The sequence below is a fragment of the Microbacterium indicum DSM 19969 genome (genome assembly GCF_000422385.1).
Taxonomy (GTDB): Bacteria; Actinomycetota; Actinomycetes; order Actinomycetales; family Microbacteriaceae; genus Microbacterium; species Microbacterium indicum.
Map to the genome: position 1 here is coordinate 1 of NZ_AULR01000015.1, position 57,476 is coordinate 57,476.

Consider the following 57,476-nt stretch of genomic DNA (forward strand, 5'->3'; position numbering starts at 1 on the left):
GAAGTTCCAGATCGGCAGCCACCTCGCCGGAGCACTCGTCACCATCGTCCGAGACGCCACCACCATCGCGTTCTACGACGTCGCTACCGGCGAACTCCTCATCGAACACCCCTGGCCCGAGCCCGGCGTCCGCTACGTCAGCAACGGCAGGCCCCGCGGGCCCCGGAGGACCCCGCCACCGGAACCGTCACCGACGTCTTGACACATGAAGCGTCACCGATCTGCTGATGCGCTTCCGTCACCGAAGTCCTGATACATCACACCTCGCGTGGGGAAAACACGGAGAAAAGGAGAACCAGAGACGGGACCCCGGGAACTCGAGCCCCGGGCGCGTTCGGCCGGGTTTGACTTCGAGCTAGCTTGAGGTTCTAGCCTGAGGCCGGCGGATGCAGACCACGCCGAGACGGAGACACCTGGATGAACCGCGATTCCCGCACCCCCGAGTCCGACCCCGATCTGTCCGGCGGGTTCCGCGCGGCGTTCCGCGACCACCCGGCCGGCGTCTCGCTGATCACCGCCGCGGGGCAGGACGGCCCCGTCGGGCTGACGGCCTCCTCGGTCGCGTCGGTCGCGGTCGATCCCCCGACCCTCTCGTTCTCGGTCACCCGATCGACCGGCAGCGCCGGCGAGGTCCTGCGCGCCGACACCTTCGTCGTGCACCTCCTCGCCGACAGCCACGCCTCGCTCGCGACGGCCTTCGCGACCTCAGGCGCTCCGCGCTTCACCGCCGAGCAGAACTGGACCACGCTGCCGACCGGCGAGCCCCTCCTCCGAGACGCCCGCGTCGCCCTGCGCTGCCGCATGACGACGAGCTTCGCCGTCGGCAGCTCGACCCTCGTCCTGGCCGAGGTCCTCGACGTCTACCCCGGCCCCGACGCCGCGGCCCTGACATACCACGACCGCCGGTACCGCCGCAGCCACCGCGACGACCCCAGCCTGTGACGTGACGGCGGTCCGTCAGGACCGCACGAGGCGCGCGATCGCGTCGCTCGCCTCTCGGATCTTCTGATCCGCGAGGGCGTCGTCGTCCATCCGGGCCGCGTCGACCACGCAGTGCTTGAGGTGGTCGTCGAGCAGCCCGACGGCCACCGCCTGCAGCGCGCTCTTCAGCGCGCTGATCTGGGTGAGGATGTCGATGCAGTACTTCTCGTCATCGACCATCTTCGAGATCCCGCGCGCCTGCCCCTCGATGCGCTTGAGGCGGTTGAGGTACTTGTCCTTGTCGGTGATGTATCCGTGGGTCGCGTGCGTCTCGGCGACGACGTCTTCGGTCATGTTCGGTTCCTTCGTTCAGCGTCGCAGCGCGGCGCGGGTGCTCGCTTCGGGCGTGAGGTCGATCCGGCGCAGGAGCTGCGCGTTCAGCGCGACGACGACGGTCGAGAGCGACATGAGGATCGCACCGATCGACATGGGCAAGACGAATCCGATCGGCGCCAGCACGCCGGCGGCGAGCGGCACGGAGATCAGGTTGTAGCCGGCGGCCCACCAGAGATTCTGCTTCATCTTCCGGTACGCCGCTCGGGAGAGCTGGATCACCGAGAGCACCGAACGCGGATCGGAGCTCGCCAGGATGACGCCGGCGGAGGCGATCGCGACGTCGGTCCCGGCGCCGATCGCGATGCCGACGTCCGCCTGCGCGAGCGCGGGGGCGTCGTTGACGCCGTCGCCGACCATCGCGACCCGTCGGCCCTCCTTCTGCAGCTCGGCGACCCGGCCCGACTTGTCCTCGGGGCGCACCTGCGCGTAGATCCGATCCACGCCCAGCTCGGCGCCGACCGCCTGCGCGACCGCCTCGGCGTCGCCCGTGATCATGACGACCTGGACGCCGAGCGCGTGCAGCGCCTCGACGGCCTCGCGGGACTCGGGGCGGATCTCGTCGGCGAGCCGGAGCCCGCCGACGACCGCCCCGTCGCGGGCGACGTGCAGGATGATCGCGCCCTCGGAGCGCCAGTCGTCGGCGCGGTCGACCTCGCGCGCGCCGAGCTCCTCGAGCAGGCGCGGGCCCCCGACGCGGATCTCGGCGCCGTCGACCGTCGCGGTGACGCCGACGGCGGGCGACGAGGCGAATCCCGTCGCGGCGGGGACCGCGAGGCCCCGCTCGCCCGCGGCGCGGACGATGGCCTTCGCCAGGGGATGCTCGCTGTCGGCCTCCGCGGCCGCGGCGAGCGCCAGAACCGCGTCGGCGTCGAGCTCGCCGACGGGCTCGACCGCCGTGACCGTCGGCTCGCCCTTCGTGAGCGTTCCCGTCTTGTCGAACAGGACCGTGTCGACTGTGCGCATGCTCTCGAGCGCGAGACGGTCCTTCACGAGCACGCCTCCGCGGGCCGCCCGCTCGGTCGCGATCGAGACGACGAGCGGGATCGCGAGGCCGAGGGCGTGGGGGCACGCGATCACGAGGACCGTGATCGTGCGCACGACAGCGTCGTCGGGGCTCCCGACGAGCGTCCACACGACCGCGGTGACGGCGGCCGCGACGAGCGCGAACCAGAACAGCAGCGCCGCGGCGCGATCCGCGATCCGCTGCGCGCGGGACGAGGATCCCTGCGCCTCCGCGACCAGCCGCTGGATGCCCGCGAGGGTCGTCTCGTCGCCCGTCGCGGTGACCTCGACGCGCAGGCCCGAGTCGGTCGCGACGGTCCCCGCCGTGACGGGATCCCCCACGCCGCGCGCCACGGTGCGCGATTCGCCCGTGACCATCGACTCGTCCATGTCGGCGCGGCCGTCGAGGATCCGGCCGTCGGCGGGGACGCTGCCGCCGGGGCGGACCACGACGACGTCGCCGACGCGCAGGTCGGCGGGCGAGACCGCGACGACCCGATCGCCCTCGACGCGCTCCGCCTCGTCGGGCAGGAGGGCGGCGAGGGAGTCGAGGGCCGAGCTCGTCTGGGCGAGCGATCGCATCTCGATCCAGTGCCCGAGGAGCATGATCACGATCAGGAGCGCGAGCTCCCACCAGAACTCGAGCTCCGCGTGCAGCAGGCCGAGCGTCGCGCCCCAGGAGGCGAAGAAGGCCACCGTGATCGCGAGGCCGATGAGCAGCATCATGCCCGGCTTGCGGGTGCGCAGCTCGGCGACCGCGCCCGTGAGGAAGGGCCACCCGCCCCACGCGTACATCACGGTGCCGAGGGCGGGCGCGACGAACCGCGCCCAGCCGGGCACCTCGTAGCCGAGGATCATCGCGAACATCGGAGAGAAGGCGACGACCGGGACCGCGAGGACGAGGTTGATCCAGAACAGCCGACGGAACCGGCCGACGTGATCGCCGTGGCCGCCGTGCCCGGAGTGGTCCATCTGCCCCGCGTGGCCCGCGTGCATGTCGTGCCCGGCGTGCGGGTCGTGGCCCGCGTGGCCACCCGCAGGCATGTCGTGGCCGGCGTGCATGTCGTGCCCGGCGTGCGCGCCGGAGGCGTCGTCGGCCGCCGTGGCGGCGTGGTGATCGTGGTGCGCGTGCGGATCGGACATCGTCTCGCTTCCCTGTTCCGAACGGATGGGACGGGGCTCCCCCATGTATACCCCGTACGAGTATCTCAACGACCCCTCGGCGCGCCGTATTCCTGCGGCCGGCCGAGGGGATCCCCCGGTCAGCGCGCGATGCTCGTGAATCCGCGCAGCCGCAGGCTGTTGCCGACGACGAACACGCTGGACAGCGCCATCGCGGCGCCGGCGAGCATCGGGTTGAGGAGGCCCAGGGCCGCGACCGGGATCGCCGCCGTGTTGTAGGCGAAGGCCCAGAAGAGGTTGGTCTTGATCGTGCCGAGCGTCTTGCGGGACAGGCGGATCGCGTCGGCCGCGCCGCGGAGGTCGCCGCGGACCAGCGTGATGTCGGACGCCTCGATCGCGACGTCGGTTCCCGTGCCCATCGCGAGGCCCAGATCGGCCTGCGCGAGCGCGGGGGCGTCGTTGACGCCGTCGCCGACCATCGCGACGACCCGTCCCTCGCCCTGCAGGCGGGTGACGACGTCGACCTTGTCCTGCGGGAGGACCTCGGCGATCACCCGGTCGATGCCGACCTCGGCGGCGATCCGACGGGCGACCGCCTCGTTGTCACCCGTGAGCAGGATCGGGGTGAGCCCGAGCGCCGTGAGCTGGGCGATCGCCTCGGCGCTCGTCGGCTTGACGGTGTCGGCGACGACGAGGATCCCCCGCGCGGCGCCGTCCCATCCGACGGCGACAACGGTCTTGCCCGCGTCCTCGGCCTGGGCCTTCGCGAGCGCGACCTCGGGGCTGAGGCTCTGAGCCCACTCGGCGAGCAGCGACTCGCGCCCGACGATCAGGGCGTGCCCGTCGACGATGCCCTGGACGCCCTTGCCCTCGAGATTGGCGAACCCCTCGGCGGCCGGCAGCGAGCCGACCTCCTGCGTGGCGCCCTTCGCGATCGCCTGCGCGATCGGGTGCTCGGACGCGTCCTCGAGCGCGCCCGCGAGGCGGAGGAGCTCGCCGCGATCCGTGCCCGGCTCGGTGACGACGTCGACGAGCGTCATCTTGCCGCTCGTCACGGTGCCGGTCTTGTCGAGCACGATCGTGTCGACCTTGCGAGTCGACTCGAGGACCTCGGGGCCCTTGATGAGGATCCCCATCTGGGCGCCGCGGCCCGTTCCGACGAGGAGGGCGGTCGGCGTCGCGAGCCCCAGGGCGCAGGGGCAGGCGATCACGAGCACCGCGACGGCGGCGGTGAAGGCCGCCGAGATCGGGAAGCCCGCTCCCCACCACGCACCGAGGGTCACGATCGCGATGAGGATCGCGATCGGCACGAACACCCCGGAGATCCGATCCGCGAGGCGCTGGACCTCGGCCTTGCCCGTCTGCGCGTCCTCGACGAGCTTCGCCATCTGCGCCAGCTGCGTGTCGGATCCGACCCGCGTCGCGCGGACGACGAGGCGCCCGCCGGCGTTGACCGTCGCGCCCGTGACGGCGTCGCCCTCGGCGACCTCGACGGGCACCGATTCGCCCGTCAGCATGGACGCGTCGACGGCCGAGGTGCCCGAGACGACGATGCCGTCGGTCGCGATCTTCTCGCCGGGGCGCACGACGAACTCGTCGCCGACCCGCAGATCATCGACGGAGAGCTTTCTCTCGACGCCGCCGCGGATGACCGCGACCTCCTTCGCGCCGAGCTCGAGCAGCGCGCGGAGCGCCGCCCCCGCCTGGCGCTTGGAGCGCTTCTCGAAGTAGCGGCCCGCGAGGATGAACATCGTCACGCCGGCGGCGACCTCGAGGTAGATGTTCGCCGCGCCGTCCGACGGCGCGAGCGTCAGCTCGAACGCGTGCGTCATCCCCGGGGTGCCGGCCGTGCCGAAGAACAGCGCGTAGAGCGACCACAGGAACGCCGCGGACGTGCCCATCGAGATGAGCGTGTCCATCGTCGCCGCGCCGTGGCGGAGGTTCGTCCAGGCGGCCTTGTGGAACGGGAACGCCGCCCACACGATGACGGGAGACGCGAGGGCGAGCGATGCCCACTGCCAGTAGGTGAACTGCAGCGCCGGGATCATCGCGATCGCGATGACGGGCGCGCTGAGGACGATCGAGACGATCAGCCGGTTGCGCAGGCTCGTGAGCTCCGGATCGGAGTCGCCCGCCTGATCCGCTTCCGGCGCCGTCTTCTTGGGCGCCGGAAGCGCGGCGCTGTACCCGGTCTTCTCGACCTCGGCGATCAGCAGCGTCGGGTCGTACCCGGCCGGGACCGTGACCTTCGCCTTCTCGGTGGCGTAGTTGACGGTCGCCTCGACGCCGTCGAGCTTGTTGAGCTTCTTCTCGATGCGCATCGCGCACGAGGCGCAGGTCATCCCGCCGATCTCGAGTTCGACGGCGGAGTCCGCGGCGGAACCCGCGGATGCTGTTGCGCTCATGGTGTTCCTTCTTCTCTCAGATCCCCGGGCCGGTCAGTGACCGTCGCCCGTCTCGCTGTGAGCGTCGTCCGCGCCGGATCCGCCCGACGCCTGGCCGGCGTCGACGACGAACTGCGCGGTGCGGACCTGCCCGTCGACCTGGAAGTCGAGGTAGAGCAGGTAGCGGCCCGCCGTCGGGGCCTCGGCGGCGAAGCGGATGTCGGGGCCGGCCGTGTCGCCGCCCTCCGGCTCGTCGCCCTCGGCGTGGACGTGCAGGTAGGCGAGGTCGCCGTCGCGGAGCACGACCAGGTGCCCGAAGGCGCCCAGGTACGGCTCGAGCGTGGTGACGGGCTCGCCGTCGCGCGCGACCGACAGGGTCAGCTCGCTGCTCTGCCCCGCCGTCAGATCGCCGTCGAGCGTGACGGTATACCCGTCGACCTCGCTGACGGTCGACTCGGCGGTCGACGGCGACGGCGTGAGGTCCCCCGCGACGTCGACCGTTCGGGTCAGCGTCACCGCGTCGGCGGCGTCAGCGGATCCGGGCACGAAGTCCGCGTACACGCGGTACGTCCCAGCCTCCTCCCACTCCCACGGCGCCGACCACGTTCCCGTCGCCTCGTCGAGCGTCGGGTGCACGTGCTGGAACTGCGTGCCGTCGGTTCGCACGGCGATCAGGTGGAGGTCCTTCTCGTGCGACGTCTCGTAGCTCGTCAGCGGATCGCCGTCGGCATCGAGGATCCGGAAGCGCAGCTCCCCCTGCTCCTCAGCCTCGGAGGGCGCCTCGATCGGGCTGAGCACGTAGCCGCCGTCCGCGACCGAGACGCCGGGGACGGTCTCGTCGTCGCCCATCGCCATCGCCGAGTGGTCGGTCGACGACGCCGCGGCGGTCCAGCTCGTCACGGCGCCGTCGGGGACGACGGCCGCCGCGATGCCGTATGCCGCGCCGAACGCCGCGACGACGCCGACGCCGTAGAGGCCGAGCCGTCCCGCGGCGTTCATCAGGCGCGCACTGCCGAATAGCCGGCCTCGTCGACGGCCGCGAGCACGGCGGCGTCGTCCAGCTCCTCGGTCGACGAGACGACGAGGCGGCCAGTCTGGGCGCTCACCTGGATCTCGGCGACGCCGGGGATCTGGGAGACCTCTTCGCGGACCGACATCTCGCAGTGTCCGCACGTCATGCCGGTGACCTGGTACTCGTTCGTGGCCATGGTGGTTTCCTTCCCTGAGGTGATGCTCCCGGACGGGGCACCACCGATCGTAACACCCCTACCCCCTAGGGGTATTGAGATTCGGCGAGGAGCATGCGGGCCCGCGCCTCCGAAGCGGCCGAGCAGCCGCGCCGCTCACCGGGGAATCGCTTCCTCCCGAAGGCGCGACCCGACGTGGCGGGGCCTGCTCGCGGCGACGCCGGCCAGCGCCTGAACGGCGAGCATCACCACGAGGGCGACGAGCGGAACGACCCACCCGTCGGTCGCCGCATGGAGCACGCCGAGACCGATCGGGCCGAGACCGGCGAAGAGATAGCCGAACCCCTGGGCCATCGTCGACACGTGGCCCGTGTGGTGGGTGTCCGGGGATCTCCAGACGATGAAGCTCAGCGAGAGGCTGATGGAGGCTCCCTGGCCGAGGCCGAGCAGCGCCATCCACACGTAGGCGGCCGGCTCGGGAACCGGCGCGAACAGGAGGCCGATGATCGCGACCGCGGTCAGCGCGGCGGCGATCACGATCGGCGACCACGTCACCCGCACGCGCCGAGCCAGCGCCGGGGTGACGAGCGAGGCGACGATGCCGGGGAACGCCGAGAAGGACAGCATCCACCCCGCGGTTCCGGCGGGGAGCCCCGCGTCGACGAGCACGGTCGGGATCCAGGTGAGGGCCGCGTAGTAGCTCATGCTCTGGAGCCCCATGAGCGCGGTCACGGACAGCGCGACGGGATCCCGGAGGATGGCGCGGAACGGCGGTTCGCCCTGGAGCGACGGTGCGGCGGTCCCGCGCGCGTCGCGCGCGGAGCGGACGATCTGCGGGATCCACACGACGAGCGCGAGAACCGCAGGGATCGCCCAGATCGCCAGCGCCGCCCGCCAGTCGCGGCCGACCGCCGCGAGCATCGGGACGGTCAGCCCCGATGCGAGAGCCGCGCCCACGAAGAGAGCGGTCGAGTACAGCCCCATCATGAGGCCCGCCCAGCGCGCGAAGTCCTTCTTGATCGCCGGCGGCATCACGACGTTGCCGATGCCGATCGCCGCGCCGATCAGGACGGTCCCGACGAAGAGCATGCCGACCCCGGGGAGGGAGCGCAGGAGGATCCCCGCGACGAGCACGAGCAGCGCGAGGCCGAGCAGGCGGTGCAGGCCGAACCTGCGGGTCAGCGACGGGGTGAGGAACGCGAAGGCGCCGAAGGCGACGACGGGGATCGCCGTGAGCAGGCTGGCGCCCGCGGCCGAGAGTCCGAGCGACGCGCGGATGTCGACGAGCACCGGCCCGACCGACGCGACGCCGATGCGGAGGTTCAGCCCGACGAGCAGCAGCCCGACGGCCAGCAGGCCCAGGCTCGCGGCGCTGCGCGGATCGCCGCGCGGCGGTGTGCGATCGTCGGATGCGGTGTCGTGGCGGCTGTCCATGAGGGCCCTTCCCGGAATGTACGTGCCCCCAGCTCACACGACGGCGCGCCCGTTGCGAAACCGACGCCGCGCCAGCCGATGCCGGAATTGCGCCACAATTCACGGAAACCCGAGCAGGTCCGCCTTCTGGGCTACTCGCAGCAGACTCCGACGCACACGCACATCCTGGGTCATCTCGACTCCCCCCGCGAGGCGTCCTCTCCTCGCGACCCGCGGGGTCTCGGATCGCCCCCACTCCATCGAATCGTGTGGACACCGGCGAATTTCGCGCATCCTCACCGCGCACGGCGACACGGGCATGCGCGTGATCTTCGTGCCCGCCACGATGATGGCGCGGCGGCTGCCGGCCGCACCGTCGGTCCTCGCGGTGTCGGGGCGAGCCAGCGGCTCCTCAGCAGGCTATTCGGCGACGACACGGGTATGAGGTTCCGTCGATGGCGCACCCAGCTCCGCGCCCACAGGTCCCCGCTTCTCCTCGCCGACGGCGAGACGGTGATCGATCGCCCACTCGGCGTCCACCGTCATGACGGCCTCCTCGACCGTGCCTGCTCAGGCCCCGTCGCCGCCGAAGCCCGACTCCATGTGGACCATGTCGTGGAAGCGGCTGTAGTGGCCCTGGAAGGCCACGGCGATCTCGGCCGTGGGGCCGTTGCGGTGCTTGGCGACGATGAGGTCGGCCTCGCCCGGACGGGTCTGCTTGTCGTAGACCTCGTCGCGGTGCAGCAGGATCACCATGTCGGCGTCCTGCTCGATCGAACCCGACTCGCGCAGGTCGCTGACCATGGGGCGCTTGTCCTGGCGCTGCTCGGATCCGCGGTTCAGCTGCGAGAGCGCGATCACGGGAACGCCGAGCTCCTTCGCCATGAGCTTGAGCGCTCGCGAGAACTCGCTGACCTCCTGCTGGCGCGACTCGACCTTCTTGCCCGAGGTCATGAGCTGGAGGTAGTCGATGATGATCATGCGCAGGCCCACGCGCTGCTTGAGGCGGCGGCACTTCGCGCGGATCTCGACGAGCGTCATGTTGGGGCTGTCGTCGACGTAGAGCGGCGCGTCGTTGATGCGGCCGCGCGTCGACGCGAGCGTCGTCCAGTCGCGCGAGTCGAGGTCGCCCTTGCGCAGCTTCTGCAGCGGGATCTGCCCCTCGGCGCTCAGGAGGCGCATCGCGATCTCGGTCTTGCCCATCTCGAGCGAGAAGAAGATCGACGGCTGGTTGTGCTTGATCGACGCGGCGCGGGCGAAGTCGAGCGCGAGCGTCGACTTTCCCATCGCGGGGCGCGCGGCCACGACGATCATCTGACCCGCGTGCAGCCCGTTGGTCAGCTGGTCGAGCTCGGCGAAGCCCGTCGGCACGCCGAGCATCTGCCCGTCGCGCCCCTTCGCCATCTCGATCTCCTCGACGGCGGATCCGATCGCCACCTCGAGCGGAACGTAGTCCTCGGACTGCTCCTGGCCCGTGACGCCGTAGATCTCGGCCTGCGCCTGGTTGACGAGCTCGACCGCCTCGCCCTGGCCGTCGTAGCCCATCTGCACGATGCGGGTTCCCGCGTCGACGAGGCGGCGCAGCAGCGCGCGCTCCTGCACGATCGACGCGTAGTACCCCGCGTTCGCAGCCGTCGGCACGATCGACGTGAGCGTGTGCAGGTAGTCGGCACCGCCGGCGCGCTGCAGGTCGCCCGTCTTGATGAGCTCGTCGGTGACGGCGATCACGTCGGTGGGCTCGCCGTGCGAGTACAGCGTGAGGATCGCCTCGAAGATGATCTCGTGCTTGGGGATGTAGAAGTCGGCCCCGCGCAGCGTCTCGACGACGTCGGCCACCGCGTCCTTCGAGAGCAGCATGCCTCCGAGGGTCGACTGCTCGCTCAGCATGTCGTGGGGCGGCGTGCGCTCGGCCTCGCGCGGCCTGCCGAGACGCTCGGATGCGACATCTGCGATCGACACGGATCTCCCTTTCCGGAACGCTGTGGGCCGCGGCTGCGGGCCTCACGAGGAGTGAATCAGCAGCCGCCGACATTCGAAGCGGCACCCCGAAGAGCGCCGCCTGTTCACCCTAGGAGCGCCCCGCTGGACGTTCAATCGACCCTGTGGATAACTCTGTGGACAGACCTGGGCACAACACGGCGATTCTTGTGGAGAGCACCTGTGGACAACCGGACGCGCTCGAGATTGTTCCCCGTCGAAATCAAAATCTGACCAGGGGATTCCTCGTTCCACACCCTGTGGATGCAGTTGTGGTTAAACCCGCGATTGAGGGTTGAACAGAAGGTGAACCGCGCGCGTGACGCCTGTGTAAAAAGCGCGCGAAAAACGGCGCCGCTCCCCGGGGGAACGGCGCCGCTTCCGGCGCGAGAAGTTACTTCTTCTTCGCGGCGACGACCTGCAGGCTGATGACCGCCGTGACCTCGTCGTGCAGACGCACGAGGGCCTCGTGGTCACCGACCGACTTGATCGGCGCAGGGATCGTGACCTTGCGCTTGTCGAGCTCACCGAGCTCGGCAGCGGACACGGCCGCGACGACGTCGGCGGGGCCGACGGAGCCGAACAGACGGCCCTCGGCGCCGGCCTTGACCGCGATCTTGACGCGAGCCTGCTCGATGCGCTGCTTGAGCGCCTCGGCCTCCTCGTGCGTCGCGATCGCGCGGGCCTCGCGGGCCGCGCGGATCGACGCGACCTGCTTCTCGCCACCGCGCGTCCACGCGACGGCGAAGCCCTGGGGGATGAGGTAGTTACGGGCGTAGCCGTCCTTGACCTCGATGACGTCTCCGGCGCTGCCCAGGCCGTCGACCTCGTGCGTGAGAATCAGCTTCGACATGGGTGCTCCTTACCGGCCCGCGCCGGCGTACGGAAGAAGAGCCATCTCGCGCGCGTTCTTGATGGCGCGGGCGATCAGGCGCTGCTCCTGCACGGAGACACCGGTGATACGACGGGCGCGGATCTTGCCGCGCTCCGAGATGAACTTGCGAAGGGTGGCGACATCCTTGTAGTCGATGAGGCCGACCCGAATGTGCTTCGCGGGAGCGGCGTTCTTGCCGCCCTTCCGCGGCTTGCGGCGGTCGCCGCTTGACTTTCCAGCCATGGTGGGTCCTTTACGAGAAAGAAGTGTTTAGAACGGGGTGTCGTCCGAGAACGACCCCGGGGTGCTCCACGCGTCGCCGCCGTTCGAGCCGGGCGTCGCCCAGGGCTCCTCCGACTGCTGCGGGCGCTGCTGGCCTCCGCCGAATCCGCCGCCGCCCTGGCCGACCTGCTGCGGGGCGCCGTTGCCGCCTCCGAAGCTGCCGCCGCCGGACGATGCCGCGCGCGTCACCTGAGCGGTGGCGTAGCGCAGCGACGGGCCGATCTCCTGCACGTCGAGTTCGTACGACGTGCGACGGTTGCCATCGCGGTCCTGGTAGTCGCGCTGACGGAGGTTGCCCTGCGCGATGACGCGCATGCCCTTCGTCATGGATCCCGCGACGTGCTCCGCGAAGTCGCGCCAGACGCTGGCGCGCAGGAACAGGGCGTCGCCGTCCTTCCACTCGTTCGACTGACGGTCGAACGTGCGAGGAGTCGAGGCGATCGTGAAGTTGGCCACGGGCACACCGCTCTGCGTGTAGCGCAGCTCGGGGTCGGCGGTCAGATTGCCCACAACGGTGATGACGGTTTCGCCTGCCATGCGATTACCTTAGGCCTTCGCCGCCGTCTTGCGCGCGGCCTTGGCCTCGGCCCGCTTGGCCTCGGAAGCGATCATCGCGATGGCTTCCTCAGCGCGCAGGACCTTGGTGCGCATGATGCTCTCGTTGAGGTTCAGCTGACGGTCCATCTCGACCGTCGCCTCGCTCGTCGCGGTGAAGTTGACGACGGCGTAGATGCCCTCGTTCTTCTTCTGGATCTCGTAGGCGAACTTGCGCTTGCCCCAGATGTCCACGTTCTCGATCGTGCCCTCAGCGTCGGTGATGACCTTGAGGAACTTGTCGAGGAACGCGGGAACCTGGCGCTCGTCGAGCTCCGGCTGGATGATTACCATCATCTCGTACTGGTGCTTGTGCGTCACTATCCCACCTCCTTCGGACTCGAACGGGTGCCGGGCGCTTCCCGACACCAGGAGGGTGTAATGCACGTCGCCGACCGCGACCGAGATCCGGGCGCCGGAAGGCAACCTCAGAAGTCTAGCGGATCCGAGCCTGAGCGGCCACTGCGGGTCACTCGCCGAGGGTCGACTGCCGGCCGACGAGGCGCGGCGCGTGCAGCTCGACGCCCTCGTGGCGCTCGCCCTCGATCGCGGCCAGCAGCAGCTCGGCCGCGCGGGTGCCGAGCGCCTCGAGCCGCATGTCGACGGTCGTGAGCGGCGGGCGGGCCGCGAGCGACATGATCTGCCAGTCGTCGTAGCCCGTGACGGCGATGTCCTCGGGGATCCGGATCCCCAGCTCGCGCAGCCGATCGGATCCGCCGCGCGCCAGCTGGTCGGATGCGAACAGGATCGCGTCGGCGCCGCCCGGGCCGACGACGCCGTCGCCCACGAGCAGGTCGACCGCGCGGCGGCCCCACCACTCGCTCCACTCGCCGCTGCGCGGCTCGCCGACGAGCTCCATCCCGAGCGCCTCGGCCTCGGCGCGCGTCGCCGCGAGCCGACCCGTCGTCGACGGGTGCCCGTCGCGCCCGCCCACATAGGCGACGCGGCGAGCGCCGATCCCGTGCAGGTGGCTCACGAGCAGCCGCATGCCGGCGTCGTCGTCCGGCACGACCGACGTGTCGGCCGGATCCTCGGACGGCGAGTAGGCGTAGACCACGGGCACGGGCGCCTCGATGGGCGGGCGCGGCTCGATGCTCCGGCCCGTGACGATGATGCCGTCGACGCGGCGGCTCACGAGCGCGCGGATGTGGTGCTGCTCACGCACGGGATCGTGGCGCGCCGTCGCGAGGAGCGCCGAGACGCGGCCCGCGATGAGGGCGTTCTCGGCCCCGAGCACGATCGGCAGCGAGAAGCGGCCGGCGCTGTCGGTGCTCAGCAGGCCGACCGTGAAGGTGCGCTGCGCGTGCATCGAGCGGGCGCCGGCGTGCGGGACGAAGCCGAGCTCCTCCGCCGCCTGGCGGACGCGCGCGCGGGTCTCCTCGGAGATCCGGCCCGTGTCGTTGAGCGCCTTCGAGACCGTGCTCGTCGCGACGCCCGCGAGCCGGGCGACGTCGCCGATGCGCGGCGGTGTCATCGATGCCATGCGCGATAGTTTCCCACAAGTTTTCCCGATCGCCCCTTGACCTGCCTGATTTGTGGCCTTAGCTTGATGGGAAATCGTGTTCCCACTTTCCCCGAATGTCTCGACGAGGAGACCCATGACCAGCGCGATCACCACCTCCGCCTCCCCCGCAGCCCCCTCCGTCGGCGCGCACGCGCGGCTCCGCCCCATCGCCGTCGGATCCGCCGCCGTCACGGGAGGCCTGTGGAAGCAGCGCATCGACGCGAACGCCGACGCCTCGATCCCCGAGGGCCGCGCGCAGCTCGAGAAGGCGAAGAACCTGCTGAACTTCCGCATCAGGGTCGGCGACGCCGAGGGCGAGCCGGCCGGCCCGATCTTCGCCGACAGCGACGTCTACAAGTGGCTCGAGGCCGCCGCGTGGGAGTACGCCCGATCCCAGGACGAGGGCCTCCTGCGCGACCAGCTCGAGGTGACCGAGCTCGTCGCGCGGGCGCAGGACGCCGACGGATACCTCAACACCGTCGTGCCCGCCCGGCAGGAGCGATACGGCGAGCTGCCCTGGAGCCACGAGCACTACTGCGCGGGACACCTGATCCAGGCGGCCGTCGCCCAGAAGCGCGCGACGGGCCGCGACGACCTCCTCGACGTCGCCGTGCGCCTCGCCGACCACCTCGTCGCGACCTTCGGCCCGGGGAGGACCGAGGACATCGACGGCCACCCCGTGATCGAGATGGCGCTCGTCGAGCTCTTCCGCGAGACCGGGACTCAGGCCTACCTCGACCTCGCCCGCTGGTTCGTCGACGCGCGCGGGCACGGGATCATCGAGGCCCGCGGTCACGCGCCGACCTACTTCTCCGACCGCCTGCCTGTGCGCGAGGCCACGACCGTCGAGGGCCACGCCGTGCGCGCCGTCTACCTCGCGGCCGGCGCCGCCGACGTCGCGATCGAGACGGGTGACGACGCGCTCCTCGCGCAGCTCGCGACGCAGTACGCGTCGATGCGCGCCGAGAAGCAGTACGTCACGGGCGGGCTCGGATCCCGCTGGGACGGCGAGGCCTTCGGCGACGCGCACGAGCTTCCCAACGACCGCGCATACGCCGAGACGTGCGCCGCGATCGGCGGCGTGCAGTGGGCGTGGCGCATGCTGCTCGCGACGGGCGAGGCGCAGTACGCGGATCAGATCGAGCTCATGCTGCTCAACGGCATGCTCGCGGGCCTCTCCCTGCCCGGCACCGAGTACTTCTACGTCAACGCCCTCCACATCCGCGAGGGCGCGCACCCCGACGAGGAGCGCAGCGCCGCGCACGGCCGCCGCGGCTGGTTCGACTGCGCCTGCTGCCCGCCCAACATCATGCGCACCCTGTCGAGCCTCGCGGGATACCTCGCGACGACGACCGACGGCGGGGTGCAGATCCACCAGTTCGCGCCGTCGACGATCGACGCGGGATCCGCGGCGCTGCGCGTCGAGACCTCCTACCCGTGGGACGGATCCGTGCGGGTCGTCGTCGACGAGGCCCCCGACGGCGAGTTCGAGATCGCGATCCGCGTGCCCGAGTGGGCCGAGGGCGCGACCCTCGACGGCCTGCCGGTCGACGCGGGGGGCTACGCGACCGTGACCCGCGCGTGGGCGCGGGGCGACGAGCTCGTGCTCGAGCTGCCCCTCGACGCACGCTTCGTCGCGGCCCACCCCCGGGTCGACGAGGCGCGCGGCCAGCGCGCCCTCGTCCGCGGGCCCCTCGTCTACGCCTTCGAGGCCGCGGACAACGCGGGCGTCGTCCTCGACGACCAGTCGGTCGATCCGGCCTCGGCCGTCACGGCGGAGGAGCGCCCCGACCTGCTCGGAGGCGTCACGACCCTGCGCACGGGCGACCTCACCGCGATCCCCTATCACCTGTGGGCCAACCGCGGGCCCGGCGCCATGCGGGTCTGGCTGCCGGTCGACTGACCCGGCCCCGCGGAGGAGATGGGCAATGGCGCTCACACGACGGACCTTCCTCAGCGCGGCGGCGGTCGCCGCGCTCGCGGCCCTCGCCGGCTGCGCATCACGCCTCGAGCCGATCGACACGAGCTCGTCGGCGTTCGGCTCGGGCGAGGCGAGCGGCACCATCAACTTCTGGTGCCGCGCCGACACCCTCACGGCCAACCAGGCGCTCGTCGACGCGTTCCACGCATCGCAGGACCGGATCCACATCGAGCTCACGCCCGTGCCGAACGGGCAGTACGTCACGAAGCTCGCGACCGCGATCCGCGGCAACCGCCCGCCCGACCTCGTCGACATCGACGACATCTACTCGTCGCTGTTCGCGCAGCGCGGCGTGCTCGCCGACCTGACGCCGCTCGTCGAGAAGCTGCCCTACGCCGACGTCCTCAGCCCCGGGCACCTGTCGCTCGCCGCGAAGGACGGGCGCAGCTTCGGCGTGCCGTTCCTCGCCGACAACTCGCTCATGTGGTGCAACCTCGAGCTGTTCGACCGTGCGGGGCTCGACGTCGACGAGGCGACGGGATCCTTCGAGGGCTACCTCGACGCCGCCCGCGCGCTCGGCGGGCTCGGCGACGGCACGAAGGCGTGGTGGTACCCGGGCAACTCGTCGGGCTTCCTCGGCTTCGTCGTGCAGCCGCACATGTGGGCCGACGACGCCGACCTGATCCAGGGCGAGATCGGCAGCCAGACGGGATTCGTCGTCGGGAACGAGCCGGCGCGGAAGACCCTCGAGTTCCTCCACACGCTGTGGAACGAGGATCTCGTCCCCACCCGCTGCTTCTCCGACGACGGCGCCTTCGGGCCGCTCGAATTCATGGAGGGCACGGCCGGGATGGCCGCCTGCTCGATCGGCAACCTCTCGAACGCCGAGGACGGCTTCCTCGACCGGGTCGAGTCGCGGATGATGGTCGGCCCCGAGGGCGGGCGCAGCTTCTTCGACGGCGGCGACAACTTCGTGATCCCGAACGGGGCGCAGAACGCCGAGGCCGCGTGGGAGTACGTGCTCTTCTGCCTCGACACGGCGCAGCAGGCCGAGCTGCCCGCGAGCGGGTACACGCCGATCCGCTCCGACGTCCTGACCGACGACTTCCGGCGGAGGTGGCCCCACTCGGTCACCCCGCTCGAGCAGATCGACGCGGGATACGCACCGCTCTCGCTCTCCTACAACCGCATCTACAACCAGTCGGACGGACCCTGGCTCGAGATGTTCCGCCGCGCCGTGTTCGACGGCGAGATCGACGCCGCGATGCAGGCGGCGCAGTCCACCTACGACCAGATCCTCCGGCAGGGAGACGCATGAGCGCCATCGCCCCCGCGGCCCGCACGCGCCGCGGATCCCTCACCCACCCGTCCCGCACCGGCGTCGCGCTCGTGCTGCCCGCCGTCGCGTTCGTCTTCGTGTTCGTGATCGTCCCGCTCATCGCCGCGATCGGGATCTCGTTCACGAACATGCCGCTCATCGGCGACTGGAGCTTCACGGGCCTCACGAACTACGCGCTCGCGCTCACCGATCCGGTGTTCGGGCGGGCGATCCTCTACACGCTGATCTACACCGCGATCGTGACCCTGCCGATCCTCGCGCTCGGGTACGCGCTCGCCGTCATGGTGCGGGCGAACAGGCGCGGATCCACCGTGCTGCGCACGATCTTCTTCCTGCCGTACGTCATCGGCCTCACGACGATCAGCTTCATCGCCCTCCTCGAGGCGCAGCCGAACAGCGGCGCCGTCAACGTCGTCCTCAAGTGGCTCGGGATCACCGACGGGTCGACCGCCTGGCTCGTCGACGGGCCACTCGCGACGGGGCTCATCTGCGCCCTCGTCATCTGGGGCGTCTCGGGGCTCACGATGGTCCTGCTGCTCTCGGCGATGCAGGGTGTGCCGGGCGCGGTCTACGAGTCGGCCGAGCTCGATGGCGCCAGCTGGTGGCAGACCGAGTGGCAGGTGACGATGCCGATGATCCGCCGCCCCATGGCGATGAGCGTGATCATCTCGGTGATCGGATCCTTCCTCGCCTTCACGCAGTTCTTCATCCTGACCCAGGGCGGGCCGGGATCCGAGACCACGACCGTCGTGATGTCGGTGTACCGCCGGGCGTTCGTCGACCTGCAGCTCGGGTCGGCCACCGCCATGTCGCTGCTGCTCGTGCTGCTGACGGGACTCGTCACCGCCGTGCAGTTCCTGATGCTCCGAGAGAAGGACTGACGATGACGATCCAGACCCCCGTCACGGGATCCACCCGCACGATCGTCACGGCCGGCGCGCCGAAGCGGCACCGCCACGCGCACGCCGAGCGATCCACCCGCGAGACCGCGACGAAGCGGCTCCTCTACGTCGTCGGCGGGGTGCTCGCGTCGCTCGTGTTCATCGTGCCGCTGCTGCTCGCCGTGGCGCGGGCGTTCCAGCCGCACGCCGTCGTCACGGCGCCGCCCGAGTGGGCGACCTTCTTCCACTTCACGTGGGAGAACTTCGCGCAGTTCGCGTCGCAGTCGGGGCTCGGCCGATCGATCCTCAACAGCGTCATCGTGTCGGTCGCCACGGCCGTCCTCACGGCGTTCGTCGCGACCCTCGCGGGCTACGGCTTCGCGAAGTTCCGATCGCGGTGGCTGCCGTGGCTGTTCGGGGCGATCCTCGTGACGATGATGATCCCGTTCCAGGCGATCCTCACGCCGCTGTACATCGAGATGAACACCCTCGGGCTGACCGACTCGCTCTTCGGGCTCGTCCTCTTCTATACGACGGTCAACCTGCCGTTCTGCATCTTCGTGATGCGGAACACGTTCGACGCCGTGCCCGACGAGCTCGAGGAGGCGGCGCTGATCGACGGGGCCCGGCTGCCGCGGATCCTCACGAGCGTCGTCCGGCCGCTGATCATGCCCGGCGTCGCGACGAGCGCGCTGTACGCCTTCCTCGCCTCGTGGACCGAGTTCCTCGGCGCGCTGACCTTCCTGACCGACCAGGACCTCTTCACGCTGCCGGTCTCGATGGTCAACATGCAGCAGGGTGCGTACGGCCAGGTCAACTTCGGACTCATCGCCGCGGGCGCCGTCGTCGCGATGATCCCGTGCGTGATCCTCTACGTGTCGCTGCAGCGCTTCTACGTCGCGGGCCTCGCGAGCGGATCCGTCAAGGGGTGAGCCGCGGGGCGCGACTCCCCCGCCGGGCACGACTACGGCAGAAAACCGCCGAGAGGGCCCGACACGCCGCACCGGCACCGGCACCCCCGCTTTCCGCCGTACTCCTGCATGCGCGGTGCCGGGCACCCGCCCGCCGGGGTCGGCCGCCGCCCGGCGGGCGGGTCGTCGCCCCGCCGCCGCGGCCTCCCCACCTCGCCCGGCACGACTACGGCAGAAAACCGCCGAGAGGCCCCGACACGCCGCCCCGTGCCCCGGCACCCCCGCTTTCCGCCGTACTCCTGCATGCGCGGTGCCGGGCACCCACTCGCCGGGGGTCGGCCGGGCGGCCCGGGCGGGTCGTCGCCCCGCCGCCGTGGCCTCCCCACCTCGCCCGGGCAGGACTACGGCAGAAACCCGCCGAGGGGCCCCGACACGCCGCACCCCGCACCGGCACCCCCGCCTTCTGCCGTAGTCCTGCGGCGGGTGTGCCGGCAACGGGCGGGGCGAGGTGCCGGGCACGCGGCAGGTGGCGGACGGCCGGCGGCGCGCGTCACCTTCCGGCCACCGGAAGTTCACCGGGCGCTGACAGCCTCGCGACATGCCCGACTTCTCGAAGCCCCTGGCGATCGGCGCCGCGCTCGCCGTCTTCGCCGCGCCCCTCGCGGCGGCCCCCGCGCTCGCGTCCACGACCTCCGACGTCCCGCAGGTCGTCGTCAGCGAGGTCGACCCCAACGACGACTGGATCGAGCTGCACAACACGGGCGACGTCGCCGTCGACCTGAGCGGCTACATCCTCTCCGACGACCAGGACCCGATCGACGACCACCGCGTCGTGATCCCCGAGGGCACGGTCCTCGAGGCCGACGGCTACTGGCACATGCTCGTCGACGAGGACGGCCTCGAGGGCGGATTCGGCCTCGGCAAGGGCGACGCCGGCAAGCTCCTGACCCCCGACGCCGCGACCCTCGTGAGCGAGCTCGTCTACCCGGCGGGCACCGACACGAGCTGGGCCGTGTGCGGTGACGAGATCGTCGAGTCGGGATCCCCGACCCCCTCGGCCGAGAACGACTGCGCGGCCCCCGAGGAGCCCGAGGCTCCCGCCGAGTCGCCCTTCACGGGCCAGATCGTGATCAACGAGGTCGAGACGAACGGCGACGACACCGACTGGGTCGAGCTCTTCAACACCACGGGATCCGACATCGACCTCGCGGGCTTCGGCTTCCGCGACGACGACGAGGGCCACGACCCGTACCGCCTCCCCGAGGGCTCCGTCCTCCCGGCGAACGGCTTCTTCGTCATCGACCAGGCGCAGGGCGCCGACCCCGGATTCGACTTCGGCCTCGGCGGCCCCGACGAGGCGTGGGTGTTCGACGCCGACGGCGCCGTCGTCGCGCACGAGGCGTGGGCCGAGCACGCCGACGTGACCTGGGGCCTCTGCACCGACGGCCAGGGATCCCTCGAGCAGACGAAGGTCAGCACGAAGGGCGCCCCGAACGACTGCACCACGGTCATCGAGGAGCCGACGGTCGACTCGAGCCCGTGGCCCGGCAGCCAGCAGACCGCGGCCATCGACGGCGAGGACTGGTTCTCGGGCGACATGAGCGGCCTCGACGTCGAGGGCGACGACACCATGTGGGGCGTCGAGAACGGCAACGGCCTGCTCTACCGCCTCGACCGCTCCGGCGACACCTGGGCGATCCGCGACGAGTGGCAGCTGCGCTACCCCGACGGATCCGGGATCCCCGACTCCGAGGGCGTCACGTTCATCGGCTCGGGATCCGAGAACGGCATCTACGTGTCGACCGAGCGCGACGACCAGGCGAGCGGCGTGAGCCGCCCCGCCGTGCTGCGCTTCGAGCCCACGGCGGGCGGCGGCGAGCTCGCCGCGACCGACGAGTGGAACCTCGCGGCCGACTTCCCCGGCCTCGGCGCGAACTCGGGCCTCGAGGGCGTGACGTGGACCCCCGACGCCGACCTCGTCGCGGACGGCTTCGCCGACCAGTCGACCGGATCCGCCTACGACCCCGCCTCCTACGCGGGCCACGGCGACGGGCTGTTCTTCGTCGGCGTCGAGGGCACCGCCGCGGTCTACGCCTACGCCCTGATGGACGACGGATCCTTCCAGCGGGTCGCCGAGATCGCGACCGACTACGAGCTCGTCGCCGACGTGCAGTACGACGCCCAGACCGGGCTGCTGTGGATCGTGTGCGACGAGGCCTGCGACGGCCGGATCGGCACCTTCGCGATCGGCGAGGACGGATCCTTCGCCCAGACGGCGCTCTACGACCGCCCCGCCGACACCGACAACGTGGCGAACGAGGGCTTCGCGATCGCCGACTCGTGCGTCGACGGCCAGCGCCTGACGTACTACGCCGACGACAACGACACCGACGGGTTCTCGCTGCGCCAGGGCTCCCTCGACTGCGAGGCGCCGATCGAGACGCCGGCCCCCTCGCCCGAGCCGAGCGAGGAGCCGACGGCCGAGCCGACGACGCCCGCCGACGGCGCGGGCCAGGGCGGGGCGACCGCCGAGCCCACCGCGACCGCCGAGCCGACCGCCACGGCCGACCCCACCGAGACGGCCGCTCCCGCCGCCGCCGAGACGCCCGCGCCCAGCGGGAAGCTCACCGCGACAGGCGGCGACGTGACGGCGCTGCCGCTCGTCGTCGGCGCCCTGGTGCTCCTCGCGGGCATCGCGGTCGTCGTCGCGAGCCGCCGCCGCGCCTGACGCGACGCATCGAGGCCCGGGATCCGCGCGGATCCCGGGCCTCCGGCGTCTCCGGGTCGCGCCGTGGAGCTTGCCGTCATCCGGCCCCCATATCGTGGTCGGGTGACCAAGCCGCCCCGCCGCCGCGCCCTGCGCATCGCGATCGCGGCTCTCGTCGCCGTCGTGCTCGTCGCGGGGATCGGGCTCGGCGTCGCGGCGAAGGAGATCCTCTTCCCCCGCTACGACCGGGTGCAGCACGTCGACGCGATCATCGTGCTCGGGCCGGTTTCGGACTGGCGGATGGAGCAGGCCGAGGATCTGCTCGACGCGGGCGTCGCCGACGAGATCGCCTATTCGATCGTCGACAGTTACCACCCGCCGTCGTACTGCGCCGACATCCACGTCGACGCGATGTGCTTCCATCCCGAGCCCTTCACGACGCAGGGCGAGGCGACGTGGGCGCGTGACGAGGCCGAGGAGCGCGGCTGGGACTCGATCGCCGTCGTGACGCTCGACCAGCACTCCGAGCGCGCGCGCCACATCTTCGAGGGCTGCCTCGGCGACGGCGTCGACATCGAGATGGTCGACCCGACCGAGCAGCCGCCCCTCGGCTTCGCCCGCGCGTGGGACGGCTTCTGGTATCAGGTCGGCGCCTGGGGCAAGGCGCTGTTCGTGACCCCCGGCTGCGCGTAGCGCGGCGCCGCCGCACACAGATCTCGCCTTCCCGCACACGGGATCCGGGATCCGGGTGTGCGGGAAGGTGAGATCTGTGCGGGAAGGCGCGGCGTCAGAACCGCGCGGACACCCACTCCCAGCTCACGCGCGCGGACTCCTCGGGCGGCAGCGTCGCGCGGTCGACCTCGATGATCGTCCACCCGTCCCAGCCGTCGGGCAGCGCCGCAAGGGCCCCGTCGAGGTCCATGGTTCCGAGGCCCGGCTCGCGGAAGAGCCCCTGATCGCGAGCGGATCCGTAGGAGGTCGGGGTGGCGCGCGATGCCGCGGCCACCTCGAGATCGAGGTCCTTGATGTGGAGGTCGAGCAGCCGATCGGCGTGGCGCGCGATCATCGTCGCGGAGTCCATGCCGGCCCACTCGAGGTGCCCGAGGTCGAACGACGCCCCGAGGAGCGACGTCGGGATCGCGGCGAGGGTGCGCTCGATCTCCTCCTCGGTCTCGATCCAGGTCCCGACGTGGTTGTGGAGCCCGGCCCGCACGCCCTCCTCGGCGAAGATCTCGGCGGCGCGGCCGAGCATGTCGATCACGCGATCGAGGCGGGCCGGGTGGTGCCCCGCGCCCGTGGCGGCCTCGTCCATCATGCGGATGACGCCCGGAGCGAACGAGACCTCGGGCGAGAGGAAGATCGTCTCGAGGCCGAAGAACAGCGACTCCTCCGCCTTGCGGCGGATCCCGTCGAACCAGCGGACCCCCTCGGCGCTCGCGGGGTCGAAAGCGACGCCGTGGTCCTCGGGCAGGGCGAGGCTCGCGTAGCCCGGCGCGAGCGCGAGCCCGGCGTCGTCGATCATCCGGCGGTAGTCGAACAGGGTCTGCGTGTCGAGGACCTCCATCATCGTCACCGCGAAGCCCGATTCGCGGATCGCGCGGAGCACACGCGGATAGTCCTTGCGGAACGCGGGGTCGGCGAACAGCCAGAGGTCTTCGGATCCGGGATCCGAGGGGTCGGCTTTGACGCTGATCCACGGGATCGGATTGAGGGCGACGCGATCGGCGCGGAGAAGGGACATGGGTGCCTTTCGGGGTCGGATGGAGAGGTGTGGACTAGGCGGCGACGTGCGCTTCGACGACGGCGCGGGCGGCGCGCACCGCGGTGACGACGCCCGTGAGGGTCGCGTTCGCGACGACGGGGGTCGGGACGACGCCGGTGCCGGCGAGGAACAGGTTGTCGATCCCCCACACGCGCCCCGACGGATCGCACACGCTCGTGCCGTCGTCATCGGATCCGCATCGGACGGTGCCCGTGATGTGGAGCGAGGATCCAGGCGGCAGGAGAGCGCGCTCGGTCGCGGGATCGAAGTCGCCGAAGAGCTGCACGATGCGGGCGCTCTCCTCCCACGCCCGGTCGATCAGGGCGCGATCGGCGGCGGAGTAGGCGAAGTCGATGGTCATCCGCGGCATGCCCGCGAGGTCGACCTCGTCGTCCGAGAAGCGCACGCGGTTCTCGGGGCGCGACTCGACGGGCGTGTAGAGCGAGACGCCGACGGAATGCGCGAGGGGATGCCCGCTCTCGTCGAGGTACGTCGTGTCCATGATCTGCCCGTGGAAGGGCTGCGCCGGGCCGTTCTGCGGAAGCCACAGCGAGTCGGTGCACCACTCTCCGCGCGGCGCGAGGGGCAGTTCGGCCGTCGTGATCCCGAACCGGTCGAGGTCGAGCAGCGCGCGAGCCGTGACGAAGGCGTGCTCGTTGAGGTAGCGGCCGAGGGCGTCGGGGCGGATCCCGGAGGCGAAGAGCAGCTGCGGCGTGCGCAGCGCGTCGGCGGCGACGATGACGTGACGCCCCGCGAAGACGCTCTCCTCGCCGGAGGACCACCGGACGCGCGCGCCCGTCACGCGCCCCTCGTCGACGATCAGCGCCGTCACGAGCGCACCGGTGCGCATCGCGAACGCGGGGTCGCCGCCGTGCGCGATGGGCGGGAAGATCGTCGCCGGCGAGGTGCGCGTCAGCAGATCCCCGTCGGGCGAGACGGCCATCGGCATCGCCTGCGGACCGCGGTCGGCGGGCCCGCGATCGCCGTAGATCTCGGCGAGGGTCTCGAGGACCCGCGCGCCGATCTCCGTGGGCCCGATCGCCGGCTGGGTGGCGTGCAGGAGGCGCTGCGCCGTCGCGAGGTCGTCGCGCCACTGCTCATCCTCGCCGCCGAAGACCTCGTCGCCGGCGGGCCACGGTGTCGCCGCGGTCCAGTGCACGCCCATCCCGCCGGCGTTCCAGGCGATGGCGGTCGCCGGCATGGCGGAGGCCTCCTCGCCGAAGGTCGCGGTGTGGAACATCCCCGGCGCGGCGTCGGCGAGGGTCGCGGGGGTCTCCTCCGCCACCTCGGCGCCCGTGTACATGCCCTGGATCCCGGACGAGACGCGGGTGTTGTAGAGCGACCAGACCGCCGGGTCGGCGATGTCGTGAAGGTGCACGCCGGCGACGTCGCCGATCGGCTCGCCCGCGTCGAGCATCGTGATGCTCAGGTGGGGATCGCTCTCGCGCAGCAGCCTCGCCACGGAGGCGCCCATGATCCCGCCGCCGATGAGAAGAACGTCTGCCGGGGTGTCGATCGTCACGCGTGATCCTTGTCGTCGATGGGGTGGGTCGGGGAGCCCGCGCCGGGCGGAGCCGCGGGGTCGAGCGTCAGCACGGGGCCGAACAGCTCGACGTCCATCCGGTCGAGCGCGAAGCGGAGGGCCCCGATGAGCGGAGCGTCGGGGCCGAGCGTCGACATGCGCAGGGGGATGTCGGGGGCGCGCGCCTCGCGGAGGGCCTCGGCGAGGCGCGGGAGGATGACGTCGGCCGCGTCCTCGACGCCGCCGCCGAGGACGAAGAGCGAGGGCGCGACCGTCCACGACAGGGTGACGATCATCGTCGCGATGTGCTCGACGAACTCGTCGATGAGCACGAGGGCTCGGGCGTCGCCGTCTCGCGCCCGGGCGACGGTCTCGAGGGCGGCGGCCCGCGCCGCGGGATCCGGCGACGTCAGGGATCCCACGGGGTGCCCGTGGAAGACCTGCGCCAGGAGCGGCCACGCCTCCACCAGCTCGCCAGCCGCGCCCTCGAAGCCACGGTGGATGTCGCCGCGGATGAGCGTTCCGACGCCCGTGCGCGCGCCGAGGATCGCCCACACGATCGTCTCGTGGTCGACCGCCGTCCCGCGCCAGCGCTCGGCGAGGGCGCCGAGGTTCGCGTCGTTGTCGGCGAACCACGGCACGTCGAGGCGCCCCGCCATCTCGCTCGGGAAGTCGAAGCCCGCCCACCGCTCCGTGTCGACGAGCCGTCGGACGATCCCGTCGTCGTCGATCGCGCCGCCCGATGCGATCGCCCCGGCCCGGAGTCGGTCGAGCGTCGCTCCCGAGTCGGCGACGGCCGCGCGGACGAGGACGGCCGCGTCGTCGAGGCAGAGGCCCGGATCCCGGTAGTCACGCAGGGGCGCCTGCGCTCGCGCGAGCACGCGACCGCGGACGTCGGCGACGAGCGCCGTCACGTCCTCCGTCGTGAACCGGACCGCCGCCAGGAGCGCGTGCTGGGGTCGGAGCTCGAAGCGCCTGGCCGGCCGGCCCGCGAGCCCGCTCGTCGAGCGGCGCGGCAGCTCGTCGACCCATCCGGCGCGCACGAGCTCGTCGAGGATCAGCTCGAGCGTGCGGCGCGAGAGCCCGGTCGTCTCGGCCAGGGCCGACATCGTGAGCGGCTCCGTCGAGACGGCGAGCGCGCGCAGGGTGACGCTCGTGTTGACGCGGCGGAGCGCCCGCGGGTCGATGCCGGCGATCTGGACGGGCGGGCGGCTCACTTGAGGCCCGTCGCCGAGATGCCTTGGATGAAGTACCGCTGCAGCAGGAGGAACAGGACGAGGACGGGGAGCATGATCACGAGAGCGCCGGCGAGCATGAGTCCGTAGTCGAGCACGTTGGCGGCGACCTTGCTCGTGGCCGCCAGGCCGACGGGCAAGGTGTATGTGTCGTTCGACTGCGCCACGATGAGCGGCCAGATGAAGTTGTTCCACGAGTTGAGGAACGACATGATCGTCACCGTCGCCACGGCCGGGCCGGCGAGCGGGAGGAACACCTGGGCGAAGATCCGGATCTCGCTCGCGCCGTCGATCCGCGCGGCCTCGATCAGCTCGTGCGGCACCGACATCGCGTACTGGCGCATGATGAAGATCGAGATGGGCAGCGCCAGATACGGCAGCGCGATGCCCGCGAGGGTGTCGACGAGGCCGAGGTTGGCCGTGATCACGAACTGCGGCACGAAGACTGCCGTGAACGGGACCATGAGCGACGCCATCACAGCGGCGAAGGCGATCCGCTTGCCGCGGAACTCGAACATCGTCAGCGCGTACCCCGCGGCCGTCGCCGCGACGATGTTGCCGACGACGACGATGAGGGCGACGACGACGCTGTTGACGAGGTACGCGCCGAAGTGCTCGCCCGAGAACAGGCGCACGAAGTTGTCGAACGTGACGTCGGACGGGATCCATGCACCCGGGTTCTGGCGGATCTCGGTCGTGCTGCGGAGCGACCCGCTGACGACCCACCAGAACGGCAGGAGCGTGAGGATCGCGCCGACCACGAGAGCGACGTAGAGCAGCCCGGTGAGTGCGCGCCGGCGCGGGGTCCGCCTCGCGGGGGCGGCGACGGGGGCGAACGAGGTGACGGCGGTCATGCGCGGGGCCTCAGCATCCGGAACTGCAGTGCGCTGACGCACACGACGAGGGCGAGGGTGACGAACGACGCGGCGGACGAGAGACCGAATTCGCCGAAGCCGAACTGCGTGTAGGTGTACATCGCGACCGACTCCGTGGTGCCGAGCGGCCCGCCGTTGGTCAGCAGGTACGGCTCGTCGAACACCTGCAGGAAGAAGGTCGTCAGCAGCACCGAGACCAGGAGGATCGTCGGGAGGAGGAGCGGCAGCGTCACATGCCAGAGCCGGCGCCACCAGCCCGCGCCGTCGAGTGCCGCCGCTTCGTAGACGTCCTCGGGCACGGCCTGCAGGCCCGCGAGGAAGAGGATCATCGCGGTGCCGAAGTTGCGCCAGATCCCCAGGAGGATGACGATCGGCATCGCCAGATCGGGGTCGGTGAGCCAGCCGGGCCCGGCGAAGCCGAACCATCCGAGGGCGTCGTTGACCGTCCCGTCGCTCCCGAACGCGTACTTCCAGATCAGCGCCACCGCCACGATGTTCGTGACGACGGGCGCGTAGAACACCGTGCGGAAGACTCCGCGCATCCGCCGGATCCCCGTGTTGAGCGCGAGGGCGAGGACGAAGCCGACCGCCATCGTGAGGGGGACGCCGATGACGACGAACAGCGCCGTGTTGCCGAGGTCGCGGAGGAACCGAGCGTCGGTGAACAGTCGGATGTAGTTGTCGATGCCGACGAGGTTCACCTGGAACGGGTTGCGGAGATCCGCGCCGCGCAGATCCGAGAGGCTGATCGCCAGGGCCGCGACGGCCGGGATCGCCGTGTAGACGAGGAAGACGAGAGCGAACGGCGCGAGGAACATCCAGGCGACGGCGCCCGTACGACGGCGGGCTGAGGAGCGAGGGCGTGCTGACGACGACGCCCCCGCGCGGAGCGACGGACGGGCCGCCCCGCGCGAGATGGTGGTCATGGTGTGCGGATCACTCCGTGCCGGTGCCGAGCGAGTCGGCGAAGGACTGGATGTCGGACGCCGCCTGCTCCGCGGTCTTGGTGCCGCGCGCGACGGCCTCCATCTCCGCCCCGAGCTGCGTCGCGATCTGCGGCCACGTCGTGGACTGGGGATAGGTGCGCGCCGTCTTCATCTGCTCGAAGTACGCGTCGAGGAGCGACTGATCGGCGATCGTGGGGTCCGACCACGCCGACTCGACGGCCGGGAGCGACCCGTAGTCGGCGTACTGGGTGAGCTGCGTGTCCTCGTCCGAGAGGTACTGGATCAGCTTCCAGCTCGCGTCGGAGTTGTCGCTGTCGGCGAGGACGCCCCAGCTTCCGCCGCCGAGCGAGCTGATCGAGCCGCCGTCGCCCGCCGGGACGGGAGCCGTCGCGACGTTCTCGGCGGTCCATCCGTCCTGGCCGGCGACGTCGTCGTACTGCCCGATCACCCACGGGCCGGTCACGATCGACGCGGTCTTGCCCTCGACGAAGTAGGGCTGCGAGTCGAGGAACGACGGGCCGTCGGTCGACGTGTACCCGCCCGTGAAGTAGGAGGCGTAGTGCGAGAGGGCGCTGACCATCTCGTCGGTGTCGAGCGTCCAAGCGCTGCCGTCGTCGGAGATCAGGTCTCCTCCGGCCTGCCAGTCGAGCTGCGCGACGAACTGGCCCGTGTAGCTGTCCCACCCGACGTCGGCCGAGAAGCCGTGGTCTGCTCCGGCGTCCTGCAGGGCCTGGAGGAAAGCGGGGAACTCGTCCCAGGTCGTCGGCGCCTCGACGCCGGCCTCAGCCGCGAGATCGGCGCGGTACACGAGGGCGTACGTGTAGGCGTACCACGGCACCGAATAGGTCGTCCCGTCGACGGTTCCCGCGTCCCAGGCTCCCGAGAAGAACGAGTCCTCGTCGACGAGGCCGTCGGGGACCGCCGCGAAGCTCCCGCCCTTGATGAACTGCGCCTGGCTCTCCGTGTACAGCTGCGCGACGTCGGGGGCCGTGCCCGCGGCGATCGCCGAGCTGAGCTTGGTGTTGTACTCGTCCTCGGGGATCACGGTGAGCTCGACATCGACGTCGGGGTTCTCCTCGAGGAACGGCTCGATCACCGTCTCGAGCCCCGTCCCGTCGCCGTCGGGGACCCAGACCTCGACGGTCCCCGTCGCGGGCGAGTCATCGACCGTCGTCGTTGCGCTGTCGGCCGCCGCGTCCGTGCGGCCGCAGCCGGCGAGGGCGAGGACGCCGACGAGCCCGATGCCGGCGCTGGTTCGGATGAGGCGGCGGCGGGCGGCGGCGGAGAGGTGAGGCGCGGTCATGGTGTGCTCGTTTCTCGGATCACGGGGGAGGTGGAGCATTGTGCGTTGGCGTAGCGAATCTCGGGTCATCGCTGTCGACGAAGCTAAGGAGCGCGCGTTGCTCCGCAGTGACGGCGTCGTCACGAATAATTTCGGCGGTTATCGCAAAATTGGGCGGCCTACGCCGGACCGCACCATCGCGGACCCGGCCCGACCGCAGGCCGCCGCTTCCCGCCCCCCGACGTCGTCGGGAGGCGAGAGCGGTTCGAGATCGGCGCCCCCTGGCGCCTCCGCTACGCGCTGCGGACGGCGCCCGTCGGCTCCGCGTCCCCCACCGCGGCCTCGACCTTCGCCGCGAGCTCCGCCTTGTCCTCGGCCGGAAGCCACGCCGCGTCGACCGCGCGGCGCGCCATCCCGACGATCTCGTCGCGAGTCGCGCCGTTGAGGTCGCGCATGATCTCGTACTCGTTCTGCAGCGTCGTCGGGAACATGCCCGGGTCATCGGAGCACGGCGTGACCGCGAGCCCCGCCTCGAGCATCGCCCGGATCGACGCGCGGCGCCACGGCCGCCACGAACGACGCGACGTCGTGGATCCGACCGTGAAGACGGTGCCGCGCTCGCGTACGTCGTCGAGCACTCGCTGATCCTCGAGCACGTAGTAGCCGTGGTCGATGCGGTCGCAGCCGAGCAGATCCAGGCAGGTGATGGTGTTCTGCGCGCTCGGCACGTGTTCGGACGAGTGCGCCGTACGACCGAGACCCGCCTCGCCGGCGAGCCGGTACGCGTCGGCGAATCGCTCGGGTGGGCCGGCGGTCTCGAGGTTGTCGAGGCCGATGCCCGCGAGGTACTCGTGAGGGTTGTCGACGACCTGGCGCACCTGTTCGAGCGCATGCTCGCCCGACAGCGATCGATCGATTCCCTTGATCATCCGGCCTGTCATGCCGAAGTCGCGCTCCGCCTGGCGGATTCCTTCGGCGTACGCCTCCATGCTGCCCGCGAACCCGAGGCGCGCGAGGTGATCGGGAACGTCGTCGAAGAACAGCTCGAGGTGTGACGTTCCGCTCATCTCATGCGCGTCCTCGAAGGCCTCGTAGACGATGCGCGACAGGTCATCGGGGGTGCGCAGCACGTCGCGCACCCACATCGACGTCTGGAACAGAGAGTACGACCGCTCGGGCTCGCCGGGGGCCCGGCCCTGCGGCACGGGGATCGCCGTGTGCTCGTAGAGCTTCGGGTCCGGCGGAAGCGAGTTGATGTCGCTCCAGATCCGCTCGGGATCGTCGGGCAGCTCGAGCCCCTCACGGCGCGCGAGCTCTGCGAACGTCGAGCCCCGCACGGTGCCGATGAGGTGGCAGTGCAGGTCGACCTTGGGGATCGCCCGCAGCCACTCGTCGGTGACGGGAGCCGCGGCGGGCCCCTCGGGGCGCGAGGGCGGCGCGGCGATGGTGGCCTCCGCTCCCGCGGTCACTTGGACGTGACCTCGCGAGCGAAGCGGTCGACCCACTCATTACGGGTCGGCGTCAGCTCGGCGGGGTCGAGGGTCTCATAGCCGGCTGCGATCGGGTCGGCCGCGATGTCGCCGACCACGGCGTCGATCTCGTCGGGGATCGTCGCATCCGGGTTGACGGGGAGGTCGCCGACGAGCTCAGCCGACTTCGACTGGGTCTCGGCGGAGAGGACGAAGTCGATGAACTGGTGCGCCGCATCGACGTTCGCGGCGCCCTCGGGGATCATGAGGCGATTGGTCGCCATGTACGCGCCGCCGTCGGGGGCCGTCCAGGCGACGGGCTCGCCCTGCGCCATGAGGTCGGTTGCGAAGCCGCTGATCGTGTTCGCCGCGACGATCTCGTTCTGCACGATGAGGTTCGTCACCTCGGTCGTCGAGCTGTAGAACTGCAGCATGTTCGGCGCCCAGTCGCCCATCACGTCGAACGCGGTGTCGACGTCGTAGGGTCCGGATCCCCGGGTCGCTCCGACACCCGAGACGGCGAGCTGGCCCGCCGTGACGGAGATGTCGGGCAGCGCGAGCTTGCCCGCGTACGAGTCGTCGCCCCACAGATCCCAGCTGGCCGCATCCTCGGCGGAGAGCTCGTCTGTGCGGTAGAGGGTTCCGTCGAGCTGATAGCTGTAGGCGGGGCCCATATAGGCGTCGTCGATCGCGAAGTCGGCGATGTCCCCGAGAGCGGGAACCTTCGACTCGTCGACCTGCTGGAACAGGCCCTTGTCCTGGCCGAGCGCGGCGTAGTAGTCGCTGATCATCATCACGTCGATACCCGGGTCCTCCCCTCCCATGAGCTCGAGCTGCGAGATGCGGTCGGCGTTGGATCCCGTCTCGACCTCGACCTCGATGCCCGTCGCCTCGGTGAAGGGGTCGAAGATCGCCTCCTGCATCTGCTCGACACCGAAGGGGAAGGTGCTGACGACGAGGGTGTCGGCGTCCGGTTCGCCGGTCGCCGCGGAGCAGCCGGCGAGGGCGAAGCCGCCCACCGCGAGAACGGCGGGGATCGTGAGGAGTCGGGTGCGCTTCATGATGACGGGCCTTTCGGGGGTCACGCGGTGAGGTGGACGATGCGGGCGGCGGGCGCCGAGACGGTCACGGCGTCGCCGACTGCGACGGGCGCGGCGTCGGCGGAGCGGGTGTTGGAGAGGAGGACCTGCTCGCCCTCGTCGTCATGGACGACGGCCGAGATGAGCAGGTCGACGCCGCGGTATGCGACGTCGGCGACGACACCGGGGAGGGACAGGCCGCCGGCGTCGATGGATCCGGCGGAGATCGTCACGTGCTCCGGGCGGACCGAGATCAGGCCGTCGGAAAGCTGCAGGAAGTTCTCGTAGCCGAGGAAGTCGGCGACGAACCGGTTCGCGGGGGACCCGAAGACCTCGGCGGGCGCGCCCTGCTGCATGATCTTCCCGGCGCGCATGAGCACCATCTCGTCGCTCATCTCGAGCGCCTCGTCCTGGTCGTGCGTGACGAGGACGACGGTGAGGCCGGTCTCGGACTGGATCCGGCGGATCTCGGATCGCATCTGCACGCGAAGGCGGGCGTCGAGGTTCGACAGCGGCTCGTCGAGCAGCAGGAGCTTGGGGCGGATCGCGATCGCCCGAGCGAGGGCCACCCGCTGCTGCTGACCGCCGGAGAGCGCCTTCGGCTTGCGCTTCGCGAGGTGCCCGAGGCCGACGAGCTCGAGCGACTCGGCGACGCGCGCGGCTCGATCCGCCCCCTTCAACCCGCGGAGCTTCAAGCCGTACCCGACGTTGTCGGCGACGGTCATGTGCGGGAAGAGCGCGTACGACTGGAACACCATGCCGAGGTCGCGTTTCTCGGGGGGAAGCCGCGTCGCGTCGACCCCGTCGATGAGCACGCTGCCCGACGTGGGGCGCGTGTACCCGGCGAGCATGCGCAGCGACGTCGTCTTGCCGCAGCCGGACGGGCCGAGGAGGGTCGTGAGCCTGCCGCGCGGGATCGCGAGGTCGACGCCGTCGACGGCCGTGAAGTCGCCGAACACCTGGGTGACCTGGCGGAACTCTGCTGCTGCGTTCATCGGCTGATGCCTCCGAAGATCTTGGCGAACCCGACGGTGCGCTCGGCGATGATGGCGATCACGACCGTGACGGCGAGGATGAGCGTCGACGTGGCCGCGACCATCGGGTCGTAGCTCTGCTGCACGTAGTCGAGCATCGTGATCGGAAGGGTCTGGGTGTCGCGGCTCTGCAGCAGCAGAGACAGCGGCACGTTGTTGAACGAGGTGATGAAGCTCAGCAGCGCAGCGGAGAAGATGCCGGGGCGCAGCACGGGCACGGTGATGGTCCAGAACGTGCGCATCGGGCTCGCGCCGAGGCCGCGCGCGGCTTCCTCGAGTGACGGATCCGCGCCCGCCAGCGCGGCGCCCGTGACGCGCACGGCATAGGGCAGCAGGAGCGCCGTGTGGCCGATCAGCATGACGAGCCAGTTGTCGACGCGCATGATCACGATGAGCTGCTGGAACAGCGCGAGGCCGACGACGAGCTCGGGGACGATGAGCGGCGAGAGGAAGAGCGACTCGACGATGCCCTTTCCGGGGATCCGTCCGCGGTGGATCGCGAGGGTCACGGGCACGCCGACGGCGAGGGCGATGAGCGTCGCGAGGGCCGCGATCTCGGCGCTCGTCGCGAGAGAGCTCATGAACGGCGCGTAGCCGAGCGCGGCGTCGAACCAGCGCAGGGAGAAGCCCTCGGGCGGGAACTTCAGCGAGTTCCCCGCGGTGAACGCCGTCGCGACGACGAAGAGGATCGGCACGATCATGACGATGTATCCGGCCACGGCGAGGACCCCGGCGACGGGGTGGCGGTTCGACATCAGCTGGTCGCCCCCTTTCTGCCGACGAGCGACGAGATGCCCGAGACGAGGAAGACGAGCACCGTCATGATGAGCGCGGTCGCGCTGGCGCTGGGCCAGTCGAGCGTCGCGGTCGAATACGAGTAGAGCTGCGTCGCGAGCAGGCGGTTACCCGATCCGCCGAGCAGGTAGGGCGTCGTGTAGGCCGTGATCGCTCCCGCGAAGACGAGGGTCGCGGCGACGACGACCCCCGGAAGCGAGAGAGGGAAGACGACGTCCCAGAAGGTGCGGGTGCGGCTCGCGCCGAGGCCGCGCGCGGCGTCGTCGAGCCCCGGATCCACCTGCGACACCGCCGAATAGCAGGTGACGATCGCGAGCGGCAGGAAGAGCTGCGTCATGCCGAGCACGATCGCGAGAGGCGTGTAGAGGAGCTGCGGCGCCTCGTCGACGATGCCGAGGCCGACGAGCAGCTGCCCGAGCGCGCCGTTGGATCCGAGGACCACGAGCCAGCCGAACGTGCGCACCACGTTGCTGAGGAGAAGGGGGAAGATCGCGAGCGCGAGCAGGATCCCCGACCATCGCGACGGCGTGCGGGCGAGCATGTAGGCGATCGGGAAGCCGAGTCCGACCGAGATCGCCGTGACGACGAGGCCGTAGACGAGCGTGCGGCCGATGATCGCGAGGTCGTACGGGTCCGTGACCATCTGCCCGAGACGCACGAAGATGTCGGCCGTGTCGGTGCCGGGCGGGGCGAAGAGCATCGCGAGCGACGGCACGAGGAAGCCGATCAGCAGGAATGCGAGGCCCGGCAGCAGCAGGAGCACGGGGGTGAAGCGTGACCGCACGCGAGGACCTCCAGGACGATGACTCGGATGTAACCGGTTGCATTCACGCTAGAGGATTGGCCGATCCAACGCATAATCGAGGGTGTAAACCCTGTGTTACGAAGAGATGCAAACGGTTTCAGAGTCGGGCTAGGCTTGGTGCGGATCAAGGAGAAGGAATGGCAACTCTCGCCGACGTCGCGGCGCTCGCGGGTGTCTCGAAGGCGACCGCCTCGCGAGTGTTCAGCCGACCCGACGTCGTCTCGCAGAGCACGGCCGAGCGCGTGCACACGGCGGCTGACAAGCTCGGCTTCGTCGCCAACCGTGCCGCACGGCAGCTCGCCGGCGGCCGCACCGGCGTGATCGCGCTCACGGTTCCGACGCTCGCGAACTCGTTCTTCACCCCCGTGATCGCGGGCGCCCAGGCCGCCGCCGACGAGGCCGACCTGCAGCTCACCGTCGTCGTGCACCCCCTCGAGCACGTGGACGAGCTCGCGAAGTTCGCGCGCCTCGCGAAGCAGGTCGACGGCGCGATCGTCGTCGCGCCCCGCGGCATCGACGACCTCGTGACCTCGGCGATCGGTCGACTGCCCGCCGTACTCGTCGACCGCGAGATCGACGGGGTCGATTCCGTGCGCGTCGACACCCCCGAGGCGTTCGGCCGGCTGACCGACGCGCTCATCGCGGCCGGCCACGAGCGCCTGCTGTACGTCGGCGGGCCCGCCGGATCGTGGCAGGACCGACTTCGTGAGAGCCTCGTCCGCGCGGCCGCCGACCGCGCCGGCGTGCGCGTCGACGTCGCGTCGCCCTACGAGTCGACGTTCGCCGCGGGGATCCGCGCATCCGGCGAGATCCTCCGCCACAGGCCCACCGCCGTGATCCCCTACGCGACCGACATCGGCCTCGGCATCGCCCACGCCCTGCTGCTCGCGGGCGAGGAGCTGCCCGTCATCACGAGTGAGACGAGCATCGTCGACGCCGTCGGATCCGCCGCCCCCGCCATCGACGTCGACGGCGAAGCGCTCGGCCGAGAGGCCGTCGAGATGCTCGTCGCGCGCATGGCGGATCCGGGGCGTGCGGCCGCCGCCCGGGTGCAGGAGGTGCAGGTCACGGTGCCGAAGCGGGGGTGAGGCCTACGCCGCGCGGCGACCTACCTCGCGGTCGATCGCGCGACGCCACGGCTCCCAGTCGGGGTCATGACTCGGCCACACGGCGACGCCCGGAAGCCGGTCCAGCTCCGCGAGCCGCTCAAGAGCGAGCTTCGCCCGCCGTTCGCCGTCGAGCCCGACCGTCGATCCGCACGGGCGTCCCCCCTCGATGTTGGAGCGCAGATCCGCCGCGTCGCCCGCGAGCACCACGGTTTCGTCGGACAGCTCGATCACCACGGACTGATGGCCGGGGGTATGCCCCGCCGTGTCGATCACCTGCAGCCCGTCCGCAAGCTCCGCATCGCCGTCGAGGAGGGTCGTCGTCACGCCGGCGCGGATGATGTCGTCACGGAACAGGAATGCCGACCGCTGGTCTTCGACGGTGCGCGCGTAGTCGTGCTCTCCGCGCTGCAGCATAAGCGGTTGGTGCGGTTCCAGCATGCGGATCCCGCCAGTGTGATCGAAGTGCGCGTGCGTCAGAACGAGACCGGCACAATCGGCCCATTCGAGTCGTGCGGCGGCGACCTGATCGACGAGCGGATCACCGGCGGGCACGACCGGTGCGTAGTTCTCGTAGCCGAAGCTCCGCAGCCGTGCCTCCCTGTCCCGAATGCGCCGGGGGTCGAAGCCGCCGTCCACCAGGACCCAGCCCTTCTCGAACTCGATCGCCGCCGCGGTGACCGGCTCGAGTAGCCAGCGGTAGTCGCTGCCACCGGCCACCGACATCGCCTCCGACACGGCCTCGTACGCGAGGACGAAGGGGATCAGTCGCTGCGGTCGGCCTACAACGGCGAGGTCAGGCATGCGCCGCCCCGGCGATCAGGAGGCAGGCACGAGCGATCTCCTCGACGATGCCGTCGATCACCGCGCCGTCGCGACGAAGACCTATCACCGACTCGACCTGATGGATGCATAACCGCCCGCGCAGATGCGATGCGCGGGGCGAGATGCGTGCGACGAGCGACAGGTAGACCTGCGTCAGCTCCTCGCGCGCCTCGCGAAAGGGATCGAACGGCTGCGCGGCGACCTCGGGCGAAAGATAGAGGATGCCGATGTTGTGCGGATCGTCGAGAAGCGTCTCGACATCGGCGCGCACGAGGCGGTCGAGCGCTTCGACCGGATCCGGCAGGTCGACGAGTTCACGTGCACGCTCGATCGTGGGCGTCACGGAGCCGAGAAGAAGCTCCAACAGGATGTCTTCTTTGTTCGCGAAGTGGTAATAGATCGTCGCCTGGCGCAGCCCGGCCGCGTCGGCGATCTGCCGTGTGCTGGTGCCGGCGAAGCCGCCGGTGGCGAAGAGGCGGGCGGCGGCGGCGAGGACATCCTCGCGCGCCGATGCGCCCACCTTCGCCGGTGTCGCCCGCGGGCGCCCGATCGGAGAGGTCATGCAGTCAGTGTGTCGAGATAATCCCGCCAGCCGCCGAATTCGCTGATGTCCCGCGCGCCGCCCGTCGCGACGGGCTCGCACTGGAACCCGGTCACCGCCGTTCCATCCTCGAGGGAGATCTGACCGACCGCCATGGGCTGCGGCAGCGCGGCGACGAACCGCCCGAACCCCGCGGCGGGCAGGCGCCAGACCTCGCCGAGGATCGGCGCCCCGCCCTCGGCGACGCGCTCCAGGCCAGGCTTCGGCGGCACCGTGTCGAGGGCATACATGCGGTACTCCGGAGCGGTGCGCGTCTCGCGCAGGAACGTCGCGCCCGCCGCCACCAACTGATGGTTGAGGGGCTGGCCCGACAGGTGCGCTCCGACGACGAGTACGTCGAGGGCGGGCGCCTGGATCAGCCGGCCGATCTCGGCGAGGGTGCGGTCGGCGAACGCAGCTCCCGTCAGCATGACGCCGAACGGCAGGCCGCCTACGATTCCCGCAGGAACGGCGAGGGCGCTGAGATCCATGAGGTTCGCGAAGTTCGTGTAGCGGCCCATCTTGGAATTCGCGCCGATGGGGTCCGCCGCCACCTCATCGAGCGTCGGGTGCCAGGTCGTCGTGGGGGTGAGCAGCGCGACCGCTCCGTCCAGGCGGCCGAGGCCCTCAAGCTTCAGGCGGTCGAGCGTCTCGCGGTCGCGGAAGTACTGCGTCGCAGTCTGGGCGTCGCCCCCGAGCACGATCTGCGCGACCGTCGGGTCGATGTCGGGCCCCACGAGAGCGGGGTTGTCGCGGATGAAGTCGCCGACGGCCGCCGTGCGCTCGGCGACGAACGCGCCCCCGTACAGCAACGCCGCCGCGTCAAGCAAGGGGGCGATGTCGACCTCGACGATCTCGACGCCGGCTGATTCGAGCTGCGCCACGACGCCCTCGAACGCCTCCGCCCATCCCTCGGCGAGACCGTCGAGGTGCTCGGCCGTGGGCACCGCGATACGCGGAGCGGCGTCGAGGGGCGCGGCCGGCAGGTCGGTGCGGCAGCGCGGATCGACACCGTCGGGGCCCGACATGATCTCGATCGCCCGGCGGCCGAGGGCGAGGTCGCGCGCGAACACGGTGACGCAGTCGAGCGATCGGCATGCCGGCACGACGCCCGTGGCCGGCACGAGGCCGATCGTGGGTTTGATGCCGACGATGCCGTTGAGTGCGGCGGGCACGCGTCCGGATCCGGCGGTGTCGGTGCCGAGCGAGATGTCGACCAGACTCAGCGCCACGGCCACCGCCGACCCGGAGCTCGATCCGCCGGAGATCCGGTCGGGGCGCCAGGCGTTGCGCACGGGCCCGTACGGGCTGCGCGTGCCGACGAGTCCCGTGGCGAACTGGTCGAGGTTGGTCTTGCCGAGCACGATGGCTCCGGCGATCCGCAGCCGTTCCACGGCGGGCGCGTCAACCGCGGGCGAGTACGCATATGCGGGGCTCCCCGCCGTCGTGGGCAGCCCCGCGACGTCGATGTTGTCCTTCACGGCGACGAGCACGCCGGCGAGCGGCAGCCGCTCCCCCGCGGCCACGCGCGCGTCGATCTCCGCTGCCTCGGCTCGGACGTCCTGCTCCTCGCGCAGCGCGATCCAGATCTCGGGCCGGTCGGCCTGTCGGATCCGGGCATACGCCTCGTCGATCTTCGTCACTGCAGTCTTCATGCGGCCTCCACCGCGGCGAGCACCTGGCCCGCCGCAACCTGTTCGCCGGGGCGCACATAGATCTCGGCCAGGCGGCCGTTCACGGGTGCGCTCACGGGGTTCTCCATCTTCATCGCCTCGAGCACCATGACCGTCTGGTCGATCTCGAGAGTGTCGCCCGGTCGGGCGTCAACCTTCCATACGCTCGCCGCGAAGGGCGCCGTGACGGGAACGCAGTCATCGGGCACGACGATCTCCTCGGCCTCGGGGGTGGCCCGTTGCGCCGCCTCCTGGCGATCGAATTCGCCGGCCGCGCGCCACGCGTCCTTCTCGACCGCGAACGCCGCCTGCTGGCGGTCTCGGAAGGCGGCGATCGAGTCGGCCTCGCGATCGAGCATCCGCTCGTACGGGGCGAGGGCGAACGTGCCCTCCTCGACGCGGAAATCACCGCGCCCCGCGTCGACCTCGGCCCGCAGATCGAGCAGCTCGTCGGCTGTGACCTCGTACCACTTGATGCGATCAAACAGGCGCAGCGCCCAGGGGTGCTCGTGGAACAGGCCGCCCGTCCGGAATCGGTTCCACACCTGCACGGTGCGCCCCACGAACTGATAGCCGCCGGGCCCCTCCATGCCGTAGATGCACATGTACGCACCGCCGATGCCGACCGAGTTCTCGGCCGTCCAGGTACGAGCGGGGTTGTACTTCGTCGTGACGAGGCGGTGGCGCGGATCGACGGGGGTGGCGACGGGCGCACCCAGGTAGACGTCGCCCAAGCCGAGCACCAGGTAGTCGGCGTCGAAGACGATGCTCTTCACGTCGTCGACCGAATCGAGGCCGTTGACACGGCGGATGAACTCGATGTTCCACGGGGTCCAGGGCGCGTCGTCGCGCACGCTCGACATGTACCGATCGATTGCGAGACGCGTGGCCGGATCGTCCCAGGACAGCGGCAGGTGCACGGTGCGCGACGGCACCTCGAGCTCTCGCGTGGCCGGCAGGTTCTCCTCGATCTCGCCGAGCAGATCCAGTAGCCGTGACGCACGCAGCACGGACGGATCGGTCTGGATCTGCAGCGACCGGATGCCCGCCGTGAGGTCTCGCACCCCGGCGGGCTGCGCCTCGCGGATCCGCTGTTCGAGCGCGTGCACGCGCATCCGCAACCCGAGGTCGAGCTCCATGTCGCCGTACTCGATGAGGATGTTGTCGTCGCCGTCGCGTCGATACGTGACCGACGGGGCGAGCACGGCACCGCCCTCGGTGATCGCCCCACGGCGCGCGAGCACACCGTCGTCGCCATCTCCCGACGCGGATCCGGGGATCAGCGTCGCCCCGAACTCAGCGGCTCGCTCTTCGCGCACGGGCACGAAACGCACCGTGTCGCCGGGCCGCAGCTGACCGACCTTCCACAGTTCGCCGCTCGCCACGACCGCCGGGCAGACGAAGCCGCCGAGGCTGGGGCCGTCCGGGCCCAGGATGATCGGGGTGTCGCCGGTGAAGTCGAGCGCGCCGACCGCATACGCGGTGTCGTGGATGTTCGACGGGTGCAGCCCGGCCTCGCCACCGTCCTCGCGCGCCCAGGCAGGTTTCGGGCCGCGCAGCCGCACGCCCGTGCGAGCCGACTGAGCGTCGACCTCGTAGACCGCGGCGTACAGCTCGTCGATGTCGGTGCGCGTGAAGAATTCGGGTGCCGCATGTGGGCCTTCCGTCACCCCGATGACCCAGTCGTGCGTGGCGACGGTGCGGCGCTCGATCGGGGCCTCGCGCTGCGCGCCCGATCCCGCGGATCCGACGTACAGTACGTCTCCCGCGATCAGGGCCCGCCCGCCGTGGCCGCCGAAGCCGCCCAGGGTGAATGTCGACGCGCTGCCGAGGTAGGCGGGAACATCGATCCCGCCCCGCACCGCGAGATACGCCCGCATACCGACGGCCGCGGTGCCGATCGCCAGCGTGGCGCCGGCGGGGACCGTGACGGGACGCCACAGCGGAACCGCGGATCCGTCGATCGTGACGGGCGCATCGGCCCCCGTCACGCAGACGGTCGCCTCCGCCGCAAACCTCAGGCGCGGGCCCGACATCGTGATCTCGAGACCCGGCGCGCCCTCGGGGTTCCCGACGGCGAGGTTGGCCTCACGCAGCGACACGGAGTCCATCGGGCCCGACGGAGGCACCCCGACCGACCAATAGCCGACGCGTCCCGGCAGATCCTGCACCGTCGTCATGAGGCCGGGCACGAGCACGTCGATGCGGGGGCCGATCCCCACCGTGAGGTCTTCGTCGCGCAGGGTGCCGGTGTGGTGTGTGTTGTCGCGGAACGCGGGCAGATCGCACAGCGCCCGAAGCAGGCGGCGCCCCGTGACGATGCCATCGATGCGCGTCTCGTCGAGGGCACCTGCCAGCAGGTCGATCGCCCCATCACGGGTATCGGTGTGGGCGATGATCTTCGCGAGCATCGGGTCGTAATCGGGTGTGACGACGAGCCCCGTCTCGATCCAACCGTCGACGCGCACGCCCGCGCGCTCGGGAAAGACGGCATGAGTGACCAGGCCCGGCGACGGGGCGAAGTCGCGGGCCGGATCCTCCGCGTACACGCGCGCCTCGATCGCGTGCCCGGCGGGCTGGTGATCGGTCGCGAACAGCTCGTCGGGCAGCGCGGCTGCGCCGTCTCGGCCGAGCCGCAGCATCAGCTCGACGAGGTCGACGCCGAACACTGCTTCGGTGACGGGGTGCTCCACCTGCAGGCGCGTGTTCATCTCGAGGAACGCCGCCTCGCCGCGCACGGGGTCGTAGATGAACTCGATCGTGCCCGCCGATCGATAGTTCACGGAAGCCGCGAGGCGGCGGGCGGCCGCGTGCATCGCCCGACGCGCGGCCGGGGCGACGCCCGGCGCGGGCGCCTCCTCGACGACCTTCTGGTTGCGGCGCTGGAGCGAGCAGTCGCGGTCGCCGAAGATCGCGACGCGCCCCTCACCGTCGCCGAACACCTGCACCTCGACATGACGAGCACCTTCGACGAGTCGCTCGAGAAACACCCCGCCGGATCCGAAGTTCCGGTTCGCGAGCCCCGCGACGGCCGCGTACGCGGCGCGCACCTCATCGCCGGTGCGGCAAATGCTCATCCCGATCCCGCCGCCGCCGCCCGTGGCCTTCACCATGACGGGCAGGCCGACGCGCTCGGCCTCGGCGACCGCCTCGTCCGCCGACGCCAACAGCCCCGACCCGGGGAGCATCGGGACCGATGCGGCGAGCGCACGCTCGCGCGCGATGTGCTTGAGACCGAACTCGGTGATCTGCTCGGGAGTGGGCCCGATCCAGGCGATGCCGGCGGCCTCCGCAGCGCGTGCGGCGTCGATGTTCTCGGAGAGGAAGCCGTAGCCGGGGTGGATGGCACCGGCACCGGTCCGGATCGCGGCGTCGACGACGGCGTCGATGCGCAGGTACGACTCCGCCGCGGGGGCGGGCCCCAGCAACACGGCCTCGTCGGCCTCGCGCACGTGCGGGGCCGCGCGATCGGCCTCGCTGAACACCGCGACGGTCCGCAGCCCGAGGGCCTTGGCCGATCGGATGATGCGTCGGGCGATCTCGCCGCGGTTCGCGACGAGCAGGGTGTCGAACGTCATGCGCGGGTCACCATGACGCGCAACGGTGTGCAGTTGAAGTCGTTGCAGGGGTTGTTCATCTGGGGGCAGTTGGAGATGACGACCAGGACGTCCTTCTCAGCCCGTACCGCGACGCGGCGCCCCGGCGCCGAGATCCCGTCGACGATGCCGAGCGCGCCATCCTGCTCGACGGGCACGTTCATGAACCAGTTGAGGTTGGACACGAGATCGCGAGCGGTCAGGCCGTGCTTCGCGCCCTCGTAGAGGAAGTTCTCGCGGCAGCCGTGCTGATAGACGGTGTGGTGTCCGTAGCGCAGCGAGTTCGATTCCTTGCCGCAGGCCCCGCCGATGGTGTCCTGGCGGTCGACCTCGTTGCCGACGACCGTCATCAGCGGCTCACCTCGGTTCGATCGCAGCACCGTTCCCTCCACGACGTACGCGTTGCCCTGCCACGCGAGCGTGTCGGGCACGCTGTAGCGCTCGGACGTGTCGTCCGCGGAGAAGATGAGACAGTCGCCCGACTGGTTGCCGCCCACGTCGACGAGGGTGAGCACGTCGCCAGAGGCCACGACGGCGGCCCAGGACTCCCGGGCGCCGATCGTCTCGTCGAGCACGAGCTCGCCGGGAACCACCGGCTCGGACCAGTCGAGGACCGATTCCGGCGCGTACACGGGACGGGGAGGAACGGTGGTGATCATCGGTGTTCTGCCCTTCACATTCCGGCGAGCGCCGCGTAGGCGATCGAGTTGCGGTAGGCGCGTTCGCGCTCGGGGCTCGCGACGAAAGCATCGTCGCCCGGTTCGGTGGGAGCCGACGACCAGGCGCTGACGCGCAGCGGGCCCACGATGTAGTCCTCGCGCGGATCGCGCGGGTGGGGCGCGTTCGCGATGAGCACGATGAGCGGCAGCTCGGCGAGGAGATCGATGTGCGTTCCCGCGCCCGCGGATCCCAGCCAGCGGAAGGATCCGTCATCTTCGACGCGCACCCCCTGGAAGAAGGTCACCGCCGGCGGCAGGTCTCGCCGCGTGAGGCCGTGCTTCGCTCCGGCCATCGCGAGCAGCGCGGAGCCCGCGGGCGACGCGCTCTCCGGCGTGCCGTCGCCGTACTTCGCGCGGTTCCACGCCTCGCTCGATGACCCACAGAAGGCGTCGTGCCGCCCGGAGGTGTCGTCGAGCAGCGTCGCCAGCACACGCCCGTCGCCCGACAGCAGCGGGTGGTTCGTGGTCATGTACGCCTGCCACGGGATCTTCTGGCTGTCGGCGACGTTCAGCCGCTCGCTCGGGTTGACGGCGTTCAGCACGATCACGCTCGCGCAGGCGTCTCCCGTCGGGTCTTCGAGCCGGATCCGCGTGCCGCGCGCGACCCGCAGCTGCGTGTATCCGCCCGGCGCGACGGTCTCCGACCACGTCAGGGCATCGGGCGCCACGCCCTCGGGCGGGCATGGGGCCCCGGAGGCCGGGATGTATGGCATCCACTCGGATGTCGTCGCGCGGCCGCGCGCGTCCGAACGGGCGCGGCCGACGCTGCCGAGCACCTCGCGGCGCCCCATGTTATCGATCTCGAGGGCCATTATTCGCGCCTTTCTGTCGAGTGATCGGAAGTCAATCGGACTCATGTTGCCGGCGTGTTTCCCGCTCACGCCCCCACCGTCTGGAGGTTCTCGGTCGAGATGCGCTCGCGCACGCGCTCCGACACGGCATCCTCTCGGGAGCTGCGAGGCGACACCCACGCGATGACGAGGAAGGTCGCATAGCTGATCGCGAAGGCGACGAGCGTGGCCCAGCCGTCGAACTCCGGCCCGACGAGTGAGTTCGGGATGTAGAGGATGTCGTTGTCGACGCCGTAGAGCGTGGGGGTGACGGCGAGGAAGGCGAGCCGCACGACCAGGCCCACCACGGCAGAGATCTGCACGGCTCGCGCCCCCGGGCGCTTCCAGAACACCCCGGTGATGAAGGGGCCGGCGAGGCACGCAAGCATGAGGTCGAAGGCGAGGGTCAGCAGAACGCCCGTCTGGCTGATCCGGATGGCCAGGAACGCGCCGGCGACCACGATCGGCACCATGGCGAGGCGGGTCCACCTGAGGAGCGGATCCGGGCCCGTGCTCGCCGGCGTGCGGTGCACCTGGAAGATGTTGCGAACCACGATCGCGCTCGTCGCGAGGATCGCGCCCGATGCCGTCGAGAACGAGGCCGCGACGATGCCCGACAGTACGAGGATCGCGAGAAGCGGCGGAGCCCAGCCGTCGAGCAGCTGATAGAGCACGGGGCCGTCGTCCGACGTGAGCCCGAGCACCGAGTGAGCAGTCAGGGCGACGAGCGCGAAGATCACGCCGACGACCGTGGTGAGCCCCGCAGCCGCAAAACACGAGCGGCGCGCGACCTCCGGCGACTTCGCACCGAACACGCGCTGCATGAAGTCGATCGCCACGATGTCACCGATGCCCAGAGAGATCAGCGTCGCCCAGTTGATCGCGGCACCCGCCGAGGAATCGGTGAGCTGTTCGACGTCGAACGGGCCCATACCCTCGGGAACGACGATCCCGAAACTGAGCGCCACCCAGACCAGCAGCGAGATCGATGCGACGACCGTGATCGCCGTCTGGATGGCAGCAGTGTAGGCGTCGGAGAAGAGGCCGCCCGCCACGGTGTACGCGAACACCAGCCCGACCGTGAGGATGACGCCCCACGAATAGGGGATCATCGCGAACCGCTCCAGCAGGAATCCACACGCCACGAGGTTGCCCGCGAGTAGCACGGTGAACGAGATGACCATGATGATGCCGGCGAAGACCTCTGTGCCGCGGCTGTAGCGCATGCGGAAGTAGTCGGCGAGGGTGAACAGCTTCATGCCGTTGAGCGGCTTCGCGAGGAAGATGCCCGTCAGCAGCAGGCAGATCGCCAACCCAAGAGCGAGGGATGCTCCCGACCAGAAGCCGAGGTCTGCCGTGAGGTCGGTGTTGCCGACGGTCGCATTGGCGTCCACAGCAGCCGCCGCGATCGACACCGACACGAGAGGGATGCCGAGGCTGCGCCCCGCCACGAGGAAGTTGGCGCTGTCGCCGTCGACGCGTCGAGCGACCATGACGCCGACAATGAGGACGACCAGGACCGTGAGGCCCACTCCGAGGATGATCATTCGCTGCTCCTGTCAGCCAGAGACGGGTTTCTATCGAGTGATCGAAACTCTCCGACACGCATGATTCAGCGAGTCGCCGGGTGTGTTGCGGCGCCGTGAACTCACTCTCAAGATCGCGACGCATTGGATCCAATTTACTATTCCAAGGATCCAATGCCGTTAGCATCGTCGCATGACGACACGCGAACCGATCGACCTCAGCATCGCCGTCCACCCAGAGATGCTGCACTGGGGCCGCCGACCGACCTACGAGATGGTGGAGGAGATCGGTCCCACCAACCCAAGCGAGGTGTCGCGCTGGCTCATCGGCGCACACACGGGCACCCACGTCGATGCTCCGAGCCACTTCATCACGGGCGGGACGACCGTCGACCGCATTCCCATCACGCACACGGTGGGCCCGGCGCGCGTACTCGACCTCACGCACGTGGCGAAGGAGATCACCGCGGACGATCTCGTTGCCGCAGGCGCCGCAGGCGCGACACGGCTCCTCTTCAAGACCCGCAACTCCACCGATGCCCTCACCCGTAATGTGCGCAGCGAGACCTGGGTCGGCCTCGGCCCCAGTGGGGCTCGGTGGCTCGCCGACAACGGAGCTACCCTCGCCGGCCTCGACTACATGACGATGGAAGCCCCCGACCATACGGTCGAGTGGCCGACGCACGTCATCCTCTGCGGAGCGGGAGTCGTGATCCTCGAGAACGCCGACCTCGCGCTCGTCGACCCCGGTGACTACGAGCTCGTGTGCCTGCCCGTGCCCTTCGAGGGGCGCGAAGCGGCCCCCGCCCCCGCGGTCCTACTGCCGCTCGCCGCGTGAGCCGGGCCATGCACATCGTTCTGGTACATGGCATGGGCGGGTCCGCGAGCTCCTGGTCGTCGGTCGCACCGCTTCTCGATGTGCGGGGAATCTCGTACTCCATCGCCGACAACTGGTCGCAGTCTCTCGCCGAGGACGTGGCGACCGTGGAGCGGCTCATCGCCGATGCGAGCGAGCCGGTGCTGCTCGTGGGCCATTCGTACGGCGGCGCGGTGATCACCGGTGCCGGCCGACACGCGGATGTGCGAGGGCTGGTCTACGTCTCGGCGTTCGGCCCCGCCGAGGGCGAGACGATCAACAGCATCGTCGAGAGCTATCCACCCGCGACGGTTTCGACGTTCTTCGATCGCGGTGACGATGGCGCGTGGATCCCTCAGGACGGCCCCGCGGCACGCGAGGCTCTCGCATGGGACGTTCCTGACGAGATCTGGCTACGCGAGCAGCACGACAAGCGCGTCTCGTCGAATGAGATCTTCCGCACCCCGGCCGGCGTGCCGGCGTGGGCGTCGAAGCCCGCCTGGTACATGGTCGCCACGCAGGATCAGCACATCGTCGTCGAGGCGCAGCGCGACATGGCTGCGCGCATGAACGCCACCGTCGTGGACGTCGGCACGACGCACGCGATCCAGCACGTACAACCGCAGTGCGTGGTCGACACGATCGAACAGGCGATCGCGATGCTCAGCTGATCGAACGCGAGTGGCCCCGACCGAACAGTCGGGGCCACTCGCGTTCGATCAGGCGGCGAGGCGGTCGACGACCGCGCAACCCGACTGCAGGACGAGCCGGACTGCGGCGTCAGCGCACATGCCGATCGGATCGGAGAGGGGATCGACGTCGGTCACGACGAGATCCGCCGTTTTGCCCTCCTCGATCGAACCGATCCGATCGTCGAGACCCAGCAGCCGCGCCCCCGTCAGGGTGCCGGCGCACACGGCCTCAAGCGGGGTCAGGCCCGCCTCGACGAGCCAGGCCAGTTCTCGCAGGTTGCGCCCGTGCGGATGCACGCCCGCGTCGGTGCCCATCGCGAGGGTGACTCCCGCCGTCACCGCGCGACGGATCGAGTCCAGACCCCGCTGACGCAGCGCCTCGCGCGCGGCGAGTCGGGCGGGCGTCACCTGGTCGGGGGCGAGCTCGCGCATCAGCGTCGAGAGTGTGGGGATCAGAACCGTGCCGCGGTCGACCATCAGCTGGATCGTCTCGTCGGACATGTCGTATCCGTGTTCGACGCTGGCAGCGCCGCCGAGCACTGCGGCGCGCACGCCGGCGTCGGTCAGCGCGTGCGCGGTGACGGTCGGACGACGATCGCGCCCCGCCAGCAGGCTCACGACCAGGCGCACCTGCTGCTCGGTGAGGCCCGCCTCATCGGTGGGCTTACCGGCACCGCCCGAGGTGCAGACCTTGATCACATCGGCTCCCGATCGCAGCAGCGACCGCACCATCGTGACGATGTCGGCGTCCGTGTCGACGACGCCCGCCGGCGGGGTGCCGGGGCGCACGGCCCACGCCGGCAGCGCGCCGTTCGGCAGGACCGGATCGGCGTGCCCGCCCGTCGGCGAGAGCATCGAAAGCGCCAGGTGGAGTCGCGGGCCGATCGCGCTGCCGGCCGCGATCGCGTTGCGGTAGCCCGGGGTGAGGCCGTCGAGGTCTCGCGCCGTCGTGATGCCGGCAGCGAGCGTCTTCTCGAGTACCCGCCCGACCGCGAACACCGACTCCTCGATGAACTGGCCGCGCTGGGTTTCGGCGTCTGTATCGACCATCGAGAGGTGCACATGGGCATCGACGAAGCCCGGCATCAGGTGCCGGCCCGCGAGGTCGACGACCTGCGCGTCGGCGACGGCGATGTCCCGCCGGGGCCCCGCGAAGGCGATCGCCCCGTCGCGGACCTCGACCTCGGAGTCGGGCACAGGCGCGGCACCCGTCCCGTCGATGAGCGTGGCTCCGACATAGCGGGTCACGCCGGACCGGATCGGGACCGCTGGCAGCAGAACGGGCATCGGACTCCTTCGTTGCGGTCAGTCGGCGAGCGAGAATCGCGGCGACCCCGGGTCGGCGTCGAGCAGTCGCCGCGTGTAGGGGTGCTGCGGGTTCGCGTAGATCTGCTCGACGGGGCCCGCCTCGACGACCCGGCCTCCGTAGAGCACCATGATCTCGTCGCTCACGCGCTGCACGACGGCGAGGTTGTGCGAGATGAAGATCATTGTCAGCCCGAGGGAGCGTTTGATGTCGGCCAGCAGATCGAGGATCTGCGCCTGCACCGACACGTCGAGCGCCGACGTGATCTCGTCGGCGATCACGAGGCTCGGGTCGATGATGAGGCCGCGTGCGATCGCGACGCGCTGGCGCTGCCCGCCCGAGAACTCATGTGGGAACCGGTCCATCATGTCGGCAGACAGCCCCACGCGTTCGAGCCAGGAGACGATCAGGTCACGATTCGCGCGCACGCGGGCGCGGCGCGGCTCGATGGCCTCGGCGAGGGCCTGGCCGATCGTGCGTCGCGGTGAGAGCGAGGAGTACGGGTCCTGCGGAATCAGCTGGGTGCTCCGCCGGTAGTCGCGGAGAGCGCCGTGTTTGAGACCTCGGACGTCGACGCCGTCGACGACGACGCTGCCGCTCGAGATCGGCGTGGTCCCAACGAGAGCGCCCGCGAACGTCGACTTTCCGGATCCCGATTCCCCCACGACGCCGACCGTCTTCCCGCGGGCGAGCTGCAGGTCGACCCCCGAGAGCACCCGCGTGCGCCCGTATGCGACGGCCAGCCCCGCCACGTCCAGCATCAGTTCCGCCATTCCGCGCTCTCCGCAGGTCCGCCCGCCGCGATCGAGACGACAGGTGTCGCCGCGAGCAGCTTCTTCGTATAGGGGTGCTGCACCGAATCGTGCGCCAACGCGCCCATGTCGTCGATCTGCTCGACGATCTCGCCGTCCTTCATGACGAGCACGCGGTCGCACAGCGCCCGGACGACGCCGAGGTCGTGAGAGATGAACAGGACCGCGGTGCCCGACTCTTCGTTCATCCGCTTCAGGAGCGCCAGCACCTCTCGCTGGACCGTGACGTCGAGGGCCGTCGTCGGCTCGTCCGCGACGATGAGGTCCGGCTCGGTACTCATCGCCGAGGCGATCATCGCGCGCTGCTTCATACCGCCCGAGAGCTGATGCGGGTACTGGCGCAGCCGCCCCTCCGGATCCGTCAGCCGGACGCGACGGAACCAGGAGAGCACGCGGGCGATCGCGTCGTACCGCGTCTGACCCAAGTGGATCCGCAGGACGTCCGACAGCTGGATCGCGAGGATCATGGACGGATTGAGGGCCGTTCCCGGGTCCTGATAGATGAGACCGATCCGCTTGGCGAGCGCCTTCGGCGGCACGTCCCCGAGCAGGTCGGTGTCGCCGAGCCGCAGCCGTTTCGCCGATGCGTCCAACCCCTCCGCGACGAGGCGCGACACGACCGACGCTGTGAGCGACTTGCCGGAGCCCGACTCGCCGACGATGCCGAGCACCTCGCCGCGCGAGATGGTGAAGGAGACGCCCTTGACGATCTCGCGCCCCGTCTCGCGGTGCGCGACGCGGATGTCGTCCGCGACGAGCAGCGCGTCGTGCTCCACGGGAGTCTGTTCCCCCGCGCCGGGGGCACGCCGCAACCGGGCGCGGGGCGTGCGCGTGCGCGGGTTCGACGCCGCGGCGAGGCCATCGCCGATCAGCAGGGCCGCCAGGGAGGTGAAGGTCAGCGCCACGGCGGGGCCGACGAGCACGATCGGATTGCTCGTCAGCTTGCTGAGCCCATCGCTCAGCAGGGTTCCCCAGTCGAACGACGGCGTCTGCGCGCCGAGGCCGAGGAAGGAGAGGCCCGAGATCTCGACGAGCGCGCCGCTGAACGCACCGGCGACCTGGATGAGGATCGGCTCCGCCATGTTCGGCAGCACGTGACGCGTCGCCACGAGATGCACGGGGACCCCCATGAGCCGGGCGGTCTCGACGTACTCGCTGGAGGCGATCTTCGAGGCGAGGTTCGCGGTGATGCGGGCGAAGCCCGCGATGTTGGCGACCGCGATGGCGAACACGACCTGCACCACGCCCTGCCCGAGGATCGCCGCGACGATGATCGCGACGAGCATCGTCGGGTAGCTGATCGCGAACTCGATCGCGCGCAGCCCGAATTCGCGGACGCGCCGCGGCGCGAGCCACACGCCGATTCCGATCGCGACTCCGATGATCGCCGACAGCGCGGTGGCGGAGATCGCCATGACCACGGTCGTGCGCGACGCGACCAGCGTCCGAAGGAGCATGTCGCGCCCGAGCGTGTCGGTTCCGAGCAGGTGCTCCGGGGAGGAGCCTTGGTTGGCGCCGTCGCCGATCGCCGACACCTGGCCGCCCCAGGCGAGGGGGGCGATGATCGCCGTCAGGAGCACCAGCCCGAACATCGCCAGCCCGAGGACGAGCGCGAAGCTCCACCGGATGCGACTGCGGCGCGGGGCCGCCTGTGGTGTCCTCGCCTGCAGTTCAGCCACGTTTCTCCCCCAGGGTCCGCGGATCGATGATGCCCAGCACGATGTCGATCACCAGCGTGATCAGGAGCGAGATGAGCCCGACGACGAACACCGCCGCGCGGATCACGGGGTAGTCCTTGTCGACCGAGATCGCCTGCACGATCACGCCGCCCAGCCCCGGCCACGCGAACACGGCCTCGGTGATGAGCGCGGATCCGAGCAGGGCCGTGAGGATGATGCCCGACAGGGTGAGCGCGGTCGTCAGCAGGTTGGGGAGCATGTGCTTCGCATAGAGCGTCATCGCGGGCAGTCGCCAGCCGCGCGCGGTGCGCATGTAGTCCTGCTCGAGGATGACGACGGTCTCCCGGCGGACGACGCGCGCAACGGAGCAGAGCCCGCTGATGGTCAGGGACATGATCGGCAGCACCGCCGTCCTGCCAAAGTCATACGCCGGCGAGTATGCCGGCGGCAGGACGTTGAGCCACACAGCGAAGATCACAACGAGCAGGGTCGCCATGATGTAGGTCGGGATCGACGAGATGATGCCGGTGACGAAGTTGAACGCGAGGTCGAGCCACCGGTGCCGATCCCCTCTCGTCATGACGCCGACCCACATGCCGAGGACGATGCCGGCGATCAGGAGGCCGATGACCGCGGCGAATGTGATCGACAGCGTGTACGGGGCGGCCGTCGCGACGATGTCCATCGCGGGCATCGAGTACCGGAACGAGTCGCCGAAGTCGCCGTGGAGAAGCCCCGTGACGTAGGTTCCGAACTGCGTCAGGAGCGGCTGGTCGAGACCGAGCTGCTCCCGGACGAGCTCCACCTGCTCCAGGGTCGCGTCCTGTCCCGCGATGGCGGTCGCCGGGTCGCCGGGAATCAGCTGGACGATGAGGAAGGTCACGAGGGTGAGGAGCACCACGTTGATGATGAGCCCCGCCGCGCGGCGGAGGAGGAACCTCCGCCACGCGCCCGACAGCGAGCTCGCTGTGATCTGGGGAGCGGGGCCGCTCGCGTCGATATCGGCGTCGGCCGAGACGATCGTCATAGGAACCAGGGCCTCTCGTGTTTCGTGCCGCGGAGGAGGGGCGGGTGGCCGAGCGGGATCGCTCGGCCACCCGAGGCCTCATGTCAGTCGACGATCCTCATCGCCGAGATGTCCCAGTACCCCGAGAAGACGTAGGTGGCGAAGCCCTCACGCGCGACCATCCGGTGCGTGTCCGTGACGAGCGGGATCATGTCAACCCGCTCCAGGATCGACCGCTGCGCGTCTTCCAGGTACCCGCACTGCTCGTCGGCGTCCTCGGCCGCGATGCCCTTCTCGTACAGTTCCACGCCCTCCGGGTTGTCGGAGAAGCTCACGTTCGTTCCGCCGTCGAGGTAGCTCGGGCCGAGGTACCTTGCGATGGACGGCGCGATGAGACCGGTCGTGGCGTTCTCGGCGGCCACGGCGACGTCCCACTTGTTCGGCTCGGTGCGCATCGTGGTCGTCCACTCCGCGGCGTCCAGGGCGGTGATCGTGACCTCCGCGCCCGCGGCTCGGAGCGACTCGGCCAGATACTCGGCCGCCGAATCCCAGTTGGTCATGATCAGCAGACGGATGGTCTGGCCGCTGAGCTCCTGCGATGCCGCGTCGACGTCGTACGTCTGCAGCAGCGACTCGTCTTCCAGGGCGCATGCGTACGTCGCCGAGTTGACCGTGTACTGCGAGGTGCCGAGCCCGTCGAGGCCCGCGTCATTGAACCCAGCGGGATCGATCGATTGGGCGACCGCCGTGCGCAGGTCCTGGTCGTCTTCGAACATGGCGCCGTCGGATTCGTTGAACACGAGGTTGTATGCCGAGCTCGCGAACTCCTCCACCGTGTATGCGTCGTCGTCTTCGAACTGCAGCGCGTTCGAGTCGTAGAACCGTGCGATGTCGACGCCGCCCGAGGTGAGCAGGTTGGCGCTCGTGTTCGAGTCCTCCTGCACCGAGAGGTTGATCGTCTCGGCAGGGCGACCTTCGACGTCCTCCCACGCGGGCCACGCGTCGTAGTCGTCGCGCAGCGTGTACTCCGCGCTGACGCCCGCCTTCGACGAGGTCAGCGTGTAGGGGCCGGACCAGGCGCCCTCGACGGTGCCGGCGGCGAGGCCATCGGGATCCGCGATGCCGGCGGGGCAGATGATACCCGTTCCGGGCCGCGTCACGCCGCCGAGCAGCTGCGAGTAGGGCTCCGACAGGGTGATCGTGAGCGTGCCGGCCTCGTCGTCGGGGGTGAACGTGGCGTCGCCCGACCCGAAGGCCTGGGTCTGCCACGTCTGCGCACCCGAGTCGTCGAGGCCGGTGAGATAGGTGAAGGAGTCGGCAACGACGGTCGGCGTGATCTCCGTGCCGTCCGAGCAGGTCGCGTCGTCGCGGATCGTGAAGACATACTCGGAGGCCGAGACGGCGTCCCAGTCGGTCGCGAGGCCTCCGACGTAGCCCTCGGTCTCGCCCTGGCGCAGCAGGGTGTCGAATCCGAGTCGCGCGACCGTCTGGTCTGCGTCAGCGCTGCCCCGAGCCGGATCAAAGGTCGAGGGCGCATACCAGAGCTCCGCGTTGATCGTGTCGGTCTCCGCCGAGGCCGACGACGCTCCGGAGGCCGAGCAGCCCGCCAGCGCCAGCGCCAGGCCAGCCACCGCGGCGATGCCGGCGATCATGCTGTTCTTCTTCATGTGGGGTTCTCTCCAGGCTGAGGCGACCACATGGGGTTCGGCCGCATCGGACAAATTGGATCCAATGCGTCAATATTGCATCCAATCATGTTTCTGGCGCATTACCTGCCCATGTGAATCGCGGCCGTCACCAGCCGCGGCGACGCTTCGCCGGCAGGAGCTCCGCCGCCGTCACGGCGCGCGTCTCGCCGCCGCGCGTCACCCACACCCGTGCGTCTGGCCAGTAGTCGGTGATCAGCTCCGCGCAGACACCGCACGGCTCGATCACGTGCTCCGTGTCGCCAGGGAGGCGCAGCACCGCCACGCAGGCGACGACGTCCGGCACCGCACCCGTCGTCGCGGCGTGCGCGAAGACGTTCCCCGCCGCGACACACTCCGCGCAGACCGAGCTGCGCCGCGCGGATCCGTCCACGTGCACGCCGAGCTGGATCGATCCGTCGCTCATGCGCATCGCCGCGACAACCTCGTGTCGACCCGCGACGTAGGCGCCCGCCAGCAGCGCCCGAGCCGCCGCGACGAGTTCCACATCGGCCGAGGACATGCTCGCCGGGATCTCAAGCGGCGGCCGGTCTGTCATGTCACGCCTCGATTCGCATCAGCCGTGCGTAGTTCCCGCCCTCGACAAGCGCGCGATCCGACGCATCAGGGATGGCCTTCTTGATCTTCAGCCGCTCGATGTCGAAGTCGGAGCCTGGCCATTCCGTGCCCATGAGCAGCTTCTCGGCGCCGAGACGGGCGTAGGCACGCCTGACGTCCGCCATGAGCGTCGCCGAGGTCTCGAGGAAGACGTGCTCGTTGCGCTCGGCGACGATGATCGCCTCGGGGACGTTCCAGACCGCTCCCATGTGCGCGATGATCGTCGGCACATCGGGGTGCCCCTTCGCGATCTCCTCGATGGCGAACGGCGCGACGAAGGCGTCGTCGAGGGCGTTGATGATCACCGCCATGCCGTGGTCTGCGCAGGCGCGGAACACGGGGTCGAGCAGCCCGTGGTCGGCGACGTGGTAGCCGTGCATGCTGGGGTGCAGCTTCAGCCCGCGGATCCCCGCCTCTGCCATGCGGCGGATCTCGTCGATCGCGTCGTCGGCCTGCGGCATGACCTGGCCGAAGCCGATGAAGCGGTCGGGGTGCGCGTCCTGCATGCTGATGATGAAATCGTTCTCGATGCGCTGCGCGAGCGAGCACACCATCGCCATGTCGATGCCCGACTCGTCCATCGCCGTGAGGATGCGCTGCGGGTCGAACGGCACGTGGGCGGGGGGCTCCTCCCCCGGACGGGCACCCGTGAGGTAATCGGAACGTCCGCGAACGTCCTGAGTTGTGTTGTAGGCGTCGATGATCATGTGCGGTTCCTCTCGGAAATTCAGGCGGGGTGGCGGTCGACGAGGCCAAGCGCAGCCTCGATCGCCGCGGTGCGGCGCAGGAGGTCGAACTCGCCCTGGTTGCGGCCCATGACTTGCAGGCCGACGGGCAGGCCGCCGACGAAGCCACCGGGGGTGACGACGACGGGATGCGCGGTCTCGGTGAAGCGGTTGGCAAGCATCTGCCAGCGGAAGTACCGGTCGTACTCGACCTCGCCGACGCGCGCCACCCACTCGTCTTCGGCAGGAGGTGCAACGACGGGGGTCGCCGGGGCGATGACCAGGTCGATCGACAGGTCGTCGAACCAGTTCTCGGCGCGTCGATAGATCTCGGTGCGCTTGCGCAGCGCATCGGCGAGCTGGGAGGCGGTCGTGCTCTCGCCCTGGCGAATGTTGCGGAGCAGGTCCGGGCGCAGACCGTCGGGAGTCTCGGCGGCCTGCTCGCGGCCCGAGGCGTAGAAGTTGAACATCTCGATCGTCTCCCAGGCCTCTTCCGCATCGGCGAGCTCTGGCTCGAAGTCGACGATCGTGAATCCCGCCGCCGCGAGCGCGACGCGGGCGGCGCGGTGCGCCTGGGCGACCTCGTCGGAGATCGCGATTCCTCCGGCGGTCGCGCTCCAGCCGATGCGGACCGATGACGGGTCGGCGGCCGTGACGTCGAGGAACTGGGAGGGGTCCTCGGGGATCGACATCGGCGCCATCGGATCGGATCCTGCCATCGCCGCCAGCCCGAGCGCCGCATCGAGGCTCGTGCGCGCCATAGGCCCGAGCACGCCGTGAGCCGTCCAGCCGTTGTCGGGTCTGCCGCTCGGCACCCGCCCCGGCGTGGGGCGCAGACCGACGACGTTGCAGAAGGCGGCCGGGTAGCGCAGGCTTCCGCCACTGTCGGATCCATCGACGATCGGCAGCATGCCGGTCGCGACCGCCGCCGCGGCGCCGCCGCTCGAGCCGCCCGCGTGGCGGGAGAGATCGTAGGGGTTGCGGCACACACCGTGCAGCGGGTTGAACGTGAGGGTGCCGAGACCCTGCTCAGGGGTGTTCGTCTTCGCGATCACGAGGGCGCCGCCCTCGCGCATCTTGCGCACGATCATCGAGTCCGCCGCGGCGGGCGGGGCATCCCTGCCGAGGAGCGAACCATGCGTCGTCGGCAGCCCCTTGGCGTCCATGAGGTCTTTCACGCCCGTCGGTAGCCCATGCACGGGACCGAGGTCATCGCCCCGGGCAACCGCACGGTCCGCCTCGCGGGCGAGTTCGATCGCCTCGCTCTCGGGGATCATCGCGACGATCGCGTTGACCTCGCCGTTGCGTTCCTCGATGCGACCGAGGTGCGCGCGCATCACCTCCTCGGCCGAGAACTCCCGAGCGCGGATCCCCTGCGTGAGATCGCGCGCGCTGCGCCAGTGGAGGGGTGTGTCTGTCATCGCGTACCTTCCGGTCGGTCGAGCAACGCGGCGGGGCGATGCACGAGGATGTCGTCGATCCGAGTCGATTCGAGGCCCATGCGGGCAAGCGCCGGGGCGATGCGGCGCGGAACATGGCCGTATCCCATCCCCCCGTATCGGGCGAGCTGCCCCTTCGTCCACACCGACGCGGTCGCGGTGATCGCGGCGCGAGGGCGCTCATGCACGAGGTCGAGCAGGAACTCGAGACGCGCGAGATCGGTGGCATCGCGGAACCGATCGGCGAAGTAGTGCTCGCTGCCGAAGGCGAATTCGACGACAGCACCGGTGTCGACGATGTCGCGCACATACGCGTCGTCGAGCACCTTGTCGATGTTGCAGAACAGGATCTTGTCGGCGGGTAGCCCCTCGCTCATCATGAGCTCGGCGACCTCGAGCCCGAGCATCGCGTGCCCCTCGAGCCTCACGCTGACCGCAGCCCCCGCCTCGGCGGCGACGTGACAGGCGGTGCGCAGCGCGCGATCCTCGGCGGGGGTGATCTCGGCGCTGGTGCCCATGAGCCCGAGCAGCCCGGCCCGGAACTCGGTGCCGGGCACGCGATCGTGGAGGGCCGCACGGAACAGCGCCTCGAATTCGGGTTCGCGCTTCTGCCGCCACGCGTCGTCGAGGGTCCGATCGATGTAGACCCCGTAGGCCGACACGATGTGGAGCCCCGCCGCCCGCGACACGGCGGGGAGATCGGCGTGACGCGGGCCCATCCCCCAGGAGGTCGCCTCGACGATCGTGCCTACGCCCGACTCGGCGGCGAGCGCGAGCTCAGAGATCGCGGTCCCGACGTCGTCGAGCAGCAGGTTGTCGGGCAGCGCCTGGTAGCTCCAGCGCAGGTCGCCGAGGATCTCGGGGCGAATCTCGCCCTCGATCCAGCGCCCCTCGCGGTTGGGCTTCGCAAGGACTCGCGAGTCGCCGAGCACGTGCTCGTTTGTGTTGACCCGCCCCAGGGCTTCGCGCGGGACGGGGCCGAGGACCGTCTCGATCATCGAACGGCCCTCCTGTAGACGGTGCGTCCGCCGACGACGGTGCGCCGCACCGTCAGCCTCCGCACGTCGTCGATCGGGACCCGCGTGGGGTCATCAGACCAGAGCGCCCAGTCGGCGAGGCGGCCCGCGCGCAGCATTCCCTGGGATTCCTCGCCCATCGCGGCGTACGCGGCGCCCGTCGTGTAGGCGGCGAGCGCCTGAGAGACGGTGATCGCCTCGGCCGAATCCAGCGGAGGATGCCCGTCGATCTGCCGGGTGACGACGTGCCAGATCAGGTGCCGCGGGTCGAAGGCGAAGAACGGGCCGTCGGATCCGAAGGCGACGGGCGCACCCGAGTCGATCCATGAGCGCACGGGGTCGATCCGCTCGGCGCGAGCGCCGAGCTTCTCGCGCAGCCCCGGAGCGTTCCAGATCGCGATACCCGGTTGCAGCGAGGCGATGATGCCCTCGCGCGCGGCGAGCGCCATCGTCTCGGCGCTGGGCTCGAGGTAGGCGTGGATCAGCTGGTGGCGGCGATCTCGGATCGCGCCGGCGGCCTCGGCCGCATATGTGCGGGCGACCAGAGATACCGCCGCGCCGCCGACC

Annotated in this window: 50 protein-coding genes and 1 pseudogene (1 of these 51 running past the window's edge); 11 read left to right on the plus strand and 40 right to left on the minus strand. The window is 70.4% G+C overall.

The window, feature by feature from the left end:
• Both H576_RS16990 and H576_RS0110365 read left to right on the plus strand, forming a co-directional pair.
• Positions 1-202, plus strand: a pseudogene (locus H576_RS16990) (hypothetical protein); the annotation flags it as partial.
• Positions 203-417: 215 nt separating this feature from the next.
• Entirely contained in the window at positions 418-942 is a 525-nt protein-coding gene (locus tag H576_RS0110365) for a flavin reductase family protein (protein ID WP_036320499.1), read from the plus strand.
• 15 nt (positions 943-957) lie between these two features.
• Here H576_RS0110365 and H576_RS0110370 read toward each other — a convergent pair whose 3' ends face one another.
• The 12 genes from H576_RS0110370 to H576_RS0110425 all read right to left on the minus strand — a co-directional run bounded on the left by H576_RS0110370 (position 958) and on the right by H576_RS0110425 (position 13,635).
• A complete protein-coding gene (locus H576_RS0110370) occupies positions 958-1,275 on the minus strand; it encodes a metal-sensitive transcriptional regulator (RefSeq protein WP_029150884.1) in 318 nt (105 codons plus the stop codon).
• A 15-nt stretch (positions 1,276-1,290) separates the two neighbouring features.
• Positions 1,291-3,462: a heavy metal translocating P-type ATPase gene (locus H576_RS0110375; protein ID WP_029150885.1), complete on the minus strand. Its 2,172-nt coding sequence runs from the start codon at positions 3,460-3,462 to the stop codon at positions 1,291-1,293.
• A gap of 119 nt (positions 3,463-3,581) precedes the next feature.
• The gene (locus H576_RS0110380; protein ID WP_029150886.1) at positions 3,582-5,846 is read right to left on the minus strand and encodes a heavy metal translocating P-type ATPase; all 2,265 of its coding nucleotides are present in this window, start codon (positions 5,844-5,846) and stop codon (positions 3,582-3,584) included.
• Between the two features lie 33 nt (positions 5,847-5,879).
• Entirely contained in the window at positions 5,880-6,824 is a 945-nt protein-coding gene (locus H576_RS0110385; protein WP_029150887.1) for a hypothetical protein, read from the minus strand.
• On the minus strand, positions 6,824-7,033 hold the full coding sequence (locus H576_RS0110390; RefSeq protein WP_029150888.1) for a heavy-metal-associated domain-containing protein: 210 nt from the start codon (positions 7,031-7,033) through the stop codon (positions 6,824-6,826). The genes H576_RS0110385 and H576_RS0110390 overlap by 1 nt, the downstream gene beginning before the upstream one ends.
• A 135-nt stretch (positions 7,034-7,168) precedes the next feature.
• Positions 7,169-8,446 carry a CynX/NimT family MFS transporter gene (locus tag H576_RS15360; protein WP_084502681.1) on the minus strand — a complete coding sequence of 426 codons (1,278 nt, stop codon included), beginning with the start codon at positions 8,444-8,446 and terminating at the stop codon, positions 7,169-7,171.
• A 549-nt stretch (positions 8,447-8,995) separates the two neighbouring features.
• Positions 8,996-10,384, minus strand: coding sequence for a replicative DNA helicase (gene dnaB, locus H576_RS0110400; RefSeq protein WP_029150889.1), 1,389 nt, complete (start codon positions 10,382-10,384; stop codon positions 8,996-8,998).
• Positions 10,385-10,796: 412 nt separating this feature from the next.
• Positions 10,797-11,255 carry a 50S ribosomal protein L9 gene (gene rplI / locus H576_RS0110405; RefSeq protein WP_029150890.1) on the minus strand — a complete coding sequence of 153 codons (459 nt, stop codon included), beginning with the start codon at positions 11,253-11,255 and terminating at the stop codon, positions 10,797-10,799.
• Between the two features lie 9 nt (positions 11,256-11,264).
• The gene (gene rpsR / locus H576_RS0110410; RefSeq protein ID WP_029150891.1) at positions 11,265-11,519 is read right to left on the minus strand and encodes a 30S ribosomal protein S18; all 255 of its coding nucleotides are present in this window, start codon (positions 11,517-11,519) and stop codon (positions 11,265-11,267) included.
• Between the two features lie 27 nt (positions 11,520-11,546).
• The gene (locus tag H576_RS0110415) at positions 11,547-12,095 is read right to left on the minus strand and encodes a single-stranded DNA-binding protein (protein ID WP_029150892.1); all 549 of its coding nucleotides are present in this window, start codon (positions 12,093-12,095) and stop codon (positions 11,547-11,549) included.
• Positions 12,096-12,104: 9 nt separating this feature from the next.
• On the minus strand, positions 12,105-12,449 hold the full coding sequence (gene rpsF, locus H576_RS0110420) for a 30S ribosomal protein S6 (RefSeq protein WP_036320525.1): 345 nt from the start codon (positions 12,447-12,449) through the stop codon (positions 12,105-12,107).
• Between the two features lie 172 nt (positions 12,450-12,621).
• On the minus strand, positions 12,622-13,635 hold the full coding sequence (locus H576_RS0110425) for a LacI family DNA-binding transcriptional regulator (RefSeq protein ID WP_029150894.1): 1,014 nt from the start codon (positions 13,633-13,635) through the stop codon (positions 12,622-12,624).
• Between the two features lie 115 nt (positions 13,636-13,750).
• Between H576_RS0110425 and H576_RS0110430 the strand changes: the two genes are divergently transcribed.
• The 6 genes from H576_RS0110430 (at position 13,751) to H576_RS15370 (ending at position 22,108) form a co-directional block, all read left to right on the plus strand.
• Complete coding sequence (locus H576_RS0110430) at positions 13,751-15,559, plus strand: glycoside hydrolase family 127 protein (RefSeq protein ID WP_029150895.1); 1,809 nt, start codon at positions 13,751-13,753, stop codon at positions 15,557-15,559.
• 25 nt (positions 15,560-15,584) lie between these two features.
• Complete coding sequence (locus H576_RS0110435; RefSeq protein ID WP_029150896.1) at positions 15,585-16,895, plus strand: ABC transporter substrate-binding protein; 1,311 nt, start codon at positions 15,585-15,587, stop codon at positions 16,893-16,895.
• A complete protein-coding gene (locus tag H576_RS0110440; protein ID WP_029150897.1) occupies positions 16,892-17,797 on the plus strand; it encodes a carbohydrate ABC transporter permease in 906 nt (301 codons plus the stop codon). Before H576_RS0110435 ends, H576_RS0110440 begins: the two co-directional genes overlap by 4 nt.
• Before the next feature lie 2 nt (positions 17,798-17,799).
• Positions 17,800-18,729, plus strand: a complete 930-nt coding sequence (locus tag H576_RS0110445) for a carbohydrate ABC transporter permease (protein ID WP_084502682.1) — start codon at positions 17,800-17,802, stop codon at positions 18,727-18,729.
• A 577-nt stretch (positions 18,730-19,306) separates the two neighbouring features.
• Complete coding sequence (locus tag H576_RS15365; protein ID WP_051172610.1) at positions 19,307-21,436, plus strand: lamin tail domain-containing protein; 2,130 nt, start codon at positions 19,307-19,309, stop codon at positions 21,434-21,436.
• 102 nt (positions 21,437-21,538) lie between these two features.
• On the plus strand, positions 21,539-22,108 hold the full coding sequence (locus H576_RS15370) for a YdcF family protein (protein ID WP_036320503.1): 570 nt from the start codon (positions 21,539-21,541) through the stop codon (positions 22,106-22,108).
• A gap of 94 nt (positions 22,109-22,202) precedes the next feature.
• Here the strand turns inward: H576_RS15370 and H576_RS15375 are convergent, their stop codons facing one another.
• The 11 genes from H576_RS15375 to H576_RS0110510 all read right to left on the minus strand — a co-directional run bounded on the left by H576_RS15375 (position 22,203) and on the right by H576_RS0110510 (position 34,199).
• Positions 22,203-23,156: a sugar phosphate isomerase/epimerase family protein gene (locus tag H576_RS15375; RefSeq protein ID WP_051172613.1), complete on the minus strand. Its 954-nt coding sequence runs from the start codon at positions 23,154-23,156 to the stop codon at positions 22,203-22,205.
• Positions 23,157-23,190: 34 nt separating this feature from the next.
• Positions 23,191-24,699: a GMC oxidoreductase gene (locus H576_RS0110465; RefSeq protein ID WP_029150899.1), complete on the minus strand. Its 1,509-nt coding sequence runs from the start codon at positions 24,697-24,699 to the stop codon at positions 23,191-23,193.
• Complete coding sequence (locus tag H576_RS15380) at positions 24,696-25,916, minus strand: ROK family transcriptional regulator (RefSeq protein ID WP_211215807.1); 1,221 nt, start codon at positions 25,914-25,916, stop codon at positions 24,696-24,698. The genes H576_RS0110465 and H576_RS15380 overlap by 4 nt, the downstream gene beginning before the upstream one ends.
• The gene (locus tag H576_RS0110475) at positions 25,913-26,788 is read right to left on the minus strand and encodes a carbohydrate ABC transporter permease (RefSeq protein WP_029150900.1); all 876 of its coding nucleotides are present in this window, start codon (positions 26,786-26,788) and stop codon (positions 25,913-25,915) included. The genes H576_RS15380 and H576_RS0110475 overlap by 4 nt, the downstream gene beginning before the upstream one ends.
• Complete coding sequence (locus H576_RS0110480) at positions 26,785-27,735, minus strand: carbohydrate ABC transporter permease (RefSeq protein WP_029150901.1); 951 nt, start codon at positions 27,733-27,735, stop codon at positions 26,785-26,787. The genes H576_RS0110475 and H576_RS0110480 overlap by 4 nt, the downstream gene beginning before the upstream one ends.
• 10 nt (positions 27,736-27,745) lie before the next feature.
• A complete protein-coding gene (locus tag H576_RS0110485) occupies positions 27,746-29,059 on the minus strand; it encodes an extracellular solute-binding protein (protein WP_029150902.1) in 1,314 nt (437 codons plus the stop codon).
• 272 nt (positions 29,060-29,331) lie between these two features.
• The gene (locus tag H576_RS0110490; RefSeq protein WP_245559168.1) at positions 29,332-30,507 is read right to left on the minus strand and encodes an adenosine deaminase family protein; all 1,176 of its coding nucleotides are present in this window, start codon (positions 30,505-30,507) and stop codon (positions 29,332-29,334) included.
• Complete coding sequence (locus tag H576_RS15385) at positions 30,504-31,568, minus strand: ABC transporter substrate-binding protein (protein ID WP_051172615.1); 1,065 nt, start codon at positions 31,566-31,568, stop codon at positions 30,504-30,506. Before H576_RS15385 ends, H576_RS0110490 begins: the two co-directional genes overlap by 4 nt.
• A 20-nt stretch (positions 31,569-31,588) precedes the next feature.
• Positions 31,589-32,581, minus strand: a complete 993-nt coding sequence (locus H576_RS0110500; protein WP_029150904.1) for an ABC transporter ATP-binding protein — start codon at positions 32,579-32,581, stop codon at positions 31,589-31,591.
• On the minus strand, positions 32,578-33,375 hold the full coding sequence (locus H576_RS0110505) for an ABC transporter permease (protein ID WP_029150905.1): 798 nt from the start codon (positions 33,373-33,375) through the stop codon (positions 32,578-32,580). Before H576_RS0110505 ends, H576_RS0110500 begins: the two co-directional genes overlap by 4 nt.
• Entirely contained in the window at positions 33,375-34,199 is an 825-nt protein-coding gene (locus tag H576_RS0110510) for an ABC transporter permease (protein WP_029150906.1), read from the minus strand. Before H576_RS0110510 ends, H576_RS0110505 begins: the two co-directional genes overlap by 1 nt.
• A 158-nt stretch (positions 34,200-34,357) precedes the next feature.
• Between H576_RS0110510 and H576_RS15390 the strand changes: the two genes are divergently transcribed.
• Positions 34,358-35,308 carry a LacI family DNA-binding transcriptional regulator gene (locus tag H576_RS15390; RefSeq protein WP_036320507.1) on the plus strand — a complete coding sequence of 317 codons (951 nt, stop codon included), beginning with the start codon at positions 34,358-34,360 and terminating at the stop codon, positions 35,306-35,308.
• Positions 35,309-35,311: 3 nt separating this feature from the next.
• Here the strand turns inward: H576_RS15390 and H576_RS0110520 are convergent, their stop codons facing one another.
• The 7 genes from H576_RS0110520 to H576_RS0110550 form a co-directional block, all read right to left on the minus strand.
• Complete coding sequence (locus H576_RS0110520) at positions 35,312-36,130, minus strand: N-acyl homoserine lactonase family protein (protein ID WP_029150907.1); 819 nt, start codon at positions 36,128-36,130, stop codon at positions 35,312-35,314.
• A complete protein-coding gene (locus tag H576_RS15395; RefSeq protein ID WP_036320509.1) occupies positions 36,123-36,713 on the minus strand; it encodes a TetR/AcrR family transcriptional regulator in 591 nt (196 codons plus the stop codon). The genes H576_RS0110520 and H576_RS15395 overlap by 8 nt, the downstream gene beginning before the upstream one ends.
• Positions 36,710-38,386, minus strand: a complete 1,677-nt coding sequence (gene atzF / locus H576_RS0110530) for an allophanate hydrolase (RefSeq protein WP_029150908.1) — start codon at positions 38,384-38,386, stop codon at positions 36,710-36,712. Before atzF ends, H576_RS15395 begins: the two co-directional genes overlap by 4 nt.
• A complete protein-coding gene (gene uca, locus H576_RS0110535) occupies positions 38,383-41,982 on the minus strand; it encodes an urea carboxylase (RefSeq protein WP_029150909.1) in 3,600 nt (1,199 codons plus the stop codon). Before uca ends, atzF begins: the two co-directional genes overlap by 4 nt.
• Positions 41,979-42,659, minus strand: a complete 681-nt coding sequence (locus H576_RS0110540; RefSeq protein WP_029150910.1) for an urea amidolyase associated protein UAAP2 — start codon at positions 42,657-42,659, stop codon at positions 41,979-41,981. The genes uca and H576_RS0110540 overlap by 4 nt, the downstream gene beginning before the upstream one ends.
• Positions 42,660-42,673: 14 nt before the next feature.
• Complete coding sequence (locus tag H576_RS0110545) at positions 42,674-43,531, minus strand: urea amidolyase associated protein UAAP1 (RefSeq protein WP_051172617.1); 858 nt, start codon at positions 43,529-43,531, stop codon at positions 42,674-42,676.
• A 65-nt stretch (positions 43,532-43,596) separates the two neighbouring features.
• Entirely contained in the window at positions 43,597-45,096 is a 1,500-nt protein-coding gene (locus tag H576_RS0110550; RefSeq protein WP_029150912.1) for a high affinity choline transporter 1, read from the minus strand.
• Between the two features lie 172 nt (positions 45,097-45,268).
• Here H576_RS0110550 and H576_RS0110555 point away from each other — a divergent pair, with 172 nt between their 5' ends.
• A complete protein-coding gene (locus tag H576_RS0110555) occupies positions 45,269-45,913 on the plus strand; it encodes a cyclase family protein (RefSeq protein WP_029150913.1) in 645 nt (214 codons plus the stop codon).
• Between the two features lie 8 nt (positions 45,914-45,921).
• Complete coding sequence (locus H576_RS0110560) at positions 45,922-46,602, plus strand: alpha/beta fold hydrolase (protein ID WP_029150914.1); 681 nt, start codon at positions 45,922-45,924, stop codon at positions 46,600-46,602.
• 48 nt (positions 46,603-46,650) lie between these two features.
• Here H576_RS0110560 and H576_RS0110565 read toward each other — a convergent pair whose 3' ends face one another.
• From H576_RS0110565 to H576_RS0110610, 10 genes are all read right to left on the minus strand, one after another.
• Entirely contained in the window at positions 46,651-47,910 is a 1,260-nt protein-coding gene (locus H576_RS0110565) for an amidohydrolase family protein (protein WP_051172619.1), read from the minus strand.
• Positions 47,911-47,928: 18 nt separating this feature from the next.
• The gene (locus H576_RS0110570) at positions 47,929-48,690 is read right to left on the minus strand and encodes an ABC transporter ATP-binding protein (protein ID WP_245559169.1); all 762 of its coding nucleotides are present in this window, start codon (positions 48,688-48,690) and stop codon (positions 47,929-47,931) included.
• A complete protein-coding gene (locus tag H576_RS15400; protein ID WP_156888203.1) occupies positions 48,690-50,420 on the minus strand; it encodes a dipeptide/oligopeptide/nickel ABC transporter permease/ATP-binding protein in 1,731 nt (576 codons plus the stop codon). The genes H576_RS0110570 and H576_RS15400 overlap by 1 nt, the downstream gene beginning before the upstream one ends.
• Complete coding sequence (locus H576_RS0110580; protein ID WP_036320512.1) at positions 50,413-51,447, minus strand: ABC transporter permease; 1,035 nt, start codon at positions 51,445-51,447, stop codon at positions 50,413-50,415. The genes H576_RS15400 and H576_RS0110580 overlap by 8 nt, the downstream gene beginning before the upstream one ends.
• Before the next feature lie 83 nt (positions 51,448-51,530).
• Positions 51,531-53,093: an ABC transporter substrate-binding protein gene (locus H576_RS15405; RefSeq protein ID WP_051172623.1), complete on the minus strand. Its 1,563-nt coding sequence runs from the start codon at positions 53,091-53,093 to the stop codon at positions 51,531-51,533.
• Positions 53,094-53,220: 127 nt separating this feature from the next.
• Positions 53,221-53,634, minus strand: coding sequence for a cytidine/deoxycytidylate deaminase family protein (locus tag H576_RS0110590; RefSeq protein WP_036320546.1), 414 nt, complete (start codon positions 53,632-53,634; stop codon positions 53,221-53,223).
• A 37-nt stretch (positions 53,635-53,671) separates the two neighbouring features.
• Complete coding sequence (locus tag H576_RS0110595) at positions 53,672-54,436, minus strand: amidohydrolase family protein (RefSeq protein WP_029150919.1); 765 nt, start codon at positions 54,434-54,436, stop codon at positions 53,672-53,674.
• A 20-nt stretch (positions 54,437-54,456) separates the two neighbouring features.
• Positions 54,457-55,875, minus strand: coding sequence for an amidase (locus H576_RS0110600; RefSeq protein WP_029150920.1), 1,419 nt, complete (start codon positions 55,873-55,875; stop codon positions 54,457-54,459).
• On the minus strand, positions 55,872-56,891 hold the full coding sequence (locus tag H576_RS0110605) for a phosphotriesterase family protein (RefSeq protein ID WP_029150921.1): 1,020 nt from the start codon (positions 56,889-56,891) through the stop codon (positions 55,872-55,874). The genes H576_RS0110600 and H576_RS0110605 overlap by 4 nt, the downstream gene beginning before the upstream one ends.
• A protein-coding gene (locus tag H576_RS0110610) for an amidohydrolase (RefSeq protein WP_084502683.1) crosses the window boundary here: on the minus strand, positions 56,888-57,476 show its end. The gene runs 755 nt beyond the window's last position; the window shows 589 of its 1,344 coding nt (coding positions 756-1,344); its start codon lies beyond the right edge, outside the window; it ends in the stop codon at positions 56,888-56,890. Before H576_RS0110610 ends, H576_RS0110605 begins: the two co-directional genes overlap by 4 nt.

What these genes read in the sequence shown, in the direction of transcription:
- uca (WP_029150909.1), bottom strand. Translation starts at nt 41,982, where the DNA reads ATGACGTTCGACACCCTGCTCGTCGCGAACCGCGGCGAGATCGCCCGA.
- H576_RS0110365 (WP_036320499.1), top strand. Translation starts at nt 418, where the DNA reads ATGAACCGCGATTCCCGCACCCCCGAGTCCGACCCCGATCTGTCCGGC.
- H576_RS0110555 (WP_029150913.1), top strand. Translation starts at nt 45,269, where the DNA reads ATGACGACACGCGAACCGATCGACCTCAGCATCGCCGTCCACCCAGAG.
- H576_RS0110520 (WP_029150907.1), bottom strand. Translation starts at nt 36,130, where the DNA reads ATGCCTGACCTCGCCGTTGTAGGCCGACCGCAGCGACTGATCCCCTTC.
- H576_RS0110485 (WP_029150902.1), bottom strand. Translation starts at nt 29,059, where the DNA reads ATGACCGCGCCTCACCTCTCCGCCGCCGCCCGCCGCCGCCTCATCCGA.
- H576_RS0110600 (WP_029150920.1), bottom strand. Translation starts at nt 55,875, where the DNA reads ATGACAGACACACCCCTCCACTGGCGCAGCGCGCGCGATCTCACGCAG.
- rplI (WP_029150890.1), bottom strand. Translation starts at nt 11,255, where the DNA reads ATGTCGAAGCTGATTCTCACGCACGAGGTCGACGGCCTGGGCAGCGCC.
- H576_RS15375 (WP_051172613.1), bottom strand. Translation starts at nt 23,156, where the DNA reads ATGTCCCTTCTCCGCGCCGATCGCGTCGCCCTCAATCCGATCCCGTGG.
- H576_RS0110475 (WP_029150900.1), bottom strand. Translation starts at nt 26,788, where the DNA reads ATGACCGCCGTCACCTCGTTCGCCCCCGTCGCCGCCCCCGCGAGGCGG.
- H576_RS15390 (WP_036320507.1), top strand. Translation starts at nt 34,358, where the DNA reads ATGGCAACTCTCGCCGACGTCGCGGCGCTCGCGGGTGTCTCGAAGGCG.
- H576_RS0110440 (WP_029150897.1), top strand. Translation starts at nt 16,892, where the DNA reads ATGAGCGCCATCGCCCCCGCGGCCCGCACGCGCCGCGGATCCCTCACC.
- H576_RS0110550 (WP_029150912.1), bottom strand. Translation starts at nt 45,096, where the DNA reads ATGATCATCCTCGGAGTGGGCCTCACGGTCCTGGTCGTCCTCATTGTC.
- H576_RS0110380 (WP_029150886.1), bottom strand. Translation starts at nt 5,846, where the DNA reads ATGAGCGCAACAGCATCCGCGGGTTCCGCCGCGGACTCCGCCGTCGAA.
- H576_RS0110415 (WP_029150892.1), bottom strand. Translation starts at nt 12,095, where the DNA reads ATGGCAGGCGAAACCGTCATCACCGTTGTGGGCAATCTGACCGCCGAC.
- H576_RS0110370 (WP_029150884.1), bottom strand. Translation starts at nt 1,275, where the DNA reads ATGACCGAAGACGTCGTCGCCGAGACGCACGCGACCCACGGATACATC.
- H576_RS0110565 (WP_051172619.1), bottom strand. Translation starts at nt 47,910, where the DNA reads ATGCCCGTTCTGCTGCCAGCGGTCCCGATCCGGTCCGGCGTGACCCGC.
- H576_RS0110480 (WP_029150901.1), bottom strand. Translation starts at nt 27,735, where the DNA reads ATGACCACCATCTCGCGCGGGGCGGCCCGTCCGTCGCTCCGCGCGGGG.
- H576_RS0110580 (WP_036320512.1), bottom strand. Translation starts at nt 51,447, where the DNA reads ATGACGATCGTCTCGGCCGACGCCGATATCGACGCGAGCGGCCCCGCT.
- H576_RS0110500 (WP_029150904.1), bottom strand. Translation starts at nt 32,581, where the DNA reads ATGAACGCAGCAGCAGAGTTCCGCCAGGTCACCCAGGTGTTCGGCGAC.
- H576_RS0110375 (WP_029150885.1), bottom strand. Translation starts at nt 3,462, where the DNA reads ATGTCCGATCCGCACGCGCACCACGATCACCACGCCGCCACGGCGGCC.
- H576_RS15385 (WP_051172615.1), bottom strand. Translation starts at nt 31,568, where the DNA reads ATGAAGCGCACCCGACTCCTCACGATCCCCGCCGTTCTCGCGGTGGGC.
- H576_RS15360 (WP_084502681.1), bottom strand. Translation starts at nt 8,446, where the DNA reads ATGGACAGCCGCCACGACACCGCATCCGACGATCGCACACCGCCGCGC.
- H576_RS0110595 (WP_029150919.1), bottom strand. Translation starts at nt 54,436, where the DNA reads ATGATCATCGACGCCTACAACACAACTCAGGACGTTCGCGGACGTTCC.
- rpsF (WP_036320525.1), bottom strand. Translation starts at nt 12,449, where the DNA reads ATGATGGTAATCATCCAGCCGGAGCTCGACGAGCGCCAGGTTCCCGCG.
- H576_RS0110385 (WP_029150887.1), bottom strand. Translation starts at nt 6,824, where the DNA reads ATGAACGCCGCGGGACGGCTCGGCCTCTACGGCGTCGGCGTCGTCGCG.
- H576_RS0110390 (WP_029150888.1), bottom strand. Translation starts at nt 7,033, where the DNA reads ATGGCCACGAACGAGTACCAGGTCACCGGCATGACGTGCGGACACTGC.
- H576_RS0110435 (WP_029150896.1), top strand. Translation starts at nt 15,585, where the DNA reads ATGGCGCTCACACGACGGACCTTCCTCAGCGCGGCGGCGGTCGCCGCG.
- H576_RS0110505 (WP_029150905.1), bottom strand. Translation starts at nt 33,375, where the DNA reads ATGTCGAACCGCCACCCCGTCGCCGGGGTCCTCGCCGTGGCCGGATAC.
- rpsR (WP_029150891.1), bottom strand. Translation starts at nt 11,519, where the DNA reads ATGGCTGGAAAGTCAAGCGGCGACCGCCGCAAGCCGCGGAAGGGCGGC.
- H576_RS0110540 (WP_029150910.1), bottom strand. Translation starts at nt 42,659, where the DNA reads ATGATCACCACCGTTCCTCCCCGTCCCGTGTACGCGCCGGAATCGGTC.
- H576_RS0110545 (WP_051172617.1), bottom strand. Translation starts at nt 43,531, where the DNA reads ATGGCCCTCGAGATCGATAACATGGGGCGCCGCGAGGTGCTCGGCAGC.
- H576_RS0110560 (WP_029150914.1), top strand. Translation starts at nt 45,922, where the DNA reads ATGCACATCGTTCTGGTACATGGCATGGGCGGGTCCGCGAGCTCCTGG.
- H576_RS0110430 (WP_029150895.1), top strand. Translation starts at nt 13,751, where the DNA reads ATGACCAGCGCGATCACCACCTCCGCCTCCCCCGCAGCCCCCTCCGTC.
- H576_RS0110445 (WP_084502682.1), top strand. Translation starts at nt 17,800, where the DNA reads ATGACGATCCAGACCCCCGTCACGGGATCCACCCGCACGATCGTCACG.
- H576_RS15405 (WP_051172623.1), bottom strand. Translation starts at nt 53,093, where the DNA reads ATGAAGAAGAACAGCATGATCGCCGGCATCGCCGCGGTGGCTGGCCTG.
- H576_RS0110605 (WP_029150921.1), bottom strand. Translation starts at nt 56,891, where the DNA reads ATGATCGAGACGGTCCTCGGCCCCGTCCCGCGCGAAGCCCTGGGGCGG.
- H576_RS15395 (WP_036320509.1), bottom strand. Translation starts at nt 36,713, where the DNA reads ATGACCTCTCCGATCGGGCGCCCGCGGGCGACACCGGCGAAGGTGGGC.
- H576_RS0110425 (WP_029150894.1), bottom strand. Translation starts at nt 13,635, where the DNA reads ATGGCATCGATGACACCGCCGCGCATCGGCGACGTCGCCCGGCTCGCG.
- atzF (WP_029150908.1), bottom strand. Translation starts at nt 38,386, where the DNA reads ATGAAGACTGCAGTGACGAAGATCGACGAGGCGTATGCCCGGATCCGA.
- H576_RS0110570 (WP_245559169.1), bottom strand. Translation starts at nt 48,690, where the DNA reads ATGCTGGACGTGGCGGGGCTGGCCGTCGCATACGGGCGCACGCGGGTG.
- H576_RS0110590 (WP_036320546.1), bottom strand. Translation starts at nt 53,634, where the DNA reads ATGTCCTCGGCCGATGTGGAACTCGTCGCGGCGGCTCGGGCGCTGCTG.
- H576_RS15365 (WP_051172610.1), top strand. Translation starts at nt 19,307, where the DNA reads ATGCCCGACTTCTCGAAGCCCCTGGCGATCGGCGCCGCGCTCGCCGTC.